This window comes from Pirellulales bacterium (assembly GCA_033762255.1).
Taxonomy (GTDB): Bacteria; Planctomycetota; Planctomycetia; order Pirellulales; family JALHPA01; genus JANRLT01.
Genome location: JANRLT010000017.1, coordinates 57,672 through 115,342, shown reverse-complemented (window position 1 = coordinate 115,342; position 57,671 = coordinate 57,672). Strand labels below are relative to the sequence as shown.

Below are 57,671 nucleotides of genomic sequence, written 5' to 3'. Positions count from 1 at the left end.
CCAGGGCGTGGACGATGCGGTTGTGGCTGTGCCCTCCTTCGCGGCCCAGGGCGATTTCGCCATCTTCCTGGTCGAACCGCGTCCCCCAATGGATCAGCTCGCGCACCCGTTCCGGCGATTCGCGGACCACCATTTCCACCACCGCCGGATCACACAAGTTGCCCCCCGCGGTCAACGTATCCCGCACATGATCCTCAAAGCGGTCCTCCGGATCGAGTACGCTGGCGATGCCCCCTTGGGCGTATTGGCTATTGCTGTGCAGAAAGTTGTCCTTTGACACGACTAGCGTGGAAAGCCGCCGGTCGATGGCAATCGCGCTGCGCAAGCCCGCCAATCCCCCGCCAATGATCAGCACGTCTGTAAAAAAATGTGGGACGCGCTTGGGATGGAACGGGACCAGGTAGCGATGCATGGGTGGAATTTGGAGACTGGTTTTTGGAGTTTGGTTTTTAGTGGTTAATTTATCGTTTTCACGTAACGCAAAGATTGTTATTCAAGGTTAACGTCTCGAAAAAAGCATTCTACCGCTCACCAAATACCATAAACCAAATACCAAAAACCACCACCCTACCCCCCCGCGGCCCCTTTTTGATAAGCCTTATACAATTCGCGGTATTCGGGGGGCGGGGCGGTCTTGCGCGATTCGCGATTACCCCGCGCGGTGTCGTCGGATTTACTGTCCCCCGCGCGCGTCGCTTGCGGAGGACGCAGACCCAGGCTGCGCAACTTTTCCTGAAGTTTTTGTTGGGCCGCTTTGCCAGCTGGATCGTCGTTTTGGGCCGCCTTGCGCATTTGTTCCCAGCGATTGACAAACTTTTGTAAATCGTCGGGCGTCCAGCCCAGCTCATCCAGCAATTTCTGATCGACTTGCTTTTTGTCGAGTTGCTTTTTCAGCCGGTCCAGCATCAGGTCGGTCGCTTTTTGTGAATATTCCAGATTGGCCGCGTCCTCCTCGGTATCGGGACCGCTGACATCCGCCGGAGCGAGAGGCGCATTGGGGTCGACTGGCGTGTCGCCTCCTTCCCGCGGCAGGCTGCTGCGGCCCATGCCGGGCTGGTCCCCCGGTTGTTCGCCCGCTTTGCCCGCGGGGTCTTGATTGTTGGATTTGTCGTTGGGGGGTTCTTTACCGCCGGGCTGTTGGTTATTGGCGGATTGATCGCCTGGATTTTTTTGGTTCGATCCTTTATTCGCCGGATTCGATTTCTCGGATGCAGCCTTGTCAGGCTGGGCCTTTTCCGGTTGGGGCTGGTTCATCCCCTTTTCTCCGGTTGCGGCTGGCGGATCACCAGGATTTTGCTCGGGATCGCCGCCGGTTTTATTGCCCGATTGGCTGCCGTTGCCAGCCTGGTTGCCCGCGGATTTGCCAGTCGGCTTGTCGGCGGTTTGCTGATCGCCTGCCTGGGTGCCAGTTTCGCCCATCCCCTGTTCGGAAGAGGCGTTGGCCCCTTCGGGATCGGACATTTGGCTGCCAGCGGAACCGCGTCCGGCCTGCGGACTTTTTTGCCCGCCACCTTGCTGGCCGCCGCCGTTCCGGTCGCCCGCTTCCTCGCCGCTGGTGGAAGAGTCATTCCCCTTATTGCTAGGGGATTGCTCGTTGGTCTTGCTATCGGGGTTGCCCATGGCGGTTTTGGAATTGGTTTTTCCTTTCTCTTGGGCGTCGGGCGAGCCCATCGGCGAACCGCTTTTGCCGTTGGCGTCGGTGTTATTAGGGTTCTGGCGATTGTTGGGATCGGTGGCGTCCCCTTTTTGGGTGTTGGCTTGCTTCCCTTGGCTGCCGGAATTTCCCGGGGGCATGTCGGATTTTTGCGATTGCTGATTGCCGCTTTTTTCGGTGTTGTTTTTCTCGCCGTTATTCTTCTCCGGCTGGTTGTTATCTGTGTTGTTCTTTTCTGTGGCGCTTTGTTGGTTGCCTGGTGTCGGAGATTGATTCCCACCAGGCATGGGTTGGGAAGAATTCATCGGCTGCGCCGAATTCATGTTCTGGGCATCACCGTTGTTGGGGGAGGGATTCATCTCCGCGGACGGATTCATGCCCGAATTCGTTGGGGGAGTGTTCGTGGGCTTATTGCTGGTCCCTTTTTCCGTGGCGTTTTGTTCGGCGGAAGACATGGGGGAAGAATTCTTTTCGCCTCCTTGGTCAGTCTTGCCGGGTGTTTTTTGCGAGTTCTTCGGGGAATTGTCCTGTGGCATGTCCGGCTGCGCAGCATTCCCCATGTTTCCCTGTTGGTTATTGGAGTTTTGGCTATTTTTGTCGGACTTGTTGGAATTGGCGCTGGGCGGTGATTGCTCGGGTGGGGTCTGGTTTTGCGGAGCGTTGTCACCGGGGGACTTTGATTGCTGGTTTAATTCTTTTTGCAAATCCTGAAATTCCGGATTGCGCTGCAGCTTGTCAAAAATGTCGCCGTCGCTGGAACCATCATTTTTGAGCGGCTGCTGGTTGTCCGCGCCACGACCGCCAGATTTGTTTTGTTGGCTGGAACCGCCAGTGGAATTTTGCTGGTCACCCATCGGCGGCGGGCTGGAATCATTGGCGCCGGTATTATCCTGATTCATGTCCGCAGGGTTGGTGTTTCCCCCTGGATTCTGGGCCGTGTTGGCAGAGGGAGACTGCTCATTGCTATTTTGCCCCATGGGGGGTTGTGCACCTTCGCCCATATTCCCCTGGGAAGAGTTATTTGGCTGCGAGGGATTTTGGGGATTTGCATCTCCCATTTGTGGATTTGCGCCGTTAGGCGACGGATTTTGGTTATTGTCAGCCGAGTTTTGTTGGCCCGGCTGCATCGCTTGATTGGGCGATTGTTGCTGGTTGGAGTTGGATGATTGGCCAGGATTGTTTGGTTGGCCCGAATTGTTTTGGGGGTTGGAGTTGTTTTGGGGTGTGTTTTGTCCCGACGGTTGCGGATTTTGCGTCGGGTCGTTGCCGCTGTTCATCCCCGTGGGATCACCAGAGCCTTGGTTTCCTTGGCCCGGTGGTGGCTGGCTTTGGTTGGGATCTTGCGGCCCCTGGTTTTGACCCATGTTGCCGGGTTGATTGTTTGGCTGCCCATTATTTTTCTGTTCCGGGTTAATTTGTTGGTTAGGGTTATTTTGTTGTTCTGGATTTTGCTCATTCGGGGGGGGGTTCCCCATCTCACCCGGCATCGGCGGGGGATTGCCGGGATTTTTTTGATCTTGATTGGGTTGTTGGTTTTGTGGTTGTTGCGGGGGTTGCTGCTGATTGTTAGGGGGGGGATTGCCCATATTTTGCGGCTGTTGCGGCGCGACCACGCGCAACGTGCGGCGGGTGGATTGGGTGATGTTGGCGTGGGGGTGTTTATTGTCGGCGGCTTCGGCGTAGACCTCGATTACGTCGCCCACTTTTAATCCCCAATCCCGCGGTCGGCGAGCGTCGACTTTTTGCAGTTTTTCCCCGGCGCGCAGCGTGGCGGCATTGGCCAACAGGTTATCGGTAAAGGCGGGTTTGCCACCTTTGAGCCCGATCAGCTTGACATATTGCAGGCCAAAGTCCGGGTCGCTGGCCAACACCTCGAATTTGCAAATTTGATCGACTGGAACGGTGATCTCCGCTGATTTGGGTTCGAGCAAGTCCACCAGCGGCGATTCATCGCGCAGTACCTTGATCGTGTGGCGAATGGGATCGGGATTGGCTTGTTGCGAAGTGTTCAAGAAACGCGGCACATAACTCGTGAATTGCGGCAGGCCCGCCGCGCGGTCGGCGAACTGCAATTCCAATTCACCGGTGGCGGACTGGTCCTGAGCCTTGAGCGGCAGCTTAATCGGCTTTTCGGCGGCGGTCAGCTCCAGCCAGGCGCTGCCAATGGGCTGGTTGGAACTGGTGAAAATTTTTACCCGGGTCCCTTCCAGCGCGGCAATGTCCCCTTCGCCGCCGCGCGTTTCCACGGGCAAGCCGGTGTACTGGGGATAATGAAATTCCAACTTTTCCACAAACAGATTGGGCGCGGGGGTCACGGTGACCGTGTAGACATCGCTTTTGGCGTCTCCCGCCACCACGTAATAGCGCAGGCTTTGTTGCAAACCGCGTTTCGTCGGATCCGTGGGATTGACGGTTGCCTCCCCTTGCGGGGCAGGTACGGGTAACTGGCACTGAAACCGCTTGACGCCCTCGCCCGGCGTCAATGCCACCGGCTGGTCCAGTTGCGACTCGTCCGTGGTTGTATAGTACAGCGTGACCGGCTCATCGGTATGCAGTCCAGAGATCTCCGCGCTAATGGTCACTGATTGCCCGCGAAACACGTGCGCGTCCCCCGGCGTCAGCGTGTCAATTCTCACGCGCGTCGGCTGGTCGACATCGGCCCAGGGAAAGACCACGCGGGTGGCTGTTTGAAAGGGATTTTTGGGCGAAATTAAAAAGTACAGGGCAAACGCCAGCACCAATCCCACCAGCACGTAGCCCCACCGGATGATTTGTTGGCGATCCACGGTGGTTTCGATGGATAAATCATGGATACCGCTGGCGGCCTGTTTTTCCAACGCCTGATAGATGGCCTCGGGAACATCCTGTTGATGCTGGCGAAACCACAAATAATTGATCAGGCTATTTTTGAGCGTGGGCCGGGTTTCCTCGATGGTGCGGGCGGCGTAATACGGATTGATGCGATACTGCACCAGCGGCCAAAAGAATTGCCAGGCGTACCAGCCCCCTCCCGCCAAGAGCGCTACCCAACCCAGCACCCGCCCAATGGTCCCCAGCCCGCCGGGAATCACCCAATGATCCAGGACCGCCATTCCCAAAAAAAACGCCAGGCCCAGCACCAGTAGCACCACGCCGCGCTGGATCAACTCTACCTGCTTGACCTGGGCGCGGGTGCGTTGGATTTGCCGGTCCAAGAACTCGCTTCCCCGCGCGGGCGGGTTGGCGGTGCCGGATGGAGAAAGGGGGGGGCTGACCAGGGAGCCGCTTGCCATGGGTATCGCTCCACTCCAAGGCGGAATATATGTTGTGTAAAATTTTGCAAATTCAAAGCTGCGAAGTAAGCGGCTAGGAAAGCCAATCTCGCAATTCACCCCCCGGCGCCGCTGTGACTGTATTATAGACGCGGAGACGGGGCAAATTGATCCCCTCGATTTCGGGAAAATTGTTTACGGCGGTTTAACCCGAAAATTCGGCAATTTTAGCGCGATTTTGACGTATCAGCGGGGCGGAAAATCGGGGAACGTCGATCATCCATCCGCATTTCTAGATTTTTTAACCGAAATGCGCATCCGTGTGTGACGTGCCATGTTGGGCTGGCAACCAAACAGCTAATTCCACCCCTTTGCCCAGAATCCCCAGTCTTCGACCCTTTTCCAGTTTTGGCGGAACACGTTAAGATGCAACGGCAATTGCTGTCGATCCCCTGGTCCTTTCCCTGGCCTTTGCCCGATGTCCGGCCCGCCCGGCCCCGGACAGAGCCTCCGCCGGCACACCCTTACCCGGAACTGACGTTTCCCTTTATGACAGGCACGCTCTTGGCAACCTTGGCCAAAATCCTCAGCGGCAGTACTTCGCGCTGGGTTGATTGCCAGCCGGAAACCTGCCAACGGGTATATTTTGCCAATCACACCAGTCATTTGGACATGCTGGTGATTTGGTCGTCGCTGCCGGCGCATTTGCGGGTTAACACGCGTCCGGTCGCGGCCAAGGATTATTGGGACGCGGGTTGGGTTCGGCGTTATATCGCCACCAAGATCTTTGACGCGCTGTTGATTGATCGCAAGGAGGTCAAGGTGCATCAAAGTCCCGTCGATTTAATGATCCGCGAAATCGGAACAAAAAAGTCGTTGATCTTATTCCCCGAAGGGCACCGCAGCGAAGGGGACGAGATCGGCGAATTTAAAAGCGGACTGTATTACCTGGGTAAAAAGCGCCCCGACCTCGAGCTGGTCCCCGTGCATATCGATAACATGAACCGCATTCTCCCCCGGGGAGAGTTTTTACCCGTGCCGCTGCTAAGCTGCATCACGTTTGGCTCGCCAATATGGTTGGAAAAAGGAGAGCCTAAAACGGAGTTTTTGCAGCGAGCCCGCCAGGCCGTAAAGAACTTGAAAGAGATCTAAGTTTGCCGCGGCAGTTAATCGCCGACAACCACACGCCCCGCCTTCCGCCACCCCACCCCCCGCCGCGCACCGCCCATGTCCGATTGGAACACCATCGCGCTGGTACTTATCGTGCTGACGCTCTTGGCGGGGGCGACGATTGCGGGGCAATTTCTCAGCCAGCATCCGGATCGCGGGCTGAATCCGGCGCTGGTGCGGACCTTTAACAGCCGCATCCGGGCGTACTGGTTGCTACTGTCCATTTTGGCCGCGGCCTTTTTGGGGGGGAGCGGCGGTTATGGCGTCACGTTTGCCCTGTTTGGTTTTTTGTCCTTTTGGGCCTTGCGGGAATTTATCACCCTGACCCCCACGCGACTGGGGGACCACCGCGCGCTGTTTTGGGTGTTCTTTTTATTTACACCCCTGCAATACCTCTTGGTCAGCTTTGACCAATACGGGCTGTACAACGTGATGATTCCGGTGTACGCGTTTTTATTTATTTTGGCCCGGGTGGCGATTGCCGGCGATTACAAACGGTACCTCGAACGGACGGCCAAGATCCAGGCGGGGCTGCTAATCTGCGTGTATAGCCTCAGTTATGCCCCGGCGATTTTACACCTCAAATTAGGCACTTATGATTATCTGGGGGTTAAAAGCGCGTGGGAAGGCTCCAACTCCGGCTTGTTGTTTTTCTTTGTCGTCGTCGTCCAGTTTAGCGATGTGCTGCAATTTGCCTGGGATAGCCTGTTGGGCAAGCGGGTCATCGCCGCGCATATCAGCCCCAATAAAACCTGGGAAGGCCTAGCGGGGGGCATCGGCAGTACCGCGCTGTTGGCCATGTCGCTGTGGTGGGTCACGCCGTTTCAGCCCTGGGTGGCAGGCGTCATGGGGATGTTAATTAGCATCATGGGTTTTGCCGGGGGTATCACCATGTCCGCGGTCAAGCGCGATCGAGGCGTGAAGGACTATGGCACGCTGGTCGTGGGACACGGCGGGGTGCTGGACCGGATCGATAGCATCTGCTTTGCCGCGCCGGTTTTTTACCATCTGACCCGCGCGTTTTATCAATTGGGCTAAGCGCGGATAACAGCGGTGTATTTACCACCCAGGCCCAATGACGCGGTTCCGCATCAACGCCGCTGGACCATCTGTCCGCTGCCGCGGCGCACCAATCGTCGCATTTCCAGCACGCTCAGGGTGGAAAGGACTTGCGGAGCGGATAGTCCGCTCGCGCTAATGACCTGGTCGATGGAGATGGCCTCGCTGCCGATCGTTGCCAGCACGGCCTTTTCCGGATCGCTAAGCTGCAATTCCGCCGGATGCTGAATCTCTGTCCCGCTGATCGTCGGCGTCCGCGCCACCAACGGGCCAAGTTCCTCCAGCACATCATCCACGGTTTCGACCAGCTTGGCCCCGTCGCGAATCAACCGATGGCAACCCCGCGATACGCGCGAATCAGCCCTTCCCGGCACGGCAAAAATCTCGCGCCCTTGTTCCTGCGCATGCCGCGCGGTAATGAGCGCGCCCGAACCGGTGTCCGCCTCGACCACGATCACGCCCAGCGCCATGCCGCTGATGATGCGGTTTCGCTGGGGAAAAGAGCCTTTCATGGGGAGCGCGGCGGGCTGTGATTCGCTGATCACGGCCCCTTGGCGCGAAATTTCCACGGCAAGCTCGGCATGTTCGGGGGGATAGATATTAGCCACGCCCGATCCCAGGACGGCGATCGTGCGCCCCCCCGCGGATAACGCCGCTTGATGCGCTGCGGCGTCGATGCCACGCGCTAATCCGCTGATAATGGTATAACCCGCCCGGGATAGTCCGGCGGCTAGCCGCTCGGCCATCAATTTGCCATATTGAGTGCAATGCCGCGTGCCGACGATGGCTAGTGCCAGTTGATCCGTTGCCAGCAATTCGCCGCGCGTAAAGAGCAAACCGGGGGGGGTGTCCAATTGACTGAGCAACTGCGGGTAAGTTGCGTCCCCCGGCAAGCAGGTGCCAATACCTTGCGACTGCCACTGGTCTAATTGAACTTGAATGGCCTCCGGCGGGGGGGCTTGCTGCACTTCGCGCAAAAGCTTAACACCGACCCCTGTAATTTTGCGCAATTCTGCCGGTGCGGCGGAGAATACTTGATAAGCCGTACTAAAATGTTCGAGCAAGGTGACGCGCATTTTAGGGCCAATGCCGGGAACGAGGCAAAGGCGGACTTCCGCTAGCCTCAACTCCGCCGAGGTGGGTAGCTGCTTCGATTCTGCGGAAGAAAAGAGACTGGTCAACTTTGGTCTCGTGCTACAATTAGTGAAGAGAAAAATTGCAGAGCAATTGTTCAGCGAACACTTGTGTAAACGAATGATTCATAAGTTGCAACCCAATAAAATTGCCTTGCCTTAACCATACTAAATGGGGGGGTTTTCAATAAGAATCTCAATATAGTAACCTTAATATTTCAATCAAGCTGCCATAACAAGGGTAGAGTTTAAGTAATTAAAATTTAGATTAATAAATTGATAGAATGAATTATTTCTAGCCTATTCATTGTCGAAATAATTTTGTATTCTTTGGGAGCAACGGCTCTCTTGGTGCTTGGATTACTGCCCCAATCCAACCCTTGAGAGCCGTTCTTTTTTTATATTTTTAAGGGTTTTGAGGGGGAAATTTTCCTCAAATTTTCTCGGTTTTAATAAAAATAAATTTGCGGGAAGGCTCAACCCGGGTATAAAATCGGGGCTAGCGGATACCCTGTTACTTGGTGGATGTGTACGAAAACCGCCAAGCCCCGCCAAGGGTTCCTTTTCCCCCCCCGGGTCATTCTTGCAGCGCTCTGGCCTTGCCAGGGAGGAGCAATTCATGCTGACGATTCTTGGTCCCCGTTCGGCATCCACCTTTTGTGATGGCCTTTCACGACGCGGCTTCTTGCGCATTGGCGGCATGGTCATGGGCGGATTGACATTGCCCCAAGTCCTGCGGGCGGAAGCCGCCGCGGGAAAATCGTCCCCGCACAAGGCGGTTATTCAGATCTTTCTGCCCGGCGGGCCGCCGCACCAGGATATGTTTGATCTCAAGCCCGAGGCACCGGCGGAGATCCGCGGCGAATTTCAGCCGATCAAGACCAATGTCAGCGGCATCGAAATTTGCGAGCATTTTCCCCGCATTGCCGCGATGATGGACAAGTTTGTGGTAATCCGCTCGATCATTGGCGCGACGGGGGACCACTATGCCTTTCAGTGCCATACCGGGCGTCCCCACCAACGCCAACCCCAGGGAGGGTGGCCCTCTTTAGGTTCCACCCTATCCAAGCTGCAAGGTGCGGGAAATTCCGCCGTCCCCGCTTTTGTCGGCCTGGCCCCCCGCATGGGGCATATGCCCTGGGCCGATAACGGCACCGCCGGCTTTTTAGGGGTGTCCCATGCCCCGTTCAAGCCAGTTGGCGAGGGGAAGGGGGACATGGTGCTCAATGGCATTACCCTGGACCGATTGCATGATCGCAAGGCTCTTTTGGCCAGCTTTGACAGCTATCGCCGCGATATCGACCAGTCGGGCATGATGCAAGGCATGGACACTTTTCATCAGCAGGCCCTGGGCGTGCTGACCAGCAGCCGTCTGGCGGAGGCACTGGACATCACCCGCGAAGACCCCAAAACCGTTGCCCGCTATGGAAAGGGAGACCCCAATAATCGCGATGACGGGGGCCCCAAACTGATGGAACAAATGTTAATGGCCCGCCGTTTGGTGCAGGCGGGCGTGCGCTGCGTGTCGTTGGCCTTTAGCCGCTGGGACTGGCACGGACAGACCTTTGCCGCCGGACGCCAGGACATGCCCATGCTTGACCAAGGGGTCAGTGCCCTGGTGGAGGATTTGCACAACCTTGGTCTGGACCGGGATGTGGCAGTGGTGGTGTGGGGAGAATTTGGCCGGACGCCACAAATCAACAAGGACGCGGGACGGGACCATTGGCCCCAGGTCAGTTGCGCGCTTTTGGCGGGAGGAGGCTTGCGTACTGGTCAGGTCATCGGTTCGACCACGCGGGACGCCGGCCATGCCAAGGACCGCCCGGTCCACTTTGGCGAAGTTCACGCCACGCTGTATCACAGCATGGGGATCGATGTGAACACCACCACGGTCCGGGATTTAACCGGCCGTCCACAGTACCTAGTGGATGACAACCTACAACCGCTGCGGGAACTTGTTTAGGCGGGTGTGGTGTCGATGCGCCTCTGTAAAGGTCTTGGGGAATTCTGGCGAATTCGGCTCGTAAATTGAGTCGGAATTCTGGCGAATGCCGCTACCAGAAAAATTCCAAGCCCAGCGACACGGATTGCAAGAAGATGTTGCTGGTGGTGTCAATCCGCGCGGGGGGGCTAAAGTCAAAGCGGATTTGCTCTTGCGCGGTTGCCAATCCGCCAAAGACCAAAATATCGTAGCTCCCCCGTAGCGTGCAGTTGGGGGAAAGATGATAAGCCCCCAAGAGGCTAAATTCCGCCAAGAACCCGGCCACATTCTGGGTGGCCTTGGTCTGAAACGGATCAAATCCGGCGAACACATAATCCGAGGTCTGGCTGGCCATGTTCAATAGCGCCGCGCCTTTGCCGCGCACGCCCCAGTACCAGGTTTCCCGCTGGTCAAACCACTCCCCGCCGATCTGCACGCCAAACAGGTCGTTGTCGGTTTCGATGGTGTAATCCACGCCAAAGACGCTGGCGGGATTTTCAAACTGCCGCGACCGCCACACAAAGTCTTCTTCCAGAGAGACATAACGCAAACCCAGGATCAACGACGGCGTGTTCCCCTGGGTAAATTGCCGCGACCAACTGCCATCGGGATTCATAATCATCCGATCGCGCCCCAACCGCCGCCGTAATTTATAGTTAAGCTCCATGCTGGAAATCCGCGACCGGGTGTCCAGCGTCCATTGATCGGCGGCGTTAAAGCCCGGTAGGGCCAGATTGGGCAGGAGGATCAAATTGTCGTCGGAACGGGTTTGCAACCCATCCTGCATTTCAAATTCGTTCACTCCCAAAAACGTAAATTCCAAGCTGCGGTCGCGGTTGAGATAATCCCGCTCTAGCAGCATCCCGTAAGTCGCGCGCAGGCCAGGCTCGGCCCCCCACTTTTGGCCATAGGTATTGATCACAGGCGCGGTTTGCAGCCCGGGGGCAAATTCAGTCCCCAAAATCTGCCGTTCATCGGGCCGCGTCCGGTGAAACATCACAAAGTCAAGCTGGGCATATCGCCGCCCATTAAAAAACCAACTGCCGGAGCTCCAAGGCTCGGCTGGTTGGCCAAATTCGTCACAATTGCCATCCGCGCACGGAGAGCCTGGTTCGTACACGGTCTCCCCAAATTGCGGTGGCAGGTATTCCTCCATCACGTGCGGCTCAGATACGACCGTCGCCGGACTGGTGCTGCCCGGCGCCTGAAAGAGCGGCTTGGGTGGCATGCCATCCGGCTCGGCCAATTGGGGCTGCGCTGTTTTGTTATTGCTTTTGACAGAGGGAGCGGTTGGGGTTGGCGGGGTGGGGAGCGCGCGATCCGGAACGGCCGCTGCCGGGGGTTGGGTCGCCTCGTCCGCAATATTGCCCAAGTCGCCAAAGGGGTTTGTATCCGCCTGGGCCAGCAAGTTTTGCCGCTGGGGAGCGTGTGTCGGGCGCGGGTTGCTTCGCTCAGGAGAAACGGAGCCTGCCCGCGGGGAATTCATTTGCCCGTACGCCGCCGGGGAAATGTTATCCAGGCCGTAACCTAATGCGCCGCATAGTGTTCCTAGTGCCGCCAGTTGTCGCCATGCTGCTTTCACGTTGACTAACCCTCCGTGTTTCGAGACCCAGGGCCGCTGTGCCGGCGAAGCGCAAATGTTTGCCATAAATACGGTTAGATTGGCGTCCGCTGGAAGATTTTCCTGTGCTGATACAGCTCAGCCCACGGTCGATAGCCGGGTGTTGCACAGGAAAAATCGGTTATCCGCACAGCAAAACAACAGGAATAATCGTTAAAATCAACGAAAAAGGAAAAGTTTGCCCAGTTTCCGCAAACCGCCGAACGATGGGCGCGATCAGTGGATTACCTGCTAGCGGGTTCAGGAAAGGCGTGTGTTTGTCAGTTTTTTGATCCCCTTGGTAAAAAACGCGCAAGTCAGGGTGTGGCCAAGGAGACGTAGGGAGGCGATAATTGCGGCGTGGTCACTTTTTATCGCGAATTCTTTTGGGCGGCATGCTTATGACAACTCCCCTAGCTTCTCTGATAGCCACCGGTACCAAACTGTGGCTGGATTCCATCGACCCCGAATTGGTACATACCAACCGCCAGTTGGGGGCCACGGGGGCAACGTCCAATCCGGTCATTGTGGCCGACCTGCTCAAAACCGGCCGCTTTGACCAGCAGATCATCCAGTTGCTCCGGACCGGCGTGGGGGATGACGTGATCGCCTGGAAGGTGACGGATGAACTGGTCCAGCAGGCCCAGGACGTGTTTGCCCCGGTGTGGAAGAACACCGGTGGGAATGATGGGTATGTTAGTTTTGAGCTTGATCCCTTGATCGAGGATCCCGCGCGCCAGATGCCGCTGGCGGATCAAGTCGCCGCGTATATCGAATTGGGCAAGAAATGGTCGGCGGGGCATGATAACCGGATGATCAAGGTGCCAGCCACGCCGGGGGGGTTGGCTGCGCTGGAGGAACTGTGCGCGGCGGGGATCTCCTTAAACGTCACGCTAATTTTTACCGAGCGGCAATATTTGCTGGCACGGGACGCGATTTGGCGCGGAGCGCAGCGGCGATCCTCGCTAGCAAAATTCAAAAGCGTTTACAGCATCTTTGTTTCACGGGTGGACCAATACACCGAAAAGCACGCGCCGCAACTTTCCCCCGCGGCCCAGGGACAGTATGGCATAGTGAATGCCAAACGCATTTGGAAAATCAACCGCGACTTTTGGCGTCAACAGCAAACGCCCCTGGCCCAAGAGCTGATATTTGCCAGCACTGGCACTAAAAACCCCCATGACCCCCCCTGGAAGTACGTGGCCGCATTTGCCGGTAGCGATATCGAAACCAACCCCCCCGCCACCAACGCCGCGGTGCAGGCGAGTGGCCGGATGTTTACGCCGCAAATTGAGGAGCTTCCCTCCGCGGCGGTGTTGGCCGAGTTGGACGCGGCCATAAATGTGCCTCACCTGGAAGAAACGCTGATGACTGAAGGAATTCAAAAATTCGCCGATCCACAAAAAAGCCTGTTGGCCCTGATAGCCCGGAAACGCCAGGAACTAGCGTCCTAAGCCGAGTTCAAGGTTTATTCCTTCCCGCCAAAAACATTTTTTGACTCCGCGGGGCTGGAATTGTTGACGCCCGATAAAAATGGCATACACTCAAGGTTGAAGAAGGTCGCCAATCCGGCTGGAAAATTAGAGGACGTTTGCCGCCCCTTCCAACGGAAGTTGACGACCCCCCTTTATCAAGCGGAGGGACATGTTATGCCATTGTACGAAGTCGAGACCGAGGGGCACATCATCATCACCTGGGCCAATGATGACCCCGCCGCCAACCGCGTCGTAATGGACGCCTATCCGACCGAAAAAATCCTTCGCATGACCAAGCGCCCCCGCGACACCTGGGTCATTAGCAAATCCGCCCTGGGAATCGAAGGCCACGCCGATATCTGCCATGTCGCCCGCGACTGCCTGAGCAAGGCCCTGGGGGACAAAGTCCACGCCATTCGCCTATATATGCACGAAACCGGCACCGACCTGGAACGCGCCCGCAAAGTGATCGAATCCAACATGGTCATGGGCTGGTAGGGGCACTCGCCCCAGTTCCAAAAATACCCGTAGCGGAACTCGCAAGAGTTCCGAATAAACACTTAGCCGAACTCGCCAGAGTTCCAAATAAACTCGCCCGCTTTTCTGGCACGCTATTCACCTAGCAGCCTGCTGAAAGTGCCGTTGCTGGAACAGTATGTTTTGGTATAGGCCAAGCCAAACAACCACGAATCGTGTGTTTAGTTTGAATTTCCATCGGCGGCAATGCTCATCAACTGCCGTCGTGACGGCCGTTCCTTAGCCGCCAAACGCGCTGTATCGTCGCACACCCCGCAAAAATGCCCAGCGGCAAGCGATCATAAACGTCACCACCCAACCCGCCTGAATAGCCAGTCCCCACGCCAGCGCGGGGCCGGTGATCTTGCCCAGATACACCGCGCTGGGAAAATAGGCCAAATACTGAAAGGGGAGCAGCCGCACGACATCGCCGGCGGAAATCCCTCCCGGTAAAAACGTCTTATCCAACATACCGATGGGGAACATATGCCCGGATAAGAAAAAATTGAACAGCATATAGACAAACAGCAACGACGAAATTTCTAAAAACCAAAAGCCCAGCATCCCGATGGTCGCCTCTAAAAAAAATCCCAGTAAGAAGGACATCACCAGCGACAGGCCGAATGCCAGCCAGACCGACCCATCGGGAAACGGGGGAAAGAACGCCCCGCAAAGATAAAACACCAACCCAAACGGAAGCGCGGCCACCGCATAGTAGACCAGTTTATGCGCGATCCGGGTAATCAATAAAAAACCGACCCAATCCACCGGTTGGGTGAGAAACTTTTTTACCGAACCGTCGCGGATTGATTTGGCGATTCCCGAGGCGAGCCCCGGCATGCTGGAAAAAGCCCGCGCCACCATCGTCAACAGATAATAGGCAATCAGTTCGTCCCGCTTGTAGCCAAACAGCCGTTCCTGCGTGGTCGCCGAAAAGATCGCGGTCCACAGGAGAATTTGGGTGACGATGGGTAAAAACCGCATCAGCGTCCCCAGGATGAAATCTCCGCGGTACGCCAACCGCTCGGCCAGGCTAATTTGAAAGATCGTGCGCCAGACGCGCAACCGGGCGGAGATCGTTGGTCGCCAGGCTGCGGCGGGGCTAGCGGGTAAGGTCATAACCACTGGGGCGGGATGGCGGGGTCGGGAAAGAGCATGCAAGGCGCGGCGTCTGTCGTTACCTTAGCCCGCCGGTTCATTTTTCGCAAGTTGCGGGGTTACCGAGCGCATGGCCTGGGATGCGGTAATTTTCGGATCCGCCCCGAGCGAATTTGACGCGTTGAAAAAACAATCGCGTCTGTTTTTCATCCCCCATCAGCCAGGCGAGTCAACTTGGTCCCCGGCCAATCCCGCAAAGATGCGCCCCCGCAATTGTTCCAGGGTTTGGCGATAACTGGCCAGTTCTGGCTGGGTAATCTTGGGAGGCCAGAGTTCGGGCATTAAAAATAACGCCGCGGGCGGCTGCGCCTGTGTCACGCCAGCCAATTGCTGCATGGCCAGGACTTCCAGTTTATTAAAACCGTGCGACTGGCATAACTCGACAAGCAGTCCCGCGGGATCGTAGTAGGCGGCGCGCCCCTCGGACCGCTGCTGCCACCAACGCAGGGCAAACAGCACGCCGGCCAGCAGGGCCATGACCAGGCAAATGACGGCGACTCCCCAAGGGGAAAGCCAGTCCCCAAAGGCGGTTTGTATTTGCGAGGCGCGGGGCGATGGGGACTGTGCCCAGAGCGCCAGCGGGTAAAGATGGTTGATCATTGGGGGACGGGCTCCTGTTCCCAGGGGGGAAGCGGGGGCAACGGAGCCGAAAAGTTTAAGTCTTGGAGACTGCTGGCGGCGGCTTCCTGGACCACGCTGCTGCGGTCGGTCAGCGCCGCTTCCAGGGCGTCGCGGGCGGATTCGGTATCGCACAGGGCCAAGGCCCGCACCGCCGCCGCCCGTACCAGGTGGTCCTCGTCCCGCAATAATCGCGTCAACTCCGCCTCTTGCTCTTCGGCTAGGTTCAGTAGTTGGGTGATAGCCACCGCCTTGAGCCGGCGCGAACGCGACAAAGAGCGAAACTCATCCCGCAATCCCGCCGAGGTGTGGGGATCCACCTGGGCGACGATCCGCGCGGTGTTTTGTCGCGATTGCTCGTCCAGGGTGTCAAAGACCGCGACCAGCCGCTTAAAACTAAATTCCCGCAGACATTCGCGGGCGGCTTCCCGTTCGACGGCTGCGGGGGATTGCAGCGCCTTGAGCAATAAACTAATCGCCCCCGGCAAGCCGCGCGGGCGCAGTTGTTTCAGCAGGTGCGCGCGAACCTGCGGGTCTGGATCGGACAAGCCCCGCAATAACAGCTTGTTGGCTTCGGTTCCCTGAAATTCGCTCAACTGGCGGGCCGCGGCGCGGCGGGCGGCGGGTTGACCGTGCAGCAGCACAAATTCCAGTACCCGCAGCGCGGAGGCGCGTTTGATATTGGCCCGCAGGGCCAGGGTGGCGACGGCTTGTTGCTGCGCCTCGTCCAGGCGGGAAATCCATTGCAAATCCCCCTGCAGCCAGGGGATGCTATCGATGCGGCGTAAATTGGCAGCGACTCCCGCGGAGGGTTCGTAGCCAATTTTGCGCAGCAGATACTCGATAAATTTGGCGTCCCCCCGATGGGCGAGCGCCGCCAGCGCCGCCGACGGGGCATGCGGATCGTCCAAGAAGCTAAGCAGTAACCGTAAAATCCCCCCGCGTGTATTATGCGTCAGTATTTCCAGCGAGGGACTGAACGCGCTTTGTAATGGATCGTTTAAAATCTGTTTGAGCGTGGGATTATCCCGGTGGGTTAAAATCAAAAAGGACTCGAGCACCGGCAGCGAGCGGTGGATACTAAATCTGCCCAGAGCTTGTTCAAACAATCCCACCCATTGGTCGCGCAGCCGCTGCGGATCGCGGCGGGTTTGGTGTTCGCGCGCTCCGGCCAGATCCTCGTAAAATAGTTCCACCAGTTGCAGCAGCGTTTTTCCGGCGCGGTCTTGTTGCGGGTTGCCTGTGTCAATGGCGGCGTTGAGCAGCGCGGGGAGCAGGTCAAAGTTTCGCAGCCATAGCACCGCCTGGCAGCCGTTTTCGCACAAGTCCGGCGAGGTGGACAAGATCGCCGGACGAATGATCGCCTCGAGTCGCTCGCCATGCTCGCACAGCATGCCCCGCCAAGTGTCGTCAAACGTGTGCCACCGTTCCATGATCAGCACATGGCGGCGCGAGATGGGTCGCCGCAAGAGCGCCTGAAACGCCCCCGCGCGGATTTGCGGCGATTCGGCGTCCAAGGCGGCGACGAGCACCTCGTCGGCCGCTTCGTTCGCGGTATCGCCCAAGATCTTCCACGTATTATCGAGACCTGTCGTCACGTGGCCCAGAAAATAAAAGGGGAACTATTGCCGGGAAGGGCAGCTTCGGCCCGACCCGGCCCGGCGGACCGCCACAGTGAAAATGTAGGTTGCAAAAGGGAATCATGCCCGGTAAAAACCAGAATTCCCGGGACCTTACGCTTGATTTTCCGCCGTGCGGGACAGAGACTTAATAACAGGGGAACGCTGCGGGGATTTGGGGTAAGTCAGCACCAAAATTTTGGTTCCGCCCGTTGTCCGCCGATTGTTTATTTCCCAAGAGAGGGGATCGATTATGCCGATTGCATCGAAACTTCCACGCCTGTTGCCCGCCGCGGACCTGCTGAATCAAGAATTTTTAATCTTGCGGGCCAAGGCGCTCGAACTGGCCGCCGGACTGGACCGACTGGAACGGGCCGGGGATGTCACGGGCGATCCCCGCTATCAGCGGCTGTTACGTGCGATTGCCGATCTGCCCGGCGGCGGAGCCAACCGCGCCGAACGGTGCCAACTGACATTTTCCCTGCCGTATCATGCCGATTGGCAGCAGACATTCGAATTTCACGGGGGACCCGCGGGGCGTAACGACGCCTGACTTTCGCCTGATTTTAACATTCCCGAGGATGGTTTCCTTTGCTCCCGCAAACCCCTTTGCCCCGTGAGAGTGCCGCTATGCAATATTTTGATCCCCATATTCACATGGTCTCGCGCACCACGGACGATTACGAGACCTTGGCGCGCATGGGCTGCGTGGGGATGAGCGAACCGGCGTTTTGGGCCGGTTTTGACCGGGGCAGCGTCGAGGGATTTCGCGACTACTTTCGCCAACTCACCCAGTTCGAGCCGGTCCGCGCTGGCTGGTCGCACTTGCAACACTACACGTGGTTGTGCATCAATGCCAAAGAGGCCGAAAACGTGCGGTTGTCGCGGGAAGTCATCGGCATGATTCCTGAATTTTTGAATCAGCCGGGCGTCCTGGGGATCGGGGAAATCGGGCTGAATAAAAACACCCGCAACGAAGCGATCGTCTTTCTCGAGCATGTGCAACTGGCCGAAAAGCTGGGGGAGCAGATATTGATCCACACGCCGCATCTGGAGGATAAGCATGTGGGAACGAGGATGATTCTGGATATGCTGCGGGACTTTGGCGACTTGCCCCATCACCGCGTGTTGGTGGACCATGTGGAGGAACACACTATCCGCCCCGTGCTGGAAGAAGGATATTGGGCGGGAATGACGCTGTACCCGGTCAGCAAATGCACGCCCGAACGGGCGGTCGACATGGTTGAGATGTACGGTCCCGAACGTTTGCTGGTGAATAGCGCGGGGGACTGGGGACCGTCAAAGCCGACCGCCGTGCCGGACTTTATCATGGCGATGCGAAAACGAGGCCATCCGGAATCGCTGATCCGCGGGATTGTGTATGACAATCCGCTGGCGTTTTTTAGCCAATCCGCGCGATTCCAGTTTACGCCACGGGCGTGATGATCGCTGCCAATTTAACCCGTCGCAATTCAGCCCGCAGCGTCAGCCAGGGACTTAGCCCGCCGCGTCAGCCAGGGAAACATTCAATCGAACACTGATTTAACAGATAACGCAGATTTTCACAGAGCGGTAAACACCACTGATGATAGGAAAACGCTAATGCGTGAAAATCAGTCTCAGCAGTTTTATCAGCGTTCTATCCTATTTTAGAATTGGTCCGGGACTATCCGTGCCCATCCGTGGCCTTCATCAATTCTTGCCGATCACGACTTGTCTCTGCGCGCTACGCTTCCATTCCTTTCCGCATGGCCGCAAAATGCTCCTGGCAGGCCGCGCGGGGATCCCCGCCTTCTTCATATTCCAGCACCACGTAGCCGCGATATCCCGCGTCACGCAAGATTTTGCCCAACCGCGGATAATCCGTGGGCGTTTTTTTGCCATCCGGGCCGCTGGTGGCGACTTTGACTTGCACATTGAGGGCGTACGGAGCGCAGCGGGCTAGCTCGTCATATAGGTTTTCACTGTGAAAATTCCCCGTGTCCAAATTCACCCCGAACCAGGGACTGTTGACCCTTCGCACAATTTCCAACAAGCCCTCCGCCGTGGCGGTCGGCCCGCCATGATTTTCCAGCGCCAGGTGAATGCCGTGTCTTCCCGCGTAGTCGCAGCATTCCTCGATACAACTGACTATCTGGGCGATGCCAGCGGTATGATCCGTCCCGCCAGGTAAATTTCCCGCAAAGATGCGAATCACCGGCGCGCCCAGGAGCGCCGCACGGTCGATCCAGGTTTTTACGCTGGCAATTTCCGCGTCGCGGGCTGTTTTATCGGCTTTGCCAAAGTCATTTCCCACCGCGGTGCCGGACACCTCCAATCCCTGACGAAAGCAATGCCTGCGCAAATTTTGCAACTCGGCGGCGGTAACCGTTGGCGAAAAGTAATACGACGTCAGTTCCGTCCCGTGGCAACCCAGGCGGGCACAATCATCCACAAAATCATATAATGTAAAGGCGGGATCGATCGCGGCGGTTTTGTCGGGCGGGGTGGATGGGGATGTTGCCGATTTGCCAAACAGATCGCGATAACTATAGGCGGCCAGACTGTACTTCCACTGCGCTGGGGCCGCCCGACGGATTGGCTCAATCGCAGTCGCCATGGGCAAGTGCCCCGTGGCCAGGTCAATTGACCCGCTGGCAATTGCACCTGCTAACAGAGCGCCCTGGGACAAAAATTGGCGACGAGAATTGCGAAACATGGCGTAACCCTGGACAAAAGGTGAAATTCCCCTCAATTAGTTTAAGCAACCGCGCGTAAGTTTTGAACAGGAGGGATCAGAGAGAGCGGAAACTTAAGGTTTCATTTTGTGACAAATGGAAACTAAGTGAATGAATTTTTTCTTACTCCCGTCTCGATACTTCATTATTTCCTTCGATAGCTTCTGTTCAAAATATAATTAGTTTGTACGTTTTTGCGTCCGCTCCCGCAAAAAGCGCCTCCCGATGGTTCCTTTGCCTTATGGCACAATTCTTGTTAAACTATAAAATTCGATGACAAAGGGGAAGCGGCCGAGGGAACGACGGCGGGGACTGTCTCAAAGCGTAAAATGGAACTGGCAATGATTGGCAAACTGGGAAATTTCTGGCTGTTGTTGACCATGCTAACCTTGGCAATCGGGTGCGGAGGCGGCGGTACTCCCGCCAAAACCACAGTCAAAAAGCCAAAAAAAACCAGCTCCAATAGCTACAGCAAGCGCGCCCCTGGTCCCGCCAGCAAGCAACGCACCGAGTATAACCAGAACGCAGGCAAGTCGCTGGCCGCCGGGCCGGAATTTACCAAACTTTGGATTGCCGACCTCAAATCGGGCGATACGGACAAAATTAAAACCGCCATCGAGGAACTGCGTAATCTCAAGGCCAAGGCCGCCGTCCCCGAACTGGAAAAACTGGCCAAGGCCGCCAATGACAGCGATATACGCCGCCGGGCAGCGGCGGCCGCCAGCTATCTCAAGGGATTATAAATTTCGGGAGAAACTGTCATAATTGATGACATGCTCCCCTATCTGCATGAACTGATCAGTTTACTTCCCGCGCTTTGGCTGGCGTGGTGCGCGGTGTTCGGGGCCTGCATCGGCAGTTTCTTAAACGTGGTCATTTACCGCCTGCCGCGGCAAATGAGCCTGAGCTGGCCTGGATCGCACTGCCCCCGCTGTCGAGTGCCGATCCGCTGGTATGACAATATTCCCCTATTAAGCTGGGCGTTGTGGCTGCGGGGAAAATGCCGCCATTGCCAGGCGGGCATTTCCGCCCGCTACCCAGCGGTGGAATTGACCGTGGCCCTCATTTGGTGGGGTTTGGCCTGGGCCTTGGTAAGCGCTCCGCAAGCTCGCTTTTTAGCCGATCCCGCGACCGTCTGGCCAGCCATCCCTCCGCAAGTCTCTCTCCCCGGTAATCCAGCGGAATCATCCCCCTTTGACCCCGTTCCCACGATGCTCGTTCCCGCAAATCCACAACTTTTACGCAATTTATTGCAGTGGTTGGCGTCCTCCCTGTATTTGACCGGCACCTTGGCAGCAGTGTTAATCGCCTGGGATGGGCTGTCACCTCCCCGGCTTTTTGGCTTGGGGACTTTAATCTGTGGGATTGCGGCGCTGGCTCTCACGAATTTTGTGACCCCGGCATATTTTGTGGCTAGTTTGGCAGGGATGTTGCTGCTGTTTATCTGGCTGCAGACGAGAAATCTTTCGCCAAAAGTCCCTCGCCCATGATCGCCACCACCTTGACACAACGATTGTTGGCGGGCTGGGTTGCCAAGAGGTGGGTGTGGCTGCTCTTGGCGGTGGCCGTAGCGGCGGTCTGCTGGCCTATCGCGCGAAATCTGCGGTTTGAGCAAAAGTTGGAGGCGATGTTTGCCCCCGATGATCCGCTGCTGGTTGATTTGCGACAATTTCAGAAATTATTTGGAGCCCAAGAAGTATTGCTGGCGGCCTATACCGAGGCCGAGGGTCTTTCGCCCGCCACGTTCCCCCGCTTGCGTGAAATAACGGCAAACCTGGCCGCCGCCGTGCCGGGCGTGCGGGTCCAAAGTCTAAGCAACACCCCGTTTGGAGAGCAAATCCTGGACGAAGGGAACACCCGCGCCGCCGCGCTGCGATCGCTATTGACGGGATACCTGATTAGCGCCGATCGGCAAACCGTGGCGGTGATCTGCCTATTGCCCCGGCGGGAGGAATTGCTGGCCTTGCAGGCAAAAATGCCCCCTCCGGCCCTAGCGGAGGATTTGACTAAATTGTTAAAACTCACGCCCAGCGAACTGCGCAATACCGCCGTGGATCGCCTGCGGGGAGTTATCGGAAAGTATCCCAATGGGACATTGGCTGGCGAACCGGTAATGTTGGTGGATGGGTTTCGCTCTTTGGAACAAGACGGGCTATGGCTGGAATGGCTGAGCACCGGGCTGATCCTGCTCGTGATTTTTGCGTTTGTGCGTTCCTGGCGGTGGCTGATCTTGCCGTTGGCGCTAGTGCAATTGACACTCCTCGCCACGCGGGCCTATCTGGCCACCGCGGGCTTTCAACTATCCATGGTTAGCTCCATGCTTTCGGCCATGATCACGATCGTGGGCGTGGCGACGATCATGCATTTGATCGTCCGTTATCAGTCGGCGGTAAGCGACGGCGAAACCCCCTCGGCTGCGTTAATCTTTGCCACGCGGGAGCTGTTTTGGCCAATTTGCGGCGCGTTGGCGACGGATGTGATTGGCTTTGGGTCGCTGTTATTGTCGCGGGTGGGACCGGTGCACGACTTTGGTCTGATGACCGCCCTGGGAAGCGCGCTGGTGCTGCCGATGGGCGCGCTTTTGGTGCCTGGGATCGCGCTGTGGGGAAAGCGTATCAATCATGACGGCATGGCAGCCAAAAGCGAATCGACCGAGATGCAAAATTCACACAAAAGCCCCGCCCACGGCCACCATAGCGGGTTGACAAAGGGCTTGGCGGGGTTGTGGCTGACGATCGAGAAAGCCCCGTATCGCTGGCTTTTGGGCGTGCTGGTATTAGCCAGTGGAGCGGTCTGGTGTTCGACCTGGCTGACCGTGGAGACCGACTTTACCAAAAATTTTCGGTCCGATAGTGAGTTGGTCCGTTCGTATGAGTTTGTGGAGTCCCGTCTGGGAGGCGCGGGCGTGTGGGATTTGCTGGTGCCGCTGCCGGAAAACCTGACGCTGGCGGAGTTGTCGCGCGTGCGGGAATTGCAGCAAGAGTTGCAAACAATCACCGTCCCCGGAGAATTGACCGACGCGGCCGAACCGGGTCTAACCAAGGTGCTTAGTCTGGTTGATATGCTAAACGCCGTGTCGCCGGTCCCGCTGGCGGGCCAGACGGATAATGTGTTTACCCGTGGGGGTCTGGCGGCGGCGCTGGAACTATTACGGCTACAAATGCCCGATTTGTACAAAACACTGACGACGGTTGAAACACGCCCGGGCGGCAACGTGCGTTGGCTGCGAATAATGTTGCGGTCGAAGGAGCGACAATCAGCCCAACACAAGTTGGCGATTATCTCGCGGGTACGGGAACTGGCTGAAAAGCACTTTGGCGGGGATCAAACGGCAAGCAGTCCAGCGGGAAGGGGCCAGAGCGCCGCCATGCCTCCACCGGTGGTCACGGGCTTTTATGTGCTACTAACGCATCTGGTGGATAGCTTACTGGCCGATCAATGGGTGACGTTTGCCGTGGCAACCGGGGGAATCGCACTCTTGCTGATTGTAAGTTTTCGCAGCTTGCGGCTGGCAGTGATCGCCATTGTGCCCAACGCGTTGTCGATTTATCTGATGCTGGGAACGCTGGGGCTGTTGGGCTTGCGGATTAATATGGGCACGGTGATGATCGCGGCGGTGTCGATGGGATTGTCGGTTGATTCGTCGATCCATTACCTGGTGGCGTACAACCGCCTGCGACGGCGGGGGTTGGGTGTGTCGCGGGCGATCCTGGCGGTGGAGCAAAGCACTGGCCAGGCGATGGTGCTGGCCACGCTGGCGCTAGTCGTGGGTTATTCGGCGTTGACCGCCAGCCAGTTCGTGCCGACGATCTACTTTGGCGCGCTATCGGGTTTGACAATGCTGGGGGGGATGCTGGGCAACCTGATCGTCCTGCCGCTGCTGTTACGCGTGACGGAACGAGGGTAGGGGGGGTGTTTTGTGTTGAAACGCGTCATTCGTAGCGGCATTTGGCCAGCGCACTGGCCGTAATGTTAAACAAAACGCTGTAACTGCGGTTGTTATGTAGTTAGCTGCCTGTTAATTTTTTGACAAACATTCCCCCCCATGGGCTATTCCTCCTTACGCGCTTGTGTCGATGATTTGGCGGCGGCGGGGCAGTTGCGTCGTATTGATACGCCCCTTAGCCCACGGCTGGAAATTGCCGAAGTCCAACGCCGCGTCTTTGCGCGCGGGGGACCCGCCCTGCTGTTTACCAATGTCGCCGGGACGCGCTTTCCCGTGTTGTCCAACCTGTTTGGCACGTCCGACCGCGTGCATTATATCTTTCGCGACGCCCTGGACCGCGTCCGTAGACTGGTAGAGCTAAAAATCGATCCCGGCGCGTTTTTACGCCAACCTTGGCGATATGCCGCCGCTCCCCTGGCCGCCTGGACCATGTTGCCAAAATCCGTCCGCGGGGGACCGGTGCTCGAGCAAACCTGCGCCATCCAGGATTTACCTCAATTGGTCTGCTGGCCGGAAGATGGCGGGGCGTTCATCACCCTGCCGCAGGTCTATACCGAACATCCCGACCAGCCCGGCTGGCAAAAATCCAACCTGGGCATGTACCGCGTGCAACTGAGCGGGGGTAGTTACACCCCCGGCGGACAAATTGGCCTGCATTACCAAATTCATCGCGGGATTGGCGTGCATCATGCCGCCGCGATCGCGCGGGGAGAACCGTTGCGGGTGAATATTTTTGTCGGAGGTCCCCCCGCCATGGCCTTGGCCGCGGTGATGCCCCTGCCCGAGGGACTATCAGAGCTGATGTTCGCCGGGGCTCTCAATCGCCGCCGCGTCCGCATGACCCGCGGAAATGGCCATTTACCCATGCACGCCGAAGCCGACTTTGTCATTTGCGGCTCCATCGATCCCGCGCAGACACTGCCCGAAGGCCCCTTTGGAGATCATCTGGGCTACTATGCGCGGGTGCATGATTTTCCCGTGATGCGGGTGGAGCGGGTGTATTGTCGGCGGGATGCGATTTGGCCCGTTACGGTTGTCGGGCGTCCCCCCCAAGAAGATACGCTCTTTGGGCAGATTATCCATGAAATCACGGGCCCGGTCATACCTAGCGTGTTGCCGGGGGTCCGGGGAGTGCACGCGGTCGACGCGGCGGGGGTGCATCCGCTGCTGTTGGCGATAGGCAGCGAACGATACGTTCCCTACGAAGGCCGCCGCAAACCGCGCGAGCTGCACACCCAGGCACTGGCGATCCTAGGGCAGGGGCAGTTATCTCTGGCCAAGTATTTGTGGATTGTCGCCCATGAGGACGACCCCGGGCTGGATGTGCATGACATTGGCGGATTGCTGCGTCACGCGCTAGCGCGGGTGGACTGGACCACCGACGCGCACTTTTTGACACGTACAAATATTGACACGCTGGATTATAGCGGCAGCGGTCTGAATGAGGGGTCCAAGGTGTTTATCACTGCGGCGGGACCCTGCCGGCGGGAATTGCCCGCGAGCTTGCCTGTGGATTTTAACCTGCCAGCGGAATGGGGCCTGGATGACCCGCGCGTTCCCTTGCCGGGCGTGCTGGTCCTGCGGGGACCGCGCTATCGCGGTATGGACCAGGACGCGGGGGATACCAGGGTCATCCTAGAAAGAACGACTACCGCGCCCCGTATCAGCGATGACGCCGTGTCGCGCTTTTGTGCGCGGGTCCCCCTGTCTCACGCGCTGAATCAGTTTCCCCTGGTGGTCGTGGTCGATGATAGTGAGTTTACCGCCAGAACACTCAACAATTTTCTCTGGGTCACGTTTACCCGCAGCAACCCCGCTCATGACATGCATGGAGTGGGCGAGACCACCGAGCAAAAACATTGGGGGTGTCGTGGGGCGCTGGTGATTGACGCACGCCAAAAACCGTGGCACGCGCCGCCGCTAGTCGAAGACCCCGACGTCACCCGCAAGATTGACGCGCTGGGGGTGCGCGGGGGGCCTTTGGAGGGGCTGGTTTAACCAACCCCCCTGGAAATAATTATCAAAGCCAGAGTCTGGCTTCTTGCACTTATTTAACCAGTTTGTTCAAGGCTTCCAGTACCGCGTCGTACTTTGGTTCTTCCGCGACTTCCTTGACTTGTTCGGCGTAAGCAATTTTGCCATCGGCGTCGATGACAAAAATCCCCCTTGCTAAAATCATCAATTCCTTGATGAGCATGCCGTAATTCTTACCAAATTCCCGATCTTTATAATCGCTGCCATTTTTCAGGGATTTGATATTTTCCGCTCCGCAAAAGCGGTTCATGGCAAAGGGCAGGTCCAGGCTGACCGTCACGGCGTGGATCTTATCGCCAAACTTGCCCAGCGACTCGTTAAACTTTTTCGTCTGCATTTGGCAGACAGGCGTGTCGAGCGAGGGGACCACGCTGAGGATGGCGGGCTTGCCCTTGAGCGATTCCAGCGTAATGGTCTGCATCCCTCCATTTTCATACGTGGTCAGGTGAAAATCTGGAGCGGGTTGTCCAGCTTTGATCTCGGGTCCGATAAGCGTGAGGGGATTTCCCTTAAAGGTAACAGCTCCTGCGCGTTCCATGTTAAGCCTCGTTAGTTTGGAAAAATGGGGTATTTGGAATGTTTAGGTAAGTGCGGTTGGCACAATGCTAGCAATTCGCTTGTGTATTTTAGAAAAACTTTCGTGTTTGGCGATACCCCCTGGCGAGCTTGTCCGCGGGGTGGTGGATTTTTGGCCGGAAAGACGGGGCCAAACAGCGTGAACAGTTGACCGGGTCGAGTAAACAACAGCGCGCAAGCTGGTATTTGCCCTTTAACGCAACTAGGCCAAGATTTCTTGACTTTGCATTGCAACTCTGGCGGGAAATTCTAAGATGACACTTAGGGAGTATCGCTGGCGACGGGGGTGGCCGGCAACATCAGGGGTCAACGTTCTAACGGGAGGGAACAATGTTAGGAACATCCACGGTATGGCATTTTGATGTGGATCGCGGACCGGATTGGGTATTTGTCACGCCTGTGCCCGCTACGGAGTTGGCGGAAAATTTGGCGGAACAGGATCACAGTGATTTTGCGGACACGATCTGGGAAATCACGCAACTTCATCAATGCTCACGGGTGGTGGTGGAGTTAGGCGCGATCCCCGTGATATGCAGCACGCTGCTGGGACAATTGATATTCCTGGCAAAACGGGTGCATTCGCATGGGGGGATCTTGCGTCTGACGGGGTTGTCGGCGACTAACCAATCCGTCTTGCACACTTGCCGTTTAGAAAGCGCGCTGCCGAGTTTTAGTAATCGCGCTGACGCGGTCAAAGGTTATCGACCGATTCAACCACGATAACAGGCAGCAAAATACTTTTGTCGCTCTTGTGCATAAGATGTTGATAAAGGAGGCAGTCACCAATCCCGGGACTGCCTTTTTTTCAAAATTGAGTTAAATCTGCGTCAACAATGTCCAGAATTGCACTGGCTGTTTGTGCTATATAAAAAATTATTTTTAGACCCTAAGAATCCATTTTTGTTAAATAACTGTTAAGATCTGGCTAAACGCCTCTAACGTTTTCTTTTAAGGAGCCGCTCGTGTTTGTTAAATTTCGCTCGTTGGGCCACCAGTTTTTCTTTGGGGCCAAAGTGCTGGCCGCGGCATCCTGCGGCCTACTCTCTCGTGAAACCAACCTCTGCGGCGCGAGTCCTTTTGGTTTTCAGCGCATTGTCAATACGCAGGAAACAGCCCCTCCCGCGGAACCGACCGGACAATACGAGTTTGTGGGGATTCCCGCCATGACGGCCAATTCCGTGGTCTTTGGAGCCAAGCAAGTCGGCCAAGTGGTCGGAGGCTCGGGGTTGTACACCCGCGTGGATAACGGCAACACCAACGGCACAATCACTAATTTTGCCAAGGCCAATACCAATGCCGGGCCTAATCCCCCCGTGGGGACGATCGCATTCTTTTTTGATGATCCGATCATCACGTATGGTTATTTGGCCGCGCGCGGCAGCATCTATGACGGGACCAACTACAAGGCGCTGACCTCGGTCTATGCGACGCCGCACCTGCCTAACACCAACTTTGGCAGCGTCGCCTGGGGACCGCCGTCCCTTACCGGCAATACACCCACGTTTCCGGTGAACAAGGTTGGCCTAAATATCACGCAACTGCTGAATACGACGGTGGATAACAATGATTTTGTGCCCGGTGGGGGCGGAGCCAAGTTTAAAACCTTTACTCCATTTGGCGGCGTGACGTTCCAGGAATACTCTGATGTGAACACCGACTACGCCGTCTTTTTAGGAGGTTGGACCGATAACGCCAATGTCAACCGCACGGGTGTTTACCGCTGGCAAAAATCGACCGACACCATCGTGGCTGTCGCTGATAAAAACATTTCCATTCCCGGTTTTCCGGTGGATAAATTTGACGACAATGTCTCGTTTTATACGACTTATTACGACAACGTACCCACGACGGGCTTGACCCGTTCGGGTCGGCCTAGCTTGGCCGGTTCCACGGTGGCATTTGCCTACAATGAGGGTTTTTCCAGTCCCGCCCGCGCGGGCGTGTATCGCTTTGCGGGCAACGCGCTTAATAAAATCGCGGATGTGACGACCCTTAATCCCGCGATTCCCAACAAAACGTTTCGGCATTTTGAAGGGGTGTCGACGGTGGGATCGGCCACGGCGTTTGTGGCCAACACCGCCTCATCGATCATTCTGGATACGGCGAACTCCATTGGCGGGGGTTATGGAATTTACTTTGAAGCCTGCGGCGGGCTAAAGGAAGTTATCCGTGAAGGGCAACTCCTGGACGGCCGGGTGATTACAAATCTCGAGTTGGGCCAACGGGGCCTGACCACCGCCAAGTTTCGCTATAACCTGGCTTTTCGCGCGGAATTTACGGATGGGACGGAGGGGATTTACGTTGCCAGCACCAGCTCGCTCTGTTTTAACCCCGTCCCGATCGCGGATATCAATCCCAACTTGTTTAGCGGTTCTTCGATTATCATTCCCCCCAATGACGATATCGGCACGCCCGTGGGAAGCCACTGGCAAATGCTGTCCCGCAATACGCTACTGGACCTGCCCGCCACATTAGGGGTCGACTTTGAGCAGGAATTGGTCGGGGTCAATGGCGAACCGGGCAACAATCCCGCGCTGATTGACTACACCATGAACGGCGGTTTTGTGGCTCCGGAAGAACTGGCGCTGACTTTTGACCAAGATTTATATTTGGAAGGGATAGAGCTGGGCCATTTTGACGCGCAAGACTCGTTACAACTGACCATTGGCGGCATCCTGCGCGAGGTGCGGGCCACCGACATGATCGACGGGGTCTTACCGCTGGGCGATATAGAACTCTTGGCCGGCCAACCACTGCGGATCACCTGGGACCCCGGTAACAGCCTGGGGGACGGTGTCAGCTTTAATGGGCTGGGTTATCGTGTGATTCCCGAACCGGGGATGCTCTTGGGCGTGGTGATGTGCGTCCTGGCATGCGGAGTAACGTGGATGAGAACGCGCCGAGCAACAACGAAATTGTAAAGTGATTGTTTTATGCGGGCTGAAGGGGGACAGGAGTCTTCCGCGAATAAGCATGTTCGCAAAAAATCAATATTACGGCGTCAGACTCCCGACCCCGGCTATCGGGGGCAAAAACGAGTTTTACCCCCGGCACCTAGTTATACTAATCGCAAGTAATCATAGCGCGGTTTTTACCCAATTTACCAAAGGCTTCCGCAACTCCGTTGGAGTAGGAGTTCACTGGTTTTGTTCTTTTCCCAGGGTTGTTCGCTGCGCTCCAACCCTGGGCTTTGTTACAGAACCGCGTTGCGGTAGCGAAGTACCGCGAAGCGGTTATGGAACTCAGCCCAGGGTTGCCGCGTAGCGGCTACCCTGGGAATACCGCAAGCCAAGAAATTCTACCGCAACGCGGTTGCGTCATGCGGAAATAACCCAGTAATACTGGGTGCCTTCATAAATTGCTAGCCGCGCTACGTTTAGCTAGAAAGCGTATTACTTGGGAATTCTAGCGAATTCCGCTACTTACTTGGGGTCGAGGTTTTCCTTCATGTCAACTTCGCTGACGCTGCTTTGGACGCCTTCCGCGGGAACATCCAGCTTGCAAATCCACAAAAGCGCGTTGAGGTACAGTTTGCGGTTGTTATCGTCCCGCCAATTGCGATGAAAATGCCCGCCCGTATAGCCAAAACCACGCCCCCCGTCCGGGCGTTCGTACGCCCAGGCCAGGTGTTGCGGTTCCTTGTTTTTGACCGCGGCGCGGACGGTCGGATTGCCGCTATGTGGACCGTCGTTGCCGACGGTCGATTCCGGCGCGACGGCGGTCAGAATGGGCGTGACCCCCTCCATTTTTTCGCGAAAGCGCATGTGATAATACCATTCGTCGTTCAGCTTAAACGCCTGCACGCCGTTGGTAATGGGGTGCTGGGGTAGGGATTGCATTTGGGCGTCCCAGTGGGGATTGACCGACCAGTGCATCTCAAAATAACCGCCGATCCAGTTTAAAAAGTCCGGCCCCCCCTTTTCCTTGGGGACTTCCACGGCGTAATGGGCACAGGCCAAGCCGACCCCTTGTTTCATCAGATTGTCAATTTCGGCCAGACGGTTACGCTGGATCACAGGGTGGCCGCCACCCCCATCCATATATAGCATGATGCCGTCGGCGTTGTCGTAGGCGGTGGGATCCTGGGGCCAACCTCCTTTGTACAGGGCTGTCACCAATTGCGGTGTTTGCTGGGCCAGGCATTTTTTTAATAGTTGCGAGCCGGCGTTAAATTCATGGTCACCGGGGCCGTGGCTGGGACTCCCCGCTACCAGGACAAGTTTCTTGCGCGGGCCGATGGGATCCACCGCGGCCAGCTTGGTCCGTTTGAGATGGATATCGCGAAACATGACCGTCATGGGGGGGCCAGCGTGCAGTTGCAGGGCCAAAATCCCCGACAGCTTCCGTTTGTCAGCCTGTTCATCGATCACTTCGCTAGTAAGCTGTCCATTGATAAAATGGGAAAGCTTATTGCCGCTGGCGACAATTTTATACGAATTCCAATCTTCCTTGTTGATTTTCTTTTGGATTTCGGCGCTGTCGCCAATTTTTTCTCCTGGGACTTTGCTACCATCGGCTTTGATGGTGACCCGCTGGCCCCGTTCGCATAAGATGCCGCGGCCTCGTTCTTCATAGTTAATGCCGGAATAAGTGTCTCCGGATTCAAAGTCGGCCTGGTAACCCCCCACCACCCAATTGCCATGATCGGTACTGCGATATTGGATGCCAGAGTTACCGCCGATGATTTTATAATCCAGGGTCAATTCAAAATCGTCCAATTCCCCTTGTTTCCAGATGAGAAAGGTGTTCCCTTCGGTGGGGTTTTCCGCAGTAGTCTGGCCCACGATGGCGCCTTCTTCTACTCGCCAAAACTTGGGATTACCGTCCCAACCCTCCAGTGACTTGCCATCAAAAATTGGCTTAGAGCCGCTGGGGGGGGCGGATTTTTCGGTCTCCGCGGCAAATGCCTGAATGCTAAACAAACAACAAACCAGCGCGGCGATTCCGCGCGCTACCAAAAACCGCATGGCAGGTACTCCCTCTGGTGAAGCGAATCGGTGGGCTGGCATAGCCCCCCTTGGTGGGCGATAAAATCCCCTCCTCACGACACTGTTCGCGAACGGGATTTTTATCCAATATCGCGCATCGAGACGGTAAATGCAACCAAAAATCGCACCGCATCCTCGTCAAGATTGTGAAAAACAGGGTTTTGCGGCGCAGTCAATTCTCGTGCCAGAGTCATAAACTGCCGAAAAACGGGCACATCCCTGATCCGGTCAGTTTTGCAATGTTGCCAAACGGATTGATGGCAAAGTGGCGGACAGAGAGACAGCGCTCTACAGGATGCCCGGGGTTATTCTGGATCATCCAAGATTGCGGCGGGAGAAAGCTTTAGACCGGGAAGAATTTCGGACTCGTACGTTTCAGTTCGCTTGATGTATCGCGAACGCAGGTAACCTGTCGCCGCCGGCTGGGTGTACACTTCGAGCTGGTCTTCTTGCAAATTTACAATCCAAACCTCGGGAATTCCCGCCCCGGCGTATAGCGGTAATTTTACCTCGCGATCGTAATCTAGCGTGCTGTCGGAAACCTCTACTATTAAGAGCGTGTCCGCGGCGGTGGGGAGATGGTGGCGGTAACTTTTGGGGTGGGGCAAAAGAATCGCCAAATCGGGCTGCGGTTGGGAATCGGCCAATTGAATCGGATTTTGCACAAAAATAATATAGGGCTCGGCAACCTGATTGCTAAATATTCTCGACAACAAACTGACGTAGGCCGCGTGCAAGGCGCCGATAGGACTCATTTCGATGATTTCCCCCGCGATGAGTTCCAGGCGCGCCTCGGGCGGAAAGATCCCGCTTTCGCCCATGCGTTGAAACTCGGCTACGGATAAACGATATTTTGTGGGTGCCAGGGACATGGTGTTACATTGCGGAGGCGATTAATTCTTATCAAAGAGTTGCGAGGGAGAAATTTCTAAGCCGGAAACAGACTTTGAACAATACGTTTGGTTGTTTGCCAGGATTTGCGATTGTAGGTAACCTGTCGCGGCCGGTTGAGTGTACGCCTCGACTCGGTCTTCTTGCAGATTGACAATCCAAACCTCGGGAATTCCCGCCCCGGCGTACAGCGGTAATTTTACCTCGCGATCGTAATCTAGCGTGCTGTCGGAGACCTCCACTATCAAGAGTGTGTCGGCGGCCGAGGGAAGCTGGTGGCGGTAACTTTTGGGGTTGGGCACTAGAATCGCCAGATCGGGCTGGGGTTGGGACCACTCAAGTTGAATCGGGTTCTGGACACTAAGAGTATAATCCGCTGGCAGTTGCTTCTTTATGAGGTCCAGCAACAAATTCACATAAGCCGCGTGTAAGGCGCCAATCGGGCTCATTTCGATGATTTCCCCCGCGATGAGTTCCAGGCGCGCCTCGGGCGGAAAGATCCCGCTCTCGCCCATGCGTTGAAATTCTTTTACGGACAATCGATATTTGGTGGGTGCCAGGGACATAATATCACACACTGCGTAGCCGAAAGAAAATCACATATCTCTATTATACAATCCACGGCAAAATCTGTCCCGCAGCTAGTCAAAAATCTAAGTTACATGAATCTTTTAGCCACTTCCGTCCGGATGCAATACTCGCTTCCCTGGCTATCAGGCATTCGTTATTGGCGGCAACGGCTGTGCCCGGCGAAATTGGGCCACCGCCAGCACAATGACCGCCGAAATTATGGGGAATGGGCCCACCACCAACAGGCCCAAATCATAGTGGGTCACTTCGACGCCGTTTACTTTTTCCGAGACGATATTGCCAAACATGTACGGTCCAAAGAACCCCCCCAAGTTGCCAAACATATTAATAAAACCGATGGCGGCCGCGGCGGAAGTGGAGCCCAGGAACATGGATGGGATCGGCCAAAACGCCGGCAAGTGCGAATAATAACTGATCCCCACCAACAGCACTAAAATCGCCACGGCGATGCCGGGACTATGCAAATAGCGAATGCATAAACCGGCCAAAATCACCCCCGTCCCCAATAAAAACAGCGGCACCGCCACATGGAACACGCGCTCGCCCGTCTTATCCGAATGCCAGCCATTCAGCAAAATACCAACCGTCGCCAAGCCATACAGAACGCTGGTCAACAGCGCGGCCATGGCGGTGTTATCCTTAAACAACACCTCTTTGATCAACGGTTGCATAAATGTCGACAATCCATAGCTGACGACATTATGCCCAAAATAGACCAGCGTCAGCAGTAAAATCATTCCCAAGCTGTCCCGTATCAGGGCAAAATGGCCATGCTGCGCGTGGCTGTCCCGGCGTTCGACATGCTCCCGTTCCAGCTCTCCGTTAAGCCACTCCCGTTCGTCATTTCGCAAAAACGCCGCCTGGTCGGGATTATTGGGCAGAAAAAACAACGTGGCAAAACCCGCTAGAAAGGGCATGATCCCCTGAATGATATACACCCACCGCCAACCCTCGAGCCCAAACCAGTCGATATACATGAGTAAGTTGGAAAAGGGGATGCCCACCGTGCTGGAAATAGGGATAGCCGTCATAAACACCGCCAAGGCCTTGGCCCGGTCGCGGGGCCGGAACCACATTGACAGATAGACAATCACAGAGGGAAAAAAGCCCCCTTCAAAAAAGCCCAGTAAAAAGCGAAAAAAATAAAACTGATACTCGGCGTTGGTGGGGAGTTGATTAAAGAAGTATCCCGGTGAAAAATAACCCGTCCACGCGCTGCCAAAGTTGTATTCCGGCAGCGTGGGGATCCAACCTAGCATGCTGGTCATGACAGGCAGGCCAATCAACCCCACCAACCCGGCGGCCAGGCCCCACAATATAAGAATCCGCACAAAGACCCAGCGCGCCCCCCATTTGGCCACGCTTAGCGTGCTGGGAATCTCTAAGATCCAATATCCCCAAAAGAACAACCCCGCCCCAAAACCGATAATTTTACTATCAAAATCCAGCCCCCCCTGGCTGGGGGGAAGCTTCATTCCTGATTGGGCAACCTGCACATTGATCCGGTCCAAATAGGCCAAAATGTATAAAAAGAATAAATATGGCAACAAATGCACACTGACCCGGCGACGGACTTGCTCGGCCAAGGTGGCGGCTGGTTTCCACCAAAAGAGTTTGAGCAGGCGATCCCCCAGCGGATCATGGCCACTTGGTACCGGAGGGGCAGACTCCGTGGATGTGCCAGCGACGGGCAAGGCGGGAGACTCGTAAGGATTGCGTTTGGGCTGTTCGGACATAAGTAAGTTACAGATAAGTGGCTGCGAATTCCCGGCATGCACTTTCAGCGGGGCTTTTTTCGGCAACACTAACCGCGATATTCATCCGGTCCGATGTGCTCCCCTCGATCAACCATGCGTAAACGGATCATGGCTAGGGGCGTGTAAAATCCGCGGGTGTAATAGGCCCCCGACGGCTTTACCTGTTTCCCCCATCCGCCAAATCCCCCTGTTGCGGAATGGCTGTAGCGTAGTTGAAAAGCGGGAAACTTGCAATTCAAGAGGATTAACTCCCGCGGTTCTAGCCAAAAATTAAGAAATTTAAATCATTTGAGGCCTTAAACCTAGGGCGACGCTGCGCTTACCTTAGGCTGTTAGAGGCTGGGCTTTTCGCCCGTATCGTTAATACCAGCCGGATATTGACGCTATTTTATGCCAAGCAGCTGACTCTCAGGTGACTTGTCCCGGATGCACCCACTCGCGCGCGCCATCGGCCCAGTTCTCGCACTTCCAGATGGGCACGGACTGTTTGAGCGTGTCAATCAGCCACTGGCCCGCCGCAAATGCCTCTCCCCGGTGTGCCGAGCTAACCGCGATTGCCACGCTGGCCTCTCCCACTTCGACGCGACCCAGGCGATGCACGATCGCGCAGTCGATCAAATTCCAGCGCGTGCGGGCCTGTTCCTCTAAGGCAGCCAGTTCGCGCTGGGCCAATTCGGGGTAAGCTTCGTAGTCGAGCGAGGCGGTGGCCCGGCCACCCGTCTGGTTGCGTGTGGTCCCCAAAAAGAGCACCACCCCCCCGGCTGCGGGAGACTGCACGCTGGCTAACACCGCTGCGATATCAATCGGTCCATTGGTAAGCGAATGCATATTACGGCAGTGGTATTATGGGCGAGGGGAATTCATTTATTTTTATCCGTTCGCGGGCAAGGCATGCTCGTTGTCTGGATTATTTCGCACAACGGAAACGCTGGCAAGGATGCGTGCCGGTTAAAAAAATGCGCTAGGTCGAAGGGGGTTGTCTTTTACTCCGCAAAAGCATCCCAGTCGCATTTCAACACTGGCAAATTCCATAAAAAAAGTCACCGCCGGATTGGCAGTGACTTTATTGGGTTGAAATATGTTTTTTTGGGGACCAAATCAAGGGAGCAAGGGGATATTCAATATCTTATACCGCGTCACTGCGTCGACGTCTCTGACGCAGGAAGGATACGAGGCCGACCATTCCAGCAATTCCTCCCCAAGCACACATCGAACCCAACTCGGGCACTGGAGCTTGGGATGCGGGTGGTATAGTTCCAGCAACTTCGCCGGAGAGGGTATCTGAACAGTATGGATTGATAGGAATGCCACGAATCGCTATCACCGAAACAAAAGAGTTGTTCTCGTTTTCACTAAACCACTTAAACGAACTGGAAGTGATTCCCGGAGCCTTAATCTTGTAGACGGAAGTTTCATCCATCTTGAAGCGATTGACATTATTCGCGCTTTCGTATGCAAAGGAAATATCAAAATCACCACCTTGACCGGGTGGCTCGGTATTATTGGCGCGATTAGTGATTTTTTTAGCTGCTTGTCCCGAAACATGGGTAAATACCAAATTCTTTGGCTTAAAGGCCGGGTCCAAATTGAAATACCAAGCAGCCAAATACTCAGTGGGGGAGTTCAACAGATTGGTCATCGTCAACAAGACTTCGCCAGTCGTCACATCTTCAAATTTTGCAGTACCCCATGCACCGACTCCGCTGGGGGTGGCGCCGTTGTAGACCTGGCTCATGTTAATGAGCAAATCGGCAAACGCCGATCTGACATTAATGCCCAACAGGCACACGACCAACGTTACACAAAAGATCATGGTTTTCATAACACATCCTTCAGTCAAAGTAAGTCAATCTTGAGTTGTCCTGGCATTGCTCTCTTTATTATTGGGCTTAATACAACTTTAACAATACATAGTCAAAAGGCTAGTAATAAAAGAGAGATTTGCGGTTAACCCCATTAAATTCTCTAATTGATAATATAGTATCAAAGTGATAATTTCTTATGGTGAAGCGAATGTATATTCAAGAAGTTAGACACTCATAAAAATCCTGCTGATTTCTTCATGCAGCCTCTGGCTCACTCATCCCCATTTTCGCCCCCTTCCAGGCCGTATTCCTTCAGCTTTTTGTGCAATGTATTCCGGTTGATTCCCAGGCGGGTGGCCGCCTTGGTTTGGATATTGTCACAGGCGGCCATGACCTGCGCGATCAGTTCTTTTTCCACGCGATTGACAATTTTATTGTACAGGTCATCGCTATTAGGTCCCGCGCTCGCCAGTCCCTGCTGCACAACATCGCTAGTGAGGGACTCCAAATCCTGCCCCTTTCCGCCACGGATCAGCCGGGGGGGCTTTTGACCTAGGACCGTCGGCGGCAGTAATCCACAGGTCAGTTCATCACCCATGGCCATCACCACCGCTCGCTCGATGACATTTTGCAACTCACGGACATTCCCCGGCCAAGGATATGCTTGCATGGCCTCTAGCGCCGTCCGCTCGATATGGGTCACATACCGGTCGTTTTCCTCGTTATAAATATTGAGAAAATGCGATACCAGCTCGGGTATGTCCTCCCGCCGTTCGCGCAGCGGCGGCAAGTAAATCGGCACCACGTTTAGCCGATAATACAAATCCTCGCGAAAATTCCCCGTCGCCACCTCGTCAAACAGATCCCGGTTGCTGGCCGCCACCACCCGCGTGTCCACCCGCACGGTTTGGGTGTCCCCCACCCGTTCGAACTCGCGTTCTTGCAGCACCCGCAACAGTTTCACCTGCAGCTTGGGCGTGGTGGAATTGATCTCATCCAAAAAAATCGTGCCGGTGTGGGCGGCCTCAAAACGGCCGGTTCGATTGGCCAAGGCCCCAGTAAACGATCCCCGGACATGGCCAAATAGCTCGCTTTCCAGCAGACTTTCGGACAAGGCCCCGCAGTTGACTCGCACAAATGGTCCGCTCGCGCGCGGACTCAACTGGTGCACGGCCTTGGCGATGAGTTCCTTGCCGGTTCCCGTTTCGCCCAAAAGCAGCACGCTGGCATTGGTCCGCGCGACCTGCTGCGTGAGGCGGTAGACCTCTTGCATGGCCGGGCCAGAGCCGATGAGTCCTTTGATCGGGGGACGCGACATACGGGGAAGGAAGAATTATGAATGAAGAATGCAGAAATAAATACAAGCGTCTGTCAAACTACCACCTACTACCCACTATTTCGCTGCCCGCAAAGGCAATTCCAAAGCGTCCAAAATACTCCCCAAAACTTGTTGCGTTTCCGCTGATTCACCAGCACTCGTGTTATAGCGTTCGTATTGGGCACGCAGTTGCAATTGGGTCAGTTGAATGCCATGGGCCTGAATCGCCGAGGTCAAGGCCTGGACGGCGGCCACCCGACTAGGGAGCGGCGTCTCGGGACGGCTGGCGTAGTCAATCAAAGCGGTTTGCGCGGTCTGATTACCAATTCTTCCCAGCAGAGTCGCGGCCTGGGCGTTCCGTTCGGGCAATTCCAAAAAACCGGCCAGCAAATCCACCTCCGGCCGCAAATCCCGCTTATACCCCGGAGTGGTGGCGGCAAGCGGATCAGTCAACGTCAGCCAGGCTTGCAACGCAAAGTCGCCATGGGAGCGTCGCTCGACGGGAGAAAGGACCGCGCCGCCGGCCTGAAACATCGCCTGTTCCACGGCAAATTTGGTTGCGTCTAAATCATAGGGTCTGACAAAGATCGTGGTGAGGGGGTCATTGTCCGCCAAATGGCTGATACGCGGGCGTTCGGCGGCATCCTCGATCAAGATCACCACGGGGATCCGCGCGGTTCGTCGATCGCGACGAATCGCCTGCAAGGCCACCGAAAGCGGGGAGTTATCAATTCGATTGCTTAGCAAAATCACTTCGCAATCGGGGTTTTCCTGGGCCAGGCGAAATGCCTCGGAGCCAGTGGTTGCCGCATCGGTCTGCCAACCCAGGCTTTGCAGGTAACCCGCCAGACGGGTCGCGGTCGCCGCATTGGGAAAAGCGGCGATGGCCCGCCGCGCGCCGGTCGAGCGGGCCAGATGCGCAAGTGCCGCTTGAAATTCCCCTTGCCCGGCAAACGCGAGTTTAGGGGCAAGCTTAACAATGATTTGCGCTGCGGCAAACTGCACCCGTCGATCGATGGAACGGAGCGCATACACCAGCGGATGGGGTCGCGGGCCGGCAAAAGTCCCCGAGGGACCGATCTGGCCCAGGGCATGGATCGCCGCCACGGCGGTGGGATGATCATTACTTTTTACGGCAGTCAACAAAACCGCTTCTAAATTATCTCCGCCCAACTCTGTGATCGTTTGCAGTTCCGCGGGGGTCCACGCGGGGGCATTTTCCAGGCCGGCGCCGTAGGCGGCGGTGCGTAGATTGGCGGTCAGCCATAATTCCCGGGCTTGTGGATCATCGGGGGCGATCCGCAGTAAATCTTGTGCCAGCCGCGCCGCGCGGGCGGCTTGGGCGGCGGCCTGGGGAAGCCGTTGCGGGACCAGTTTTGCCTCCGCGCTATCCCACAGCCATAGATCGACGTTCCCCGCGGGATCGATTTGCAAACGATACTCGTCGTTGAGCCAGCTTTGTATGGCGGTTTTTAGCACTTCCGCCGCGGCAACCCGACTGGGGGAGGCTCCATACAGGGCGGTCAGGGCGGCTTGCGCCGCCGCGCGCGATTTAGCCGCGGCGGGGGCATCCAGCACCCCCCAGGCCATTAGCCAGGGGGCCGTGGTCCGCCCCCCGATTTTAGCCAACATTTCTAGCACCACAGCGCGCTGGGCGTCATTATCGGTGGCCAGCGCGCCAATCAGCGGCTGAATCGCCCCCCGTTCCATGCGCGACAAAAGCAAGCGAATCCGGTCGAGCTGCGCGGCGGTTAAATCCGCGCGGGCCAGCGCGTGAATCGCCGCCGCGGCCCCCGCTTCCCCCGCGGTCAGCAACCCTTGGAACGGCTCAAATAGGGCGTTATCCCCCTGGGCGGTCAGGTAGTCGTCGAGTAGTTTTTGCAGCCGCGCGGGGTCTTCGCTTTGCTTTTTGGCCGCTTGCAGCGCGCGAAGGATCAGGGCTTTGTAATCGGCGGGAATTTCCGGATCGCGCGAAAGTCGCAGCCACATATCCGGGTCAAATTTTTGGACGGCCGCGGCCAGCGTGGCATCATCGGGATTTGCGGCGAGCAACTTCTTGATCAATTCCCGAGCGGCGGGATAAGCGCGCAACCGGGCCAGAATATCAATTGCCTCGATCAATTCCAGCGGTGTCGTGGGATTGGCCTCAAGGATGGCGCGGACAGCCAAAGGGGTGTTTTCATCAATCAGCGGGACCCCCTTGGGCGCGCGGGGATTCACCGGGGGAGCGGGATCAGGCGCGGCGACCGGCGCCGCCGGCACGTCATCAAACGGGTCCTGGGCGGAAACGGTCGATCCCGTGCAGACCAGCAACATAACTGCGAAAATGCCAGACAATAGGCAAATCATCGACAGATATACATGATTGTCCGAACGGCAATTGTTGAGCGTTTTCATTTGTTTGGCCATAACCAGTTGTGCTGTGGAATCCCATATATCAAATATCAAATCTCAGATTGAGATCCTATTCGGCGACAGAGTCGCCCCCTACAAATTCTCGTTGACCTTATCACCCTGGCACCCCTGTTCCTCCGCACCCCTGCGCGAAATTGTTCCAGGGGACACTCACCCTGCGCCTGCAAGTTTCTTTTCTGCGCCTCCTACATTCCCACCTTTTCTTCCCAAATGCCAATCTGCCGGTCCACTTCCGTCGGAGCGGTCGATCCGTAACTGACAAACCGGGCGATGGCCTGCTCCACGCCCAGCACCTGGTAGAGCGAAGCATCCAAGTCGGGATGCACGCTTTGCAATTCCGCCAAACTCAGGTCCGCCAGTCGCGCGTTTTTATCCAGCGCCAGCCGGACTAGCTTCCCCACGATTTCATGCGCGGTGCGCTGGGGAATGCCCCGGCGGATCAGTTCTTCCATCAAGGTGGTCGCGTCCAAATGCCCCCGATCCAGCCGTTCGGCAATGGCCGCGTGGTTGAGTTCGGTCAAGGCCACCAGCGGGGCCGCCACCTCCAGCGTGGCCGCGACGGTGTCAAAGGCATCAAAAATTCGGGGCTTGTCCTCTTGTAAATCGCGGTTGTAGGCCAGCGGCAGGCCCTTTACCAAGACTAACAGCGCCTGCAAATCGCCGATCACCCGCGCGGTTTTGCCGCGGGTCAATTCCAGCACATCGGGATTGACCTTTTGCGGCATGATGGACGAACCCGTGCAAAACGCCTGCGGCAACTTTAAAAAATTAAATTCGGTCGTGGACCACAAAATCCATTCCTCCGCCCAACCACTCAGGTGCAGGGCAATCACACTGAGCACAAACGCGAACTCCAGCACAAAATCGCGATCACTGCTAATGTCCAGGCTGTTGGCCAGAACCCCTTCAAATCCTAGTCTTTCGGCCACATCGTGCCGGTCGATTGGGAGGCTGGTCCCCGCCAGCGCCGCCGCCCCCAGGCTGAGTTGGTTGACCCGTCGACGGCAATCAGCCAGTCGCTGGCGATCTCGCTCCCATTTCTCGCAGTACGCCAGCCAATAGTGCGCGGCCAACACCGGTTGGGCCCGCTGCATATGCGTATAGCCCGGTAATATGACTCCCTGATCCCGGCGGCATAAACTGACAAACGCCCGTTGCAAGGTCCGCAACCGGACGGAGATCTCATCAATCGCCCAGCGGCACCAAAGGCGTAAATCGGTCGAGACCTGATCGTTGCGACTCCGTCCCGTGTGCAGCTTGCGCCCCACATCGCCGATCCGTTCTATCAACGCTCGCTCAATATGGAGGTGGATGTCCTCCAAGCTGATGGAGTAGGTGAACTTCCCCGCTTCAATGTCGCGGCGAATCCCCAGCAGCCCCTGCTCAATTTTTTGGCATTCGTCAGGGTTTATCAAACCCACCTTTGCTAACATCTGGGCATGGGCGATTGAACCATCAATATCAAAGGCAAACAGTCGCTGGTCAAAGCTAATGCTTTCTGTAAACTGCTCGACGCGGGCATCCGTGTCCGTGGAAAACACTCCTGACCATGCTTTTTCTGCCACGCCTGTTACTCACTGGGACCGCAGGCTATTAGCAACTGCGATTATGGAAAAGGGGACGGTAGCGATTGCTTAGGGATTAAGCATTTCTCTAGCCGTAAAAAATCTAATATTGTTTAGAATAAATGGACTTGCCCAAAGTGTCAACGATTATGCCGCGCGAGTAAGCAAAAGAGCCCGGCGTTTTTTGATGACACCTCGGCTCTCTCGTTAAAATCGTCAAATTTGATTTTGTGTAACCGTAGAATTAGAAAAGCAAATCACTTGAAGGGTTTCTGGTCAAGTTTTGCGCTCTCTTTGGCTGGTCATGCTAGGGTTTCAGAGGGTCCGAGGTGTCGTCGGGTTGATCAACACCCGAATCGTCGGGCTCTATTCTACTTATCTTGCCCATAACTGAGGTGGCTTATGTCGGAATTTGCGAAAGAATTTGTTAGCGATGCCGAGGACGAATCCGTGGAGACCCTTGCGGGCACGACCACAGCGGGTGAGCGGTTAAGTTCCCTCTTGAATTGGGGGATTGGCATCCTGGCGGTACTGTTTGTCGGTGGGGCGTCGTTTACCGCATACCAGTGTGCCGCCACGGATTTGCAAAAACGCAATCCTCACTGCGGCCTGGATTATATTCTTTGGGCCTGTGGCTCGGAGGAAACTTTTGAGTCGGCCCTGACCAGTAAGATTGAGGAATCTCAAGGACAATTAATCAAAGAGCTTGGTAAGAAAGTGAAACGAATTGAGATGCCTGATTTTGAAAATCTGCAAATTCAGCCAATCATCGTACCGTAGCACATCCACACTGGTGGGCAGTCTCCCAATTTCCGTAGCAAAGGCGTGATTGGCCCTGAAGGGATTGTGCCCGTCAAAGTTCCGTGATTCGCCGCATTTCGCCGGCAGTGGCTGCCCCGTGAAGCTTACTTACCAGGGGCAACATGGATTGAGGGGGGATTTGCCAGGACGATAGGCTTTTCCGCTGAAGCAGCCTTTTCTCCCGCCGGATGCTGGGTGGGGACAAGGGGAGCTTCGGCGGGGGACATGCTTAGTTCATCGCGCAAATCGTTCAAGAAATTTCCACGCGAGGAAACCACCGTGTACGTCAGCATGGCCAGACTGGCCAATGCGCCGACACAAGCCCCCGCGCGTGCCATCCAATTGTCAGCCGGGGCAAAAATCCACAAAGCCCCGCTCACCAGCACACAACCCAGGCTGATCACGGTCCCTTGAAAAACCTGATGTTGAACGCGTTGTTGTTGGCTGGCGCGGACGGCGGTACGGGCCGAATGATTCGCCAGTTCGCGCATGGCGGCCAGGTCGGATTCTTTTTCGGGCGCGGCGCTGCGCACGTACTCGCGCTTGGGTTTGGCGGGTTCGACGACGGGGGGAGTGGCTGGATTGGTCTGGGCCATAACCGACGCTTGCGGCTGGACGGGGGTGGCGGTCGGGACGGTTGGTTTGACGCGGGCCGTCGGTGCCGAAGCCTCGGAAGTTCCCCCCCGCATCCGGTTTAGTAACCGCTGCATGTAGTCATCTATCGATTCTTCGTGGGCCTCATCGTCCTGAGTAGGTTCCGCGGTGGTTTGGTCCTGAGCGGCGTGGCCTGTTGTGGCAATCGTGGTCCGGGGAACTTCCTCTAGGTGTGATGAGTCAGAGACGGACGGGGCGTCCAAATCCGCTTGCGCGTTTACAATTCCCTCCGTGGCTGATGCTTCATCCGTGGCGAAGGAGCCGCCATCGGGTTCATTTTCGTTGGTGTCATCAGCCATTAACGTTGTGGCGGGGGAGCCTGCATCCGCGCCGGGGGAAGCAGTCGCGCCACCTGGGAAATTACTGTCCTGCTGAGTGGATGCCGGAGCGTCCGCGGGGGGGCGCAAAATGGCAAACGCCTGTAATCGGGAAAAAATGGCATCCTCGCTGGCACCGTCGCGGTTGTCAGCGACGTTGTCCGGGGCTATTTCCTCCGCCCCAATTTCCTGTGGATCGCAGGGTGCGGTTAGCGAGAGCACCGGGGAATATACCGGCTCCGCGGTTTCCTGGGCGTCTGTAGCCGTGCTTGTTTCTGTCCGCTGTTCTGCGGATTCCATTATCATTGGCCGACGGTGTAATTCCGCACGCGCTGTGGCCAAGTCCGCCGCCAGGGTTGCCAACTCCCCGCGCAACCCTTCGGCCAATGCTTGTTCCTCGTGGAGTTGCGCTTGCAATTGCTCAACGTTTTGACGCTGGAGATCTGCGTCCGTCTGCCGCGCCGTGGTTTGCTGGGACAATTCCGCGCGGACTTGTTCCAATTCCCGCGTGGCTTGCAGCAAGGTTGTTTGCGCTGAATCTAGCTTGATGTGATAGTCGCGAAGCTCTTGTTCCGCGATCGCCAGGCGGGATTGTAAATCCGCGCACGTTAACTGTTGTTCTTGCAGCGCGGCGGCATGGTCTAGGGCCATATGCCGGGCTGTGTTATCCTCTTTTGCCGCTTCCCAGGCTTGACGCTCTGACTGCCAAGCCTGACGTTCCTCCTGCCAGGCGGCTTGTTGGGTTTCCCAGGCTTGTCGTTCCGCGGCAAAAGCCGTCTGGCAGCCTTCCAAATGCCGTACCTCGCTTTGCCGCTGGAGGGCTTGTTCTTGCCAGGTGGCAATTTCTTGAGCGTGTTGCGCGCGGGCTTGAGCAAGCGACTGCCAAGCTTGGTCATGCTCTTGGCGTTGCAAATCAAGGGCGAATTGAGCCTGTTCCAAGTCAGCGGTGCGCGCCGCCAGTTGGGTTTGTAGTGTCGCGGCCGCAACGGCGGCGGAATTAATCTCATGTGCGCGGGAATCAAGTCTGGACCAGCGTTCCCGCAATTCCCTTTCTTGCCGGACAATTTGCCGCTGCGCGGATTCCAGCGCGGCTAGGTCGCGTTGGCGGTTAACAACCCGCCGGGCACGCTCTGCCGCCAAAAGATCCCGTTCCTCCACCAGTAGTTGTTCCAGTGCCTCGCGCCGCAGGGCAAATTTTTCCCGTGCCAAGGCCAATTCCGCCTCAGCTACGGTCAACTCTTCCCGTTCCCGCGCGACTTGCGCGGCGGCCGCGTTGATCGCGTCCATCTCGGCGACGTGGGAACTGTAGGCTAATTCCGCCTGCCGGGATTTGCTGGATAATTGGTTGGCCAGCAGGGTGAGCCGGGTTTGCTCGACCTGCAATTGATTTTGCCAATCAGCCAATGTCTGTTCGCGCTGGGCCAATTCTTCCCGCCGCGCTGTCAATTCCCGTTCACTGGTCGCCTGACGGTTGGCAAATTCCGTTAGGGAATGTTGCAGTTGAGCGCGTGCTTCTACCTGCCGGTCCCGTTCTTGGTGGTACTCGGTTTGTTGCGCGGCCAATGCCGCTTGCGCGTCATGCAATTGTCCTTGCGCGGTTAAGAATTCGGCTTGGGCGAGCTTAAAATCCTCTTGGATGGCCTGAAATTCTATTTTTGCGGCGTGAAATTCCGCTTTAGCCGCGTCAACGTCGGCTGTCGTGGCGGCCAAGTCCTCTTGGGCGGCCCGCAACGTGGCGAGATCGGCCTGGAGCGATTTCCGCGCGGCTTCCAACGCTTGATTTTGAGTGGTTGACTGGGTGAATTGCTCAGCTAATACCGCGCTTTGGGCGGCCAGGTCGGCCTGGAGCTGGTCCAGTTCGCATCGTTGCCGGGCTAGCTCGTCCAGTTGCTGTTGGATCGCTAGGCCCTGGGTGGTCTGTTCGGACTGGCGGATATCGCACGCGGCTTGTTGGGCGGCCAGGTCAGCCTGGAACTGGTCCAGTTCGCATCGTTGCCGGGCTAGCTCGTCCAGTTGCTGTTGGATCGCTAGGCCCTGGGTGGTCTGTTCGGACTGGCGGGCATCGCACGCAGCTTGTTGGGCGGCCAGGTCGGCTTGCCGTGACAGCAACGCCGTCTCCGCCCGGCGCAGTTCCTCTTGGGCCGCTTGTAACTTGGTCTGTTGCTGGCAAGCGGTCTCCAGAGCAGTTCGCAGTTCGGTCCAACTGTCAGCCAGTTGGCCGCGCTCCGCGGCAAGCTGGTTTTGCTCCACCAAAAGCTGGGTTTGGCTTTCCGCCAACAGTTGTTGCGCGCTAGCCAGTTCCCCCGCTTGCCGCTCTTGCTCGGACTGAAGAGCTTGCCATTGGGCGCGATGGGCGGACAATTCCGCATCCAGGGCCACCCGCGCGGTTTCCAATTCCTCACGCAACGCGGTTAGTTCCGCGCGCTCCCCTTGCAGTTGGGCCGCTAAATCCTGGTTTGCTTGTTGGTCACAGGCGATTGCCGCTTGTTGTTGATTGAGTTCGCCTAATAATGCATGGTGTTGCTGGCGCGTCTGGCAAAGTTCTGTCAACTGTTCCGTTAATTGTGCATGCTGGCAGGCAAGTAGCTCTTGGCCGGCTTGGCATTCAGCCCGCTGGCGTTCCAGTTCATGACGTTCTTGGGATAAGCGCGCGCTGACTTGCTCCAGCGCGTTTTGACGCTGCTGTTGTTCCTGGTCGAGTTGGTCCAGCCGCGCGCGGCGCGATTCCAATTCTTGTTCACTCGCGGCCAGTTGCAGAGTGGTTTGCTCCGCCGCATGTTGGGAATCCGCCACCTGTTGGGATCGTCGGTCAAGCTCGGATTGTTCTTGGGTAAACTTGGACCAAGCGGCTTGCAGGTCGGCCTGTTGAGACGCCAGTTCCGCGGCCCTGGTCGTGGCCAGTTCCTGTTGTTGGGCCAGTTGTTCGCGCTGGGTGTTTAAATCTGCGGCTAGCTGCCGCAATTGTTCGCCGGAGGCGGCTTGTTCCGCGGATTGCCGATGAAACTCGTCCTGAGCGGCATTAAACGCGGCTTGTAGATTTTCCAAGTCCGCTTGTTCGTGGCGTAGCCGCGCGGCGGCGGCTGACAATTTTGCTTCTTCCGCCAGGCATTCGGCCTGGCGTCGATCCAAATCGGACCGAAGTTGCGCTAACTCCCCTTGCGCGTGGGCGAGCGTGGATTGCAGTTCCTCCGCGGCCTGTTGCCGCGCGCAAAGTTCCACCTGCTCACGCTCCACTGTTTGGCGGGCCTGGGCGAGCGACTCGGTGTCTAACTGCAATTCCCGCCGCGCGGCTTGAAGCTGGATTTGTTGGTTGTCCAGCTGATCCAGGATGCGGCCTAACTCTTGTTGTTGGGTGGTTAATTCCCCTTGTTGCAAATCAAGTTCCCATTGCCGCCGTGCTTGGGCTTCATGCGTGGCGGATTGTTCCGCGGCCCGCGCCCAGAGTTCCTGGCTTTGCCGGCCCAAGGCCAGGCTTTGCTCATCCAACTCGGCGGACAAGCGTTCGCAGTTAACCTCGCGCGCATGCAGGCTTTCCAGGCGGCTTTCTAGTTCAAACTGGTATTGTTCAATTTGGCGATTGCGGGTTTGCCATTCTTGCCGTTCGGCGTCAAATTCGAGCAATTGACGTTCAAGATCGGTTCGCTGCAGGGTCAACTGTTCCTGTTGGGTTAGCAAGTTGGCCGCTTTTCCCTCGAGCTGGGCTTGCCGTTCGGTGACATCAGCCAGTTGTTGATTGTATTGGCGTTGGACCTCTTTGAGTTGTAAGCGGCGCGCTTGCAACTTTTTTCGTAATTCACGCAAATGACCCGATTCGGGAGCGACAGAACTAGTTGGCACAGGCGCGTGTGAGTTTTTTCCGCGGTTGGATGCTGGCTTTTTTCGCCGTGGGCCAAGATCCACCGGGAATGTCGGTTCACTCACATCTTGCCACAGGTCGCGTGGAAGATGACGCAGCTTTTTTGCGGCTATCCGCAAGGGCTTTGGCTGGGAAGGACGTGATTTGCTTGTGGACTGTGATTTATTCTGATGAGCTTTTCTAGCGTAACGCGGGGAGGTCTGGCCAGCTGGGCTAGGCTGGGGTGTTTTTCGCTGGGTTGTGGACGTGGTGCGAACGACTGCCAGTGGGGCACCCTCTAGTACAAGCAGGCTATAGGGACCAAATTGCAATTGATCTCCTAGTGCAAGTTCGTGCTTGGCCAGGCGACGGCCGTTGACACGGACGTTTTTTCCCCAGATTCGCAACTGTGTGCGGCCTTTACGGCGAATCAATTCCGCGGCGAACGGCTCTAGGCTGGGTGTCCGCAGACGTAAATCGCAATCGCGACCCCGCCCGATGCTAGCACGCCCCACAGAGAGGCGATATTGGCGCCCTTCCTCGCGGCCATTTTGAATCAGCAGCACCAGCGGTTGCTTCCGAGTCTTTTGTCCCGTTCTCGGGGTGTGATGTTTCTTCGCAGGTGTCATAAAAACTGCATCCCCGTACGGTGTTACATTACAAATGCACTACGCTGACAAACTCCCCAGGCGGTCGACCGTAATTCAGCGCGCGCCTAGGCAATCATCCAAAGTCATAAAGGGATGTAGCTTATGGGAAACACCCGGTCAAAAAATGGTGGCGTAGAGGCAACAGCTACGCCGGTGCAATTGCCAAACGTCTCGGATGTGCCCTTTATACCCGCGAATTGCGCAAATTGGATTTACCTAAACATAATACAAGTAATGGTTTATATTAAATCAAACTGACCTTGGTACGTTCGTATGGAAGAACCTATCGCTGGTGTTTCTGGTCAATGATCCGCTTCCCATGAGATAATTTATGGGAATTTTGCCAAAGGTGAATTTCCTCCCGCTTGTACGGTTAAAGGGAATCACCCTGATAACCGGCTATTCCTGCCGAATCGGCAAATTTTGCCAGATCGGCAAACTTCGGCTGAATCGGCGTGAGCGGGATGTCGATTTATTAGGGCAGCGAATAACCCAGTCGCTGGACCTTGGCGGATGCCGTTTATCCCGGCATGTGGTATGGCGATTGCACCATGTCATCGTCGATTTTAGGCGATGGACCGTCTGGTTAATCCCCCATTCATCCTGGCGGGCCACCGGACAAGGGGATTTGCCAGACTGTGACAAAATTCACAATCCAGTCGTCCGCAATTGAATTGCGGAAATATGGTTTTGCGGCAATTATTTTGAAAAATTTTTCGGAGCGCCGATCCCATACCCACGCGTTGCGTACTAGAGTTTGGTTGCTGCCGGAATTTCCCTCAGTGGACAAAATTTTACCCTGTTTTGCCAGTTGAAAAAGCAGGTCAAATGACGTCCAAAAAGGGGATAGCTTGCTGAGTGGTTCAGAGAGATTGAGCGCGACCGAGAACAGGCAAACTGCTCCCGCATTATTGCATCGTTCAGGGGGGACACCCGGACGGACAAGCGTGGGACAACCGAGGTGGAACACAATGGCACGAAAAGATTCTTTACAGGGACTGCGACAAATTTTACTCAAGCGGCGCGATGCCCTGCGCAGTGCGCTGGCAGGCGACCTGAGCTTGCTCAAGGAACTGCGTTCGCAGACCTCGGGCGATGTGGTGGACGCCGCGCTCGATTCGGCCCAGGACGAGATCAGCTCGCAACTGGCCGAGGTCGAAAGCCGCGAGCTCGCCCAAATTGAAAACGCGCTGGAGCGCATTCGCGAAGGAAAATATGGCGTCTGCGAAGGTTGCAGCGTCAAGATACCCCTGGCCCGTATGAACGCCCTGCCGTATGCCACGCTGTGCATCGAATGCCAGCGCGAAGCGGAAAAATCCGGCGACTACGGCGGCAGCGGTGTGGACTTTAGCCGGGTCTTTGACTCGAGCGGCGATAACGATGTCAGCATCAATGATATTGAGATCGACGTCGGTTAATGGCGCCGCGGACAGTATTTGACCCCGGGTCATGCGCTCCACCACTCAGAATTTTTAGACCCTTTGTCGTCCGGCGGCAAAGGGTTTTTTTCTTTACGGGTTTTTGGTTAGAGCGGAGTCCCTCTTTGTGAAAAAATGCACAAACCTTTTTCTCCCTTTTGCGGTAATTCCCTCGTTTAGTTCTTGCTCCCCTTTTATCCTTGCCGAATAATTTTTTAAGGAGTTTCCCGCAATCCTTATCGCTTATCCATTGCGGGCCGAGGGTTGAACGAGAACTGCATTACCAACCGCCGACTCGACTCGCGGTTGGCCAGTAACATACGGCCGCATTCTTGCCCCGTCGCGCTGGCATTTGCGCTCACGAGAGCGCGCCGGGGCGGCGCATGGCGGCATAATGTCGGTTGTCTGGGGATTGTTTGCGCCCATCTTGCTATTGTAATTACCATGCCTGCCACAACTCCCCCATCCGCTCCGCTTTCCTACGTCGCGCCTGGATCTCCCTGGCTTGACGATCTGTGCATTGGCCAGGTCCTGGCGCAGCAGGCCAAGCGGTATCCCCGGCACGATGCCTTGGTTTTTCCCCATTTAGGACTGCGCTGGACGTACGCCGAATTTGACGCCCAGGTTGACCGCGTCGCCCGCGCGCTCCTCGCCCTGGGGCTGCGCCCGGGGGATCACTTGGCTGTCTGGGCGACGAATGTGCCGGAGTGGGTTTTTTTGCAGTTTGCCAGCGCGCGGGTGGGGGTGGTGCTGGTGACAATCAATCCGGCGTATCGGCCGTTTGAGTTGCGGTATGTCTTAAAACAAAGCGACGCGCAGGCGCTCTTTTTGATCGATGCGTACAAAAAGTCCGATTACTTTGGGATGCTCGCGGAAGTATGCCCGGAAATCATGCAACCGGCCGCGGGTTTGCTAGAGAATGTCGAATTTCCCCGATTAAAATCCGTCGTGGCCCTGAGGGAAGGGGTAACGAATCGGCCCGCGGGAATACAATCCTGGAATGACTTTTTAGCCGCGGGCGAACGCACCACCCCAGCGCGGCTACAGGAAATTGAGGCAAGTTTACGCCCCGGCGACCCCATCAACATTCAGTACACCTCGGGTACGACCGGCTTTCCCAAGGCCGCGATGCTTAGCCACCGCAATCTGTTATTGAACGTGTATTACGCTGGACAGGCTCTCAATTACACGGCGGCGGACCGAATTTGCATACCGGTGCCGTTTTATCATTGCTTTGGTTGCGTGCTGGGAACGCTGTGCGCGGTGGCGCATGGAGCGGCCATGATCATTCCCGCGGAATCGTTTGACCCGGGCGCAACTTTGCAGTCCATCGAAGCCGAGCGCGCCACCTCTCTGTATGGCGTGCCGACCATGTTTATCGCCCAATTACATAATCCCAGCCTACAAGCCCGCGATCTGACTTCGCTGCGCACGGGAATCATGGCGGGAAGCCCCTGCCCCATCGAAACCATGCGCTGCGTGGTCGAGGAGATGCACTGCCCGGAAATCACTATCGGCTATGGACAGACCGAGGCTTCTCCCCTGATCACCCAAACAACCGTGGATGATCCGCTAGAACTGCGGGTAGAGACCGTGGGCCGGGCGTTTCCGGGGGTTGAGGTCAAAATCATTGATCCCGCCACCGGTGATATCCTGCCCGACGGACAGCCGGGCGAGCTGTGCAGCCGGGGGCACAACACGATGCTGGGCTATTACAACCAGCCCGAGGCAACCGCCGCCGCCATCGACGCCGAAGGCTGGCTGCACACGGGGGACTTGGCGATTCGCCTGCCGAATGGCTATTTCAAGATCACGGGGCGGATCAAGGACATGGTTATTCGCGGAGGCGAAAACATCTACCCCCGCGAAATCGAAGAGTACTTTTTTACCCATCCCGCGATCGAGCAAGCCAGCGTGGTGGGCGTGCCCGACCCCAAATATGGCGAGGAATTGTGCGCCTGGATCAAGCTAAAGTCGGGATACGCGGCGGGCGCGGACCTGACGGAAGAGCAAGTGCGGGACTTTTGCCGGGGGAAGCTAGCCCATTATAAAGTCCCCCGGTATGTGCGATTCGTGCAGGCTTTTCCCCAAACCGTCACGGGCAAAATTCAAAAATTTAAAATCCGCGAGCAAATGTGCGCCGAGCTAGGGCTATGCGAGCAAAAAACGGCGTAGCAAAGCTTATGACGCGAGCGACGGTTCGGGTGGCGGCTCCCGCCATACCGCCACAATCGCCGGTTCATATTCGCGGACCAGCCATTCCGCCGCGCGGGGCAGCTTGGTCATGTCAAAACGTTCGTCCGCCTCGACGGCAAAGAGCGATCCGGTGGGCGCGGCGGCTAGCAGGGATTGCAGCAATTCCAGCAATTCCCCCTCTTGGCGAATATAGCAATCATAGGGAGGCGAGCAAAACACCACCCAGGGTATAGTTGGCAAGGAGGGAAGCTTTTTTGCAAAGAGGAGCGCATTGGCGGGCAATACTGTCACGCGGTCGGTTAATTCCAGGCTAGCGGCGGTCTTTTTCAGCAGGTCCGCCGTGGGAAAGTGCCGTTCCACCAGCGTGGCGCTGGCCGCGCGGCGGCTCAGGGCTTCAAACGCCAACGCCCCCGTTCCCGCAAACAAATCCAGCGCGTGTTTCCCCGCCACCCCCGGACCCAGCAGATTAAACAGGGCCTCGCGGACGCGTTCTTTCATGGGCCGGGTGCGGGGATCGGGGGTAAAGAGCAACTTTCGCCCCCGTAAATCACCGCCGATGATCCGCGGCGGACTGGCAGCCTCCGCCGCGTCGGCCGCTTGCCGAGCGGCGTGGGCATGGGCCTGCCGGGCGCCTTTTGACTTGCCGGCGAATTTTTTGGGGGGACGGGGCATGGGTGATAAATCGCCGAAAGGATTGGGTTACTTATAGAAATGATTCCGCCGACGTATAGGTATATTTTTAGTATGGACTTCTAAGAGGGATTCCTTTGTGAGCCAAATACACTGATTCCTTTTGGGCCAAAGGCCCTGCCTATCCCAGCCTAGGGCAAGCGCAGCGTCGCCCTAGGTTTAATGTCTAGTTAGACAGGAAGGGCCAACGGCCCGGTTCACCAAAGATGTAAAGCATTCATCTAAATGTAAACTCGCAGTTAGTTATCGGAGCTTGATTCGCGGACTAAAGTCCATGATAGGCTAAATATCTTTTACCAACGAGCCACCACATGTCTGTAGCATATCTATTAAAGGTGAGATTTACTAGCGACGCGTTGGCAGCCCGTTTGTGGCAACCGCAGGCCATATTTGATATGAAAATCCCCACTACAAATATTTACCCCCGCTTGGGTATTGCCGCTAACTACTCTCCAGCCACGAATTTTGCTACAAAAAAGACTGCTAATTTATTCACTTTGCCCAGAGGTGCGACATGCTCGAGCAAATTGCCTTTTGGTTTATTGTCACGGGAATCACGCTGTTGGTGCTGGGCTGGATTTGGTTGCTCATCCGGGCGTGGCGGCAATCAGTCGGATGGGGTTTGTTGTCAACGCTGGTTCCCCCGTGTGGGGTGTTTTTTGCCGCCACCCATTACCCGCGCGTACGGGGGCCGGTCTGGACGCTGGTAACAGCAATAACGCTGATTGGCGTAACATACGGCGGCGCGCATCTGTTGTCGCAGTACATCAATTACCAACCAATCGTCACCATTGATGAGCGTAACGGCCGTGGCGAGACCCACCTGACCCTGACCGATGCCAAAAATTTTTCCTATGCCGACATCGCCAACTATCCGCAATTGACCGTTCTGCAAATGGCCAATCCCGACGTTACGGATGAAACCCTGGCCCACGTGGCGGACCTGACGGAACTTACCGAAATTGACCTGAATGACACGCAGATCACCGACGCGGGACTGGCTATTCTGGCCAAGCTGCCCAAGCTGCGAATTGTGCGGCTGCGCGGGACCAAAATCACCGATGAGGGCTTTCGGACGCATTTGCTTCCGCTGACCGAGATCATCGAACTGGATCTGCGCGAGACGCCCATCAAAAGCGCGACCTTGCGCCAATGGAAAACACAATTTCCCGACGAGCGGAAGTATTTGAAGTAAGCGGGTGTGAAGTTTGGACAAATGGAGGTTGGAGGAGTGGAGGTTTTGTCGCGGTCTGCAAACGATACTTTCCCGCATCATCCCACGCGGCAGATCACACACTTTAAATATTCCGTTTCCAGGCAGGTGGCGCTGACCGGATGATCCGCCGCCGCCCCCCGTTGTTCCAGGATTTGCAAATCCCGCCCACTCCGCTGCGCCACTCCCCCCAGCATGTGTAAAAAGTCTTCCCGCAGAACATGGCCAGAGCAGCAGCACGTCACCAGGATTCCCTGGGGCTCCAGTAGTTCCACCGCTAGCCGGTTCAGCCGGTGATAGGCCATTAACGCCTCGTCCACGGCGGATCGTTTATTGGCGAACTTGGGCGGGTCCAAAACCACCAATCCAAAGCGTTCTGGTCCGGTCGCCAACCCGGCCAGGTGGTCAAATGCGTCGGCCTGCTGGCTGTGCCAGTCGGAGGTATGGTTGAGCCGGGCATTTTCGCCAGCCAAGTGCAGCGCGGCGGCGCTGCTGTCCACGGCCAGCACGGATTGCGCGTCTCCATGCACCAGGCAATTCAACCCAAACCCGCCGCTATAACAAAACATATCCAACACCCGCCGCCCAGAGGCATACTTGGCCGCGGCGCGGCGATTATCGCGCTGGTCGATATAAAAGCCGGTCTTTTGTCCCGTGCGCAAATCAACCGCGTATTTGATGTGATGTTCGGTGATGGTCAGGGGGGCCGCGGGTAACTCTCCCCAGTGGGTTTCCGGCGGCAAATGCACTCCTTCCAATGGTCCAATGCCCCGCTCTTGCTTGATCACAATCCCATGGGGACGCAATTCCCGTTGTAAAATAGGAATAATTTGCGGTAAGCGCCGCGCCATGGCCAGGGCATTGACCTGGATCGCCAAATAATCACCCAACCGATCCACGATCAGTCCGCTCAGGCCGTCGGATTCGCTAAAGATCATCCGCGCGGCGGAACTAGGCTCCAGCAGACCCAACTGGCGGCGCAACTCTATCGCGGCGACAATCTTTCCCGCCAACCACGCTTCGTCCAGTGCTTCCGTTGGATTCCAAGAATACAGCCGCACCCGGATCCGGCTTTGGCTGTTGTAATAGCCGGTCGCGATAAACTTGCCCTTTTCGTTGAGCAATTGTACGGCATCTCCGTCGCCAGGCAGGCCGGTGATGCTTTCCACCGCTGAATCCAACACCCAGGGGTGCCGCCCATAAAAGGGGCGCGATTTGCGGGGTTTGAGCCGGACCGTGGGAAGCCCTCCCGCCATCGCTGCCGTGGCGGAAGTTGGCGCTGCCGAATACGGCGATTCGTGGTCAAAATTTGCGTCGCGTGGATTTTGCTGACTCATGGCAACTGATCCCAGGGTTAAGCCGGAGTAGCGGCAACGTGCGTGCAGGTGATCGTGCTGGAAATTCCCCCCCGGGGCGTGAATTGGGCGATCAGGGTCAGTTGGCGGGGCCGCAGGCAGTCGACCAGGTCGTCAAAAATAGAGTTGGTGACATTTTCATAAAAAATCCCCTCGTTGCGAAAGGCCTGCAAATACATTTTCAGGCTTTTTAACTCGACACACAGGGCCGCGGGAATATAGCGAATGGTCAGTGTGCCAAAGTCCGGCTGGCCGGTCAGGGGGCAAACGCTGGTGAACTCGGGCGCGACAATTTGAATCTCGTATTCCCGCTGGGGAAATTGATTGGCAAATGTTTCGAGTTTTTGGCGAAAAGCGGTCACAATCTTGACTCCTATCGTTAAATCTGGATTTTTATCATCATAATCTATGTGGGGGCCGGGTTGATAGCGGGTGGGGATGGACCAGACATGCGCATTGCCGAGATTTATGTTTCGAAACAAGGCGAAGGGGCGCTTACCGGCACGCCCAGCGTGTTTGTCCGCGCCAGTGGCTGCAATTTGCGCTGCTGGTTTTGTGATACGCCATTCACCAGTTGGCAACCGACGGGGGACGACCACAGCGTGCCGGAGATCACCGAACGGGTCCTGGCCCACGGCGAACGGCATGTGGTGCTAACCGGGGGAGAGCCGCTGTTATTTGCGGAGCTGGTCCCGTTGACCGTTGCGCTGCGGGTCGCCGGCAGGCATCTTACGATCGAAACGGCGGGGACGCTGTATCAGCCGGTGGCGTGCGACCTGATGTCCATCAGCCCCAAGTTGGCAAATTCCACCCCCAGCGCGGACCTGGCTGGCCGTTGGCACGCGCGGCATGAACAAGAGCGCTGGGTGCCAACGGTCGTGGCGCGGTTTTTGCGTGAATATGCGTGCCAGCTGAAATACGTGGTGGACCAGCCGGAGGACCTGGCGGAGATCGACGCGCAACTGGCGGAACTGGCCGCGTTAGTACCCGAAGGGGTGCGCGGGGACCAGCTGTGGCTGATGCCCCAGGGGACCAACCCCGTGGAACTAGCCGAGCGCGCCGCCTGGTTGCAACCGCTTTGTGCCCAGCGAGGGTGGAACTATTGTCCCCGGATGCATATCGAATGGTACGGCCACACCCGGGGGACGTAGGAGGAATGCGGGACGCGGGACGCGGGTCGCGGGGGACGGGTGGCGGGGGACGAGCCTGGGCGAGGACACCTTGGAGGAGACGAGAGGGGAGAGAGGGATAAGACGGAGTGGTTCCGCCATTTGTGCTCCATAAGGTGCGGCGGAACATGTTCCGCCCTACGGAATTGCACGCTGGCCGCTAAAATCCCCCAACTCCCCCCCAATTGTCCCGCACGCCCACGATTTGTAAGATAGGGGCTTTTCCAGGGTGCATGACCAGGGGCCGGGCAGAGGCCCTTACCCCGGAAAATTTCGCAACGGTACTTACCCACTTTCACTATTTCAGCAGAATTTTCTTTCCATGCCACGCCCACGCAATATGATTGTCGCCCAGAGCGGCGGCCCCAGTCCGGTAATTAACAATTCCTTGCGGGGGATTATCGAAACCGCCCGCCAGATGTCGGAAATTGGGACAGTGTACGGCGGTTATCATGGTATCGAGGGGGTGCTCAAGGAGGAACTGCTCGATCTGTCGTGCCAATGCCACGAAGAGATCGCGCTGTTGCGATATACGCCCGCCGCGGGTTCCATCGGCACGTGCCGGTACAAGCTCAAGCCCAACCAGACCGAGGATTTTGACCGGGTAATCGAGGTCTGCCAGGCGCACGACATCGGGTATTTCCTGTACATCGGTGGCAATGACAGTATGGACACCGCGCACAAAATCGCCCAACTGGCCCAGCAGCGCGGGCTGGATATGATCGCGGTGGGCGTTCCGAAGACGATTGATAATGACGTGGGTGATAGCGAATTCCAGCTTGTCGATCATACGCCCGGTTATGGCAGCACGGCGAAGTACTGGCTGCACATGGTGCAATACGCCAATGAAGAAAACAACGGCAGCAGCCCCGCCGATCCAGTGTTGGTCATGCAGGCGATGGGGCGCAAGATCGGCTTTATCCCGGCGGCGGCGCGACTGGCCGATCCGGGGCGGGAACTGCCATTACAGATTTATCTGGCCGAAAGCCCCTGCAGTCTGGAGCAACTGGCCGAGAATGTGAATTCGCAGCTAAAAAAAGATGGCCGCTGCATCGTGGTAATCAGCGAAGGGTTCAACGTCGGCAGCCTGGGAGAGATGAAAGATTCATTTGGGCATACGTCCTTTAGCGCCAGCCAGACGACAGTGGCGCAAATTGTGGTGAACTACCTGAACAAGGTGGGCCTGGCGGCCAAAGGGGCGGCGCGGGGGAATGTCAGCGGGACCGATCAGCGGCATTCGATGGCTTACGCCAGCACAGTGGATTTGGAAGAAGCCTATAAGAGCGGCCAAATGGCGTGCCTCTTGGCGGCGGCTGGCACGGGGGGGTACATGGCGACGATCCTGCGCCAGCCGGGCCACATTTATAGCGCAAAATACGACAAAGTGCCGCTGGAAAAGGTGGCGGCGGCGGACCGGTCGTTCCCCAGCCAGTGGATCGCGGCGAATGGCTACGATGTGACGGACGATTTTGTCCAATATGCCACGCCCCTCGTGGGCGAGGACATGCTGACGCTACCGATGATCAGCGGTCGGCA

General features: G+C 56.6%; 43 protein-coding genes (2 of these 43 cut by a window edge). 20 read left to right on the top strand and 23 right to left on the bottom strand.

The window, feature by feature from the left end; translation table 11 throughout:
* Both nadB and SFX18_05075 read right to left on the bottom strand, forming a co-directional pair.
* A protein-coding gene (nadB, locus tag SFX18_05080) for an L-aspartate oxidase (protein MDX1962504.1) crosses the window boundary here: on the bottom strand, positions 1-412 show its 5' portion. Its footprint begins 1,193 nt before the window's first position; only the first 412 of its 1,605 coding nucleotides appear in the window; it begins with the start codon at positions 410-412; its stop codon lies beyond the left edge, outside the window.
* Positions 413-567: 155 nt separating this feature from the next.
* The gene (locus tag SFX18_05075; GenBank protein MDX1962503.1) at positions 568-4,926 is read right to left on the bottom strand and encodes a hypothetical protein; all 4,359 of its coding nucleotides are present in this window, start codon (positions 4,924-4,926) and stop codon (positions 568-570) included.
* A 405-nt stretch (positions 4,927-5,331) separates the two neighbouring features.
* Here SFX18_05075 and SFX18_05070 point away from each other — a divergent pair, with 405 nt between their 5' ends.
* Both SFX18_05070 and SFX18_05065 read left to right on the top strand, forming a co-directional pair.
* Positions 5,332-6,057 carry a lysophospholipid acyltransferase family protein gene (locus tag SFX18_05070; GenBank protein MDX1962502.1) on the top strand — a complete coding sequence of 242 codons (726 nt, stop codon included), beginning with the start codon at positions 5,332-5,334 and terminating at the stop codon, positions 6,055-6,057.
* A 75-nt stretch (positions 6,058-6,132) separates the two neighbouring features.
* On the top strand, positions 6,133-7,113 hold the full coding sequence (locus SFX18_05065) for a phosphatidate cytidylyltransferase (protein MDX1962501.1): 981 nt from the start codon (positions 6,133-6,135) through the stop codon (positions 7,111-7,113).
* A 53-nt stretch (positions 7,114-7,166) separates the two neighbouring features.
* Here the strand turns inward: SFX18_05065 and dprA are convergent, their stop codons facing one another.
* On the bottom strand, positions 7,167-8,315 hold the full coding sequence (dprA, locus tag SFX18_05060; protein MDX1962500.1) for a DNA-processing protein DprA: 1,149 nt from the start codon (positions 8,313-8,315) through the stop codon (positions 7,167-7,169).
* 571 nt (positions 8,316-8,886) lie between these two features.
* Here dprA and SFX18_05055 point away from each other — a divergent pair.
* Positions 8,887-10,230 (top strand): DUF1501 domain-containing protein, encoded by a 1,344-nt coding sequence (locus SFX18_05055; protein MDX1962499.1) that lies wholly within the window; start codon positions 8,887-8,889, stop codon positions 10,228-10,230.
* Positions 10,231-10,321: 91 nt separating this feature from the next.
* On the opposite strand, the gene SFX18_05050 is transcribed toward SFX18_05055, so the two are convergent.
* A complete protein-coding gene (locus SFX18_05050; protein MDX1962498.1) occupies positions 10,322-11,830 on the bottom strand; it encodes a hypothetical protein in 1,509 nt (502 codons plus the stop codon).
* Positions 11,831-12,249: 419 nt separating this feature from the next.
* Here SFX18_05050 and SFX18_05045 point away from each other — a divergent pair, with 419 nt between their 5' ends.
* Together SFX18_05045 and SFX18_05040 are read left to right on the top strand one after the other, a co-directional pair.
* Complete coding sequence (locus SFX18_05045) at positions 12,250-13,302, top strand: transaldolase family protein (GenBank protein ID MDX1962497.1); 1,053 nt, start codon at positions 12,250-12,252, stop codon at positions 13,300-13,302.
* Between the two features lie 195 nt (positions 13,303-13,497).
* Entirely contained in the window at positions 13,498-13,821 is a 324-nt protein-coding gene (locus SFX18_05040) for a DUF6793 family protein (protein MDX1962496.1), read from the top strand.
* 258 nt (positions 13,822-14,079) lie between these two features.
* On the opposite strand, the gene SFX18_05035 is transcribed toward SFX18_05040, so the two are convergent.
* From SFX18_05035 to SFX18_05025, 3 genes are all read right to left on the bottom strand, one after another.
* Positions 14,080-14,958 carry an ABC-2 family transporter protein gene (locus SFX18_05035; GenBank protein MDX1962495.1) on the bottom strand — a complete coding sequence of 293 codons (879 nt, stop codon included), beginning with the start codon at positions 14,956-14,958 and terminating at the stop codon, positions 14,080-14,082.
* A gap of 195 nt (positions 14,959-15,153) precedes the next feature.
* Positions 15,154-15,597, bottom strand: a complete 444-nt coding sequence (locus SFX18_05030; protein ID MDX1962494.1) for a hypothetical protein — start codon at positions 15,595-15,597, stop codon at positions 15,154-15,156.
* Positions 15,594-17,213 carry a HEAT repeat domain-containing protein gene (locus SFX18_05025; GenBank protein ID MDX1962493.1) on the bottom strand — a complete coding sequence of 540 codons (1,620 nt, stop codon included), beginning with the start codon at positions 17,211-17,213 and terminating at the stop codon, positions 15,594-15,596. The genes SFX18_05030 and SFX18_05025 overlap by 4 nt, the downstream gene beginning before the upstream one ends.
* Before the next feature lie 274 nt (positions 17,214-17,487).
* Between SFX18_05025 and SFX18_05020 the strand changes: the two genes are divergently transcribed.
* Together SFX18_05020 and SFX18_05015 are read left to right on the top strand one after the other, a co-directional pair.
* Positions 17,488-17,787 carry a hypothetical protein gene (locus SFX18_05020; protein MDX1962492.1) on the top strand — a complete coding sequence of 100 codons (300 nt, stop codon included), beginning with the start codon at positions 17,488-17,490 and terminating at the stop codon, positions 17,785-17,787.
* A gap of 77 nt (positions 17,788-17,864) precedes the next feature.
* On the top strand, positions 17,865-18,677 hold the full coding sequence (locus SFX18_05015) for a TatD family hydrolase (GenBank protein ID MDX1962491.1): 813 nt from the start codon (positions 17,865-17,867) through the stop codon (positions 18,675-18,677).
* A 283-nt stretch (positions 18,678-18,960) separates the two neighbouring features.
* On the opposite strand, the gene SFX18_05010 is transcribed toward SFX18_05015, so the two are convergent.
* On the bottom strand, positions 18,961-19,932 hold the full coding sequence (locus tag SFX18_05010; GenBank protein MDX1962490.1) for a sugar phosphate isomerase/epimerase family protein: 972 nt from the start codon (positions 19,930-19,932) through the stop codon (positions 18,961-18,963).
* 348 nt (positions 19,933-20,280) lie between these two features.
* Here SFX18_05010 and SFX18_05005 point away from each other — a divergent pair, with 348 nt between their 5' ends.
* The 4 genes from SFX18_05005 (at position 20,281) to SFX18_04990 (ending at position 25,895) form a co-directional block, all read left to right on the top strand.
* A complete protein-coding gene (locus tag SFX18_05005) occupies positions 20,281-20,694 on the top strand; it encodes a hypothetical protein (protein MDX1962489.1) in 414 nt (137 codons plus the stop codon).
* Positions 20,695-20,724: 30 nt separating this feature from the next.
* Positions 20,725-21,441: a prepilin peptidase gene (locus SFX18_05000; protein ID MDX1962488.1), complete on the top strand. Its 717-nt coding sequence runs from the start codon at positions 20,725-20,727 to the stop codon at positions 21,439-21,441.
* On the top strand, positions 21,438-23,858 hold the full coding sequence (locus SFX18_04995; GenBank protein ID MDX1962487.1) for an MMPL family transporter: 2,421 nt from the start codon (positions 21,438-21,440) through the stop codon (positions 23,856-23,858). The genes SFX18_05000 and SFX18_04995 overlap by 4 nt, the downstream gene beginning before the upstream one ends.
* A gap of 138 nt (positions 23,859-23,996) precedes the next feature.
* The gene (locus SFX18_04990) at positions 23,997-25,895 is read left to right on the top strand and encodes a UbiD family decarboxylase (GenBank protein ID MDX1962486.1); all 1,899 of its coding nucleotides are present in this window, start codon (positions 23,997-23,999) and stop codon (positions 25,893-25,895) included.
* Positions 25,896-25,944: 49 nt separating this feature from the next.
* Here SFX18_04990 and tpx read toward each other — a convergent pair whose 3' ends face one another.
* Positions 25,945-26,469: a thiol peroxidase gene (gene tpx, locus SFX18_04985; protein ID MDX1962485.1), complete on the bottom strand. Its 525-nt coding sequence runs from the start codon at positions 26,467-26,469 to the stop codon at positions 25,945-25,947.
* A gap of 368 nt (positions 26,470-26,837) precedes the next feature.
* Between tpx and SFX18_04980 the strand changes: the two genes are divergently transcribed.
* Both SFX18_04980 and SFX18_04975 read left to right on the top strand, forming a co-directional pair.
* Entirely contained in the window at positions 26,838-27,230 is a 393-nt protein-coding gene (locus tag SFX18_04980; protein MDX1962484.1) for an STAS domain-containing protein, read from the top strand.
* Between the two features lie 239 nt (positions 27,231-27,469).
* Positions 27,470-29,428, top strand: a complete 1,959-nt coding sequence (locus tag SFX18_04975; protein MDX1962483.1) for a hypothetical protein — start codon at positions 27,470-27,472, stop codon at positions 29,426-29,428.
* 501 nt (positions 29,429-29,929) lie between these two features.
* On the opposite strand, the gene SFX18_04970 is transcribed toward SFX18_04975, so the two are convergent.
* The 10 genes from SFX18_04970 to argH all read right to left on the bottom strand — a co-directional run bounded on the left by SFX18_04970 (position 29,930) and on the right by argH (position 41,837).
* Positions 29,930-31,474: a family 16 glycoside hydrolase gene (locus SFX18_04970; protein ID MDX1962482.1), complete on the bottom strand. Its 1,545-nt coding sequence runs from the start codon at positions 31,472-31,474 to the stop codon at positions 29,930-29,932.
* A gap of 326 nt (positions 31,475-31,800) precedes the next feature.
* Entirely contained in the window at positions 31,801-32,367 is a 567-nt protein-coding gene (locus tag SFX18_04965; protein MDX1962481.1) for a Uma2 family endonuclease, read from the bottom strand.
* A 21-nt stretch (positions 32,368-32,388) separates the two neighbouring features.
* Positions 32,389-32,952 carry a Uma2 family endonuclease gene (locus SFX18_04960; protein ID MDX1962480.1) on the bottom strand — a complete coding sequence of 188 codons (564 nt, stop codon included), beginning with the start codon at positions 32,950-32,952 and terminating at the stop codon, positions 32,389-32,391.
* A gap of 147 nt (positions 32,953-33,099) precedes the next feature.
* Positions 33,100-34,713 (bottom strand): MFS transporter, encoded by a 1,614-nt coding sequence (locus SFX18_04955; protein MDX1962479.1) that lies wholly within the window; start codon positions 34,711-34,713, stop codon positions 33,100-33,102.
* Positions 34,714-34,781: 68 nt separating this feature from the next.
* Positions 34,782-34,973: a hypothetical protein gene (locus tag SFX18_04950; GenBank protein MDX1962478.1), complete on the bottom strand. Its 192-nt coding sequence runs from the start codon at positions 34,971-34,973 to the stop codon at positions 34,782-34,784.
* Between the two features lie 169 nt (positions 34,974-35,142).
* Positions 35,143-35,562, bottom strand: coding sequence for a molybdenum cofactor biosynthesis protein MoaE (locus tag SFX18_04945; protein MDX1962477.1), 420 nt, complete (start codon positions 35,560-35,562; stop codon positions 35,143-35,145).
* 298 nt (positions 35,563-35,860) lie between these two features.
* Positions 35,861-36,556 carry a hypothetical protein gene (locus tag SFX18_04940; protein MDX1962476.1) on the bottom strand — a complete coding sequence of 232 codons (696 nt, stop codon included), beginning with the start codon at positions 36,554-36,556 and terminating at the stop codon, positions 35,861-35,863.
* A gap of 254 nt (positions 36,557-36,810) precedes the next feature.
* Positions 36,811-37,812 carry a sigma-54 dependent transcriptional regulator gene (locus SFX18_04935; GenBank protein ID MDX1962475.1) on the bottom strand — a complete coding sequence of 334 codons (1,002 nt, stop codon included), beginning with the start codon at positions 37,810-37,812 and terminating at the stop codon, positions 36,811-36,813.
* A 120-nt stretch (positions 37,813-37,932) separates the two neighbouring features.
* On the bottom strand, positions 37,933-40,173 hold the full coding sequence (locus tag SFX18_04930; protein MDX1962474.1) for a hypothetical protein: 2,241 nt from the start codon (positions 40,171-40,173) through the stop codon (positions 37,933-37,935).
* Positions 40,174-40,457: 284 nt separating this feature from the next.
* On the bottom strand, positions 40,458-41,837 hold the full coding sequence (gene argH / locus SFX18_04925) for an argininosuccinate lyase (protein ID MDX1962473.1): 1,380 nt from the start codon (positions 41,835-41,837) through the stop codon (positions 40,458-40,460).
* A 402-nt stretch (positions 41,838-42,239) separates the two neighbouring features.
* On the opposite strand from argH, the gene SFX18_04920 reads away from it, so the two are divergent.
* Positions 42,240-42,617: a hypothetical protein gene (locus SFX18_04920; GenBank protein MDX1962472.1), complete on the top strand. Its 378-nt coding sequence runs from the start codon at positions 42,240-42,242 to the stop codon at positions 42,615-42,617.
* 125 nt (positions 42,618-42,742) lie between these two features.
* Here the strand turns inward: SFX18_04920 and SFX18_04915 are convergent, their stop codons facing one another.
* Complete coding sequence (locus SFX18_04915; protein ID MDX1962471.1) at positions 42,743-48,073, bottom strand: FHA domain-containing protein; 5,331 nt, start codon at positions 48,071-48,073, stop codon at positions 42,743-42,745.
* Between the two features lie 352 nt (positions 48,074-48,425).
* Between SFX18_04915 and SFX18_04910 the strand changes: the two genes are divergently transcribed.
* The 3 genes from SFX18_04910 to SFX18_04900 all read left to right on the top strand — a co-directional run bounded on the left by SFX18_04910 (position 48,426) and on the right by SFX18_04900 (position 51,687).
* Positions 48,426-48,767, top strand: a complete 342-nt coding sequence (locus SFX18_04910; GenBank protein MDX1962470.1) for a hypothetical protein — start codon at positions 48,426-48,428, stop codon at positions 48,765-48,767.
* Between the two features lie 298 nt (positions 48,768-49,065).
* Positions 49,066-49,512 carry a TraR/DksA family transcriptional regulator gene (locus SFX18_04905; GenBank protein MDX1962469.1) on the top strand — a complete coding sequence of 149 codons (447 nt, stop codon included), beginning with the start codon at positions 49,066-49,068 and terminating at the stop codon, positions 49,510-49,512.
* A 444-nt stretch (positions 49,513-49,956) separates the two neighbouring features.
* Complete coding sequence (locus SFX18_04900; protein MDX1962468.1) at positions 49,957-51,687, top strand: AMP-binding protein; 1,731 nt, start codon at positions 49,957-49,959, stop codon at positions 51,685-51,687.
* Between the two features lie 6 nt (positions 51,688-51,693).
* Here SFX18_04900 and SFX18_04895 read toward each other — a convergent pair whose 3' ends face one another.
* Positions 51,694-52,380, bottom strand: a complete 687-nt coding sequence (locus SFX18_04895) for an RsmD family RNA methyltransferase (GenBank protein MDX1962467.1) — start codon at positions 52,378-52,380, stop codon at positions 51,694-51,696.
* 532 nt (positions 52,381-52,912) lie between these two features.
* Between SFX18_04895 and SFX18_04890 the strand changes: the two genes are divergently transcribed.
* Positions 52,913-53,593 carry a hypothetical protein gene (locus tag SFX18_04890; protein ID MDX1962466.1) on the top strand — a complete coding sequence of 227 codons (681 nt, stop codon included), beginning with the start codon at positions 52,913-52,915 and terminating at the stop codon, positions 53,591-53,593.
* A gap of 77 nt (positions 53,594-53,670) precedes the next feature.
* On the opposite strand, the gene SFX18_04885 is transcribed toward SFX18_04890, so the two are convergent.
* Together SFX18_04885 and queF are read right to left on the bottom strand one after the other, a co-directional pair.
* On the bottom strand, positions 53,671-54,948 hold the full coding sequence (locus tag SFX18_04885) for a class I SAM-dependent rRNA methyltransferase (protein ID MDX1962465.1): 1,278 nt from the start codon (positions 54,946-54,948) through the stop codon (positions 53,671-53,673).
* A 17-nt stretch (positions 54,949-54,965) separates the two neighbouring features.
* A complete protein-coding gene (gene queF, locus SFX18_04880; protein ID MDX1962464.1) occupies positions 54,966-55,331 on the bottom strand; it encodes a preQ(1) synthase in 366 nt (121 codons plus the stop codon).
* 84 nt (positions 55,332-55,415) lie between these two features.
* Between queF and SFX18_04875 the strand changes: the two genes are divergently transcribed.
* A complete protein-coding gene (locus SFX18_04875) occupies positions 55,416-56,117 on the top strand; it encodes a 7-carboxy-7-deazaguanine synthase QueE (protein MDX1962463.1) in 702 nt (233 codons plus the stop codon).
* 340 nt (positions 56,118-56,457) lie between these two features.
* Positions 56,458-57,671 carry the 5' portion of a diphosphate--fructose-6-phosphate 1-phosphotransferase gene (locus SFX18_04870; GenBank protein MDX1962462.1) on the top strand. Its footprint extends 76 nt past the window's final position, so the window shows 1,214 of its 1,290 coding nt (coding positions 1-1,214); its start codon is at positions 56,458-56,460; its stop codon lies off the right edge, out of view.

Coding starts and splice junctions, on each gene's coding strand:
- SFX18_05075 (MDX1962503.1), bottom strand. CDS start 4,926: ATGGCAAGCGGCTCCCTGGTCAGCCCCCCCCTTTCTCCATCCGGCACC.
- SFX18_05070 (MDX1962502.1), top strand. CDS start 5,332: ATGCAACGGCAATTGCTGTCGATCCCCTGGTCCTTTCCCTGGCCTTTG.
- SFX18_05065 (MDX1962501.1), top strand. CDS start 6,133: ATGTCCGATTGGAACACCATCGCGCTGGTACTTATCGTGCTGACGCTC.
- SFX18_05055 (MDX1962499.1), top strand. CDS start 8,887: ATGCTGACGATTCTTGGTCCCCGTTCGGCATCCACCTTTTGTGATGGC.
- SFX18_05045 (MDX1962497.1), top strand. CDS start 12,250: ATGACAACTCCCCTAGCTTCTCTGATAGCCACCGGTACCAAACTGTGG.
- SFX18_05040 (MDX1962496.1), top strand. CDS start 13,498: ATGCCATTGTACGAAGTCGAGACCGAGGGGCACATCATCATCACCTGG.
- SFX18_05035 (MDX1962495.1), bottom strand. CDS start 14,958: ATGACCTTACCCGCTAGCCCCGCCGCAGCCTGGCGACCAACGATCTCC.
- SFX18_05030 (MDX1962494.1), bottom strand. CDS start 15,597: ATGATCAACCATCTTTACCCGCTGGCGCTCTGGGCACAGTCCCCATCG.
- SFX18_05020 (MDX1962492.1), top strand. CDS start 17,488: ATGCCGATTGCATCGAAACTTCCACGCCTGTTGCCCGCCGCGGACCTG.
- SFX18_05015 (MDX1962491.1), top strand. CDS start 17,865: ATGCAATATTTTGATCCCCATATTCACATGGTCTCGCGCACCACGGAC.
- SFX18_05010 (MDX1962490.1), bottom strand. CDS start 19,932: ATGTTTCGCAATTCTCGTCGCCAATTTTTGTCCCAGGGCGCTCTGTTA.
- SFX18_05005 (MDX1962489.1), top strand. CDS start 20,281: ATGGAACTGGCAATGATTGGCAAACTGGGAAATTTCTGGCTGTTGTTG.
- SFX18_05000 (MDX1962488.1), top strand. CDS start 20,725: ATGCTCCCCTATCTGCATGAACTGATCAGTTTACTTCCCGCGCTTTGG.
- SFX18_04995 (MDX1962487.1), top strand. CDS start 21,438: ATGATCGCCACCACCTTGACACAACGATTGTTGGCGGGCTGGGTTGCC.
- SFX18_04990 (MDX1962486.1), top strand. CDS start 23,997: ATGGGCTATTCCTCCTTACGCGCTTGTGTCGATGATTTGGCGGCGGCG.
- tpx (MDX1962485.1), bottom strand. CDS start 26,469: ATGGAACGCGCAGGAGCTGTTACCTTTAAGGGAAATCCCCTCACGCTT.
- SFX18_04980 (MDX1962484.1), top strand. CDS start 26,838: ATGTTAGGAACATCCACGGTATGGCATTTTGATGTGGATCGCGGACCG.
- SFX18_04970 (MDX1962482.1), bottom strand. CDS start 31,474: ATGCGGTTTTTGGTAGCGCGCGGAATCGCCGCGCTGGTTTGTTGTTTG.
- SFX18_04965 (MDX1962481.1), bottom strand. CDS start 32,367: ATGTCCCTGGCACCCACAAAATATCGTTTATCCGTAGCCGAGTTTCAA.
- SFX18_04960 (MDX1962480.1), bottom strand. CDS start 32,952: ATGTCCCTGGCACCCACCAAATATCGATTGTCCGTAAAAGAATTTCAA.
- SFX18_04955 (MDX1962479.1), bottom strand. CDS start 34,713: ATGTCCGAACAGCCCAAACGCAATCCTTACGAGTCTCCCGCCTTGCCC.
- SFX18_04945 (MDX1962477.1), bottom strand. CDS start 35,562: ATGCATTCGCTTACCAATGGACCGATTGATATCGCAGCGGTGTTAGCC.
- SFX18_04940 (MDX1962476.1), bottom strand. CDS start 36,556: ATGAAAACCATGATCTTTTGTGTAACGTTGGTCGTGTGCCTGTTGGGC.
- SFX18_04935 (MDX1962475.1), bottom strand. CDS start 37,812: ATGCAAGAGGTCTACCGCCTCACGCAGCAGGTCGCGCGGACCAATGCC.
- SFX18_04930 (MDX1962474.1), bottom strand. CDS start 40,173: ATGTTGCTGGTCTGCACGGGATCGACCGTTTCCGCCCAGGACCCGTTT.
- SFX18_04920 (MDX1962472.1), top strand. CDS start 42,240: ATGTCGGAATTTGCGAAAGAATTTGTTAGCGATGCCGAGGACGAATCC.
- SFX18_04915 (MDX1962471.1), bottom strand. CDS start 48,073: ATGACACCTGCGAAGAAACATCACACCCCGAGAACGGGACAAAAGACT.
- SFX18_04910 (MDX1962470.1), top strand. CDS start 48,426: ATGGGAATTTTGCCAAAGGTGAATTTCCTCCCGCTTGTACGGTTAAAG.
- SFX18_04905 (MDX1962469.1), top strand. CDS start 49,066: ATGGCACGAAAAGATTCTTTACAGGGACTGCGACAAATTTTACTCAAG.
- SFX18_04900 (MDX1962468.1), top strand. CDS start 49,957: ATGCCTGCCACAACTCCCCCATCCGCTCCGCTTTCCTACGTCGCGCCT.
- SFX18_04895 (MDX1962467.1), bottom strand. CDS start 52,380: ATGCCCCGTCCCCCCAAAAAATTCGCCGGCAAGTCAAAAGGCGCCCGG.
- SFX18_04890 (MDX1962466.1), top strand. CDS start 52,913: ATGCTCGAGCAAATTGCCTTTTGGTTTATTGTCACGGGAATCACGCTG.
- SFX18_04885 (MDX1962465.1), bottom strand. CDS start 54,948: ATGAGTCAGCAAAATCCACGCGACGCAAATTTTGACCACGAATCGCCG.
- SFX18_04875 (MDX1962463.1), top strand. CDS start 55,416: ATGCGCATTGCCGAGATTTATGTTTCGAAACAAGGCGAAGGGGCGCTT.